Genomic DNA, 55,347 nt, shown 5'->3' on the forward strand with positions numbered 1-55,347 from the left:
CTTCACGATGCCCACCCCCGTACCCTGACACCACAGACGGTGACCGGGTACGAGGGTGGGCATCACCTGTTTAACCACCCAGCCACGAGACGAGGATCATGAGCGACGACCAGTCCAGGAACGGCCGCGGCGACGGACGCCGTGGCGGGCGCCCCGACCGAGGCGGGCCCGAGAAGGGCCGGCCGCGTGAGTCGCGCCCTCCGCGCTTCCGCGACAACGATTCGTCCTCGCGTCCCCGCTACGGCGACCAGGACGATCGCCCGCGCCGTGACAACGACCGACCCGCCCGCGAGCGTGGCGACGGGGAGCGCCGCGACACCGGCGACCGTCGCCCCTTCCAGCGCCGCGACGACGGCGGCGATCGGCGTCCGCGCCAGGATGGCGACGCCCGTCCCTACCAGCGGCGCGAGGACGGCGACCGACGGCAGCGGCCCGACGGTGAGCGCCGTCCGTTCCGCGGCCGAGACGAGAGCGGCGACCGTCCGTACCGTCCGCGTGGCGAGGGTGGCGACCGTTCGGACCGTGGTGGCGACCGTCCCTACCGTCCGCGTGGCGAGGGGAACGACCGCGGTGACCGCCCCTTCCGTCCGCGTGGTGGCGAAAGTGACGGGCGTCCCGCCCGTGGTGGCGACCGGCCGTTCCGTCCGCGTGGCGAGGGTGGAGACCGTCCTGACCGTGGTGGCGACCGTCCCTACCGTCCGCGTGGCGAGGGGAACGACCGCGGTGATCGCCCGTTCCGTCCTCGCGGCGAGAGTGGCGGGCGTCCTGACCGTGGTGACCGGCCTTACCGTCCCCGCGAGGAGGGCGACCGCCCGTTCCGTTCGCGTGGCGACAGCGGCGAACGCCCGAATCGTGGGGACCGCGGCGACCGCCCGTTCCGTCCGCGCGAGGGCGGGGACCGTCCGTACCGTGCCCGTGAGGAGGGCGACCGTCCGTTCCGTCCCCGTGGCGAGGGCGGCGACCGTCCGTTCCGTCCGCGCGAGGGCGGCGACCGTCCGTACCGTCCCCGCGAGGAGGGCGACCGCCCCTACCGTCCCCGCGACGGAGAGGACCGGGGTCAGCGTTACGGCGGCGCCCGTGAAGGTGGCGACCGCCGCACCGATCGCATCCCGCCGAGCGAGGGCCGTCGGTTCGGCGAAGGCCGTCCGGCCCGGGGTGGCCGGCCGATGCAGGGGCGCGACGCGCGCCCGGAGCGCGGTGGCCGTGACCGCTTCGACGACGAGCAGTCGCTGCAGCCGCGCAGCATCCGCCCGCGCCACGACGACCCGGAGATCCCCGAGGACGTCCAGGCCCGTCAGCTCGACGGGCAGGCCCGCGCCGAACTGAAGACGCTGAGCAAGGACAACGCCGACTGGGTCGCCCGGCACCTCGTGATGGCGGCGACGCTCATCGAGGAGGACCCCGAGCTGGCGCATCGCCACGCCCTCTCCGCCGCACGCCGCGCCGGCCGTATCGGCGTCGTGCGCGAGTCGCTCGCGATCACCGCCTACGCCGTCGGCGACTACGCCCTCGCCCTGCGCGAGCTGCGCACCTACCGCCGCATCAGCGGGAGCAACGATCAGCTGCCGCTGATGGTCGACTGCGAGCGCGGCCTCGGCCGCCCCGACCGTGCTCTCGAACTCGGCCGCAGCGTGCCGCGCTCCGAGCTGCCCGTGCCCGTGCAGGTCCAGCTCGCGATCGCGATGTCCGGCGCGCGCCTCGACCTCGGACAGCCCGAGGTCGCTCTCGGCGAGCTCGAGATCCCGCAGCTCGATCCCGACGTCGCCTACAGCTGGAGCGCCGACCTGTTCGACGCCTACGCGACCGTGCTCGAGGAGCTCGGCCGCGAGGAGGAGGCGGCCGAGTGGTACCGCCGCGCCGAGATCGCCGCCGAGGCGTTCGGCGGTGGTGACGACGACACGATCGAGGTCGTCGAGGAGGAGCTCGAGGTGCCCGAGGGTGAAGCGGCCCACGACGCCGATGGGTTCGACGACGACGCCGACGCGTTCGACGACGACGCCGAGGGGTCCGACGACGACGCGCTCGACGCTGACGGGCTGCTCGACGTCCCCGAGGATGCCGAGGACGACGACGTGCTGGACGCCGACGAGCTGCTCGTCGTCGCCGAGGGCGACGATGAGGACGCAGACGACCTGTCCTACGCGGTCGATGCGCAGCCCGACGTTATCCCCGCCGACCAGGCCCTCACCCTCACCGAGGGCGATGCGGACGACGCCTCCGCCGCGGAGCACCGCGACGAGGACGAGGCCCGATGATCGTCGCGGGCAGTCCGCTCGACGGCGTCGAGCTCGTCCTCGCGGACCTCGACGGTGTCGTCTACCGCGGCAAGAGCGCGATCCCGCACGCCGTCGAGGCGCTCAACCAGGCGCACCGTGACGTCCCCGTGGGGTACATCACGAACAACGCGTCGCGTACCCCCGAGACGGTGGCCGGTCAGCTCGCCGGGTACGGCCTCGCGGTCACCCCGACCGACGTCGTGACCTCACCCCAGGCCGCGATGGTGCTTCTCGAGCAGCTCGTCGAGCCCGGCGCGACGGTGCTCGTCGTCGGCGGCGAGGGCCTCACCACCGCGGTCGAGGGCGCCGGCTTCGTCGTCACCCGGTCCGCCGAGGACGATCCCGCGGCCGTCGTGCAGGGCTTCTCGCCCGAGCTCGGCTGGAAGGACCTCGCCGAGGCCGCGTTCGCGCTGCACCGCGGCATCCCTTGGGTAGCGACGAATCAGGACTGGACGCTGCCGCTCGAGCGCGGCACCGCGCCCGGCAACGGCACGCTGGTGTCGGCCGTGCACACGGCGGTCGGCCGCCTGCCGCAGTTCGCAGGCAAGCCAGAGGTGCCGATCTTCACGGCGGCGCTCGAGCGGTTCTCCGCGTCATCCGCCCTCATGATCGGCGACCGGCTCGACACCGACATCCTCGGTGCGAACCGGGCGGGTCTCGCCTCGCTGCTAGTGCTCACCGGGATCGACCAGGCCAAGCAGGTGCTCGCGGCGGAGGAGGAGTACCGCCCGCACTTCATCGTCGACGACCTGCGCGGGCTGCACGAGCCCTACCCCGAGATCGGCGTGAGCCTCGAGCAGTCCACCGGCGCCCGCCTCGTGCACGTCGGCGACGCGGTCGTGCGGCTGCACAAGGGCGTCGTGAGCGTCGACAGGCCCGGGTCCCCGATCGACCGGCTGCGTGCCGGCTGCATCGCGGTGTGGGGCTCCGGGGTCAAGATCTACTCGCTCGACGTCGCGCCCGAGCTCTACTCCTGACGCCGTCGCCTACACTCCCTGCCATGCCCGACCACGCCGACGACGCCCTCGTGTCCCGCGTGCGCCTGATCGAGGATCAGCCGCTCGAGACCCGCGCCGCCTCGTTCGCCGCCCTGCACGACGAGCTCCAGCAGGCGCTCGAGCAAGCGGATGCCGTGGGCCGTGGCGGCCAGCGCCCGTGAGCGACCGGCTGGATGCCGCGCTCGCGGCGCGCGGGCTCGCGCGCTCCCGCACGCACGCCGCCCGGCTCATCGCCGACGGCCTCGTGACGGTCGACGGGGAACCGGCGGTCAAGGCGTCGGCGAAGGTCGGCGAGGCGCAGGAGCTCGCCGTCGCGGGCGCCGACCACTACGTGAGCCGCGCGGCGCACAAACTGATCGCCGCGCTGGACGGCTTCGCCGTCGACCCGGCCAGCCGGGAGGCGCTCGACCTCGGCGCCTCGACGGGCGGGTTCACCCAGGTCTTGCTCGAGCGCGGCGCCGCGCACGTCGTCGCCGTGGACGTCGGCCACGGCCAGCTCGCTCCCGAGATCGCGGGCGACCACAGGGTGAGCGTCGTCGAGGGGTACAACGTGCGCTACGCGACACGCGAGTCGCTCGAGGGCGCCGCCCGCCGCGACATCCGTGCCGACCTCGTCGTCGGCGACCTGTCGTTCATCTCACTCCGCACCGTGCTGCCCGCGATCGTGACGCTGCCGGAGCCGGAGGCCGACTTCGTGCTGCTCGTGAAGCCGCAGTTCGAGGTGGGGCGCGAGGGGATCCGCGAGGGCATCGTGCGCAACGAGGGCCTCCGCCGCGAGGCGGTCGAGCAGGTGCTGTGGGCGGCATGGGACCTGGGGCTCGGCACCGCAGGGGTCCTGTCGTCCCCACTGCCCGGCGCGGAAGGCAACCGGGAGTACCTCGTGCGCCTCAGCCGGGTGTCAGGCGGCAATCCGACAGAATGGTTGGACCGCGTAGGCGCGATCACCGGAGGCTGAGCCGTTGCAGGAGAACCAGAGCGCGTCGCCGCGCCACATCCTCGTCGTGGCGCACCTCGGCCGCGACGACTCGCGTGACGCCGCTCTGCTCGCCCTCGAGGAGCTGACAAAGGCCGGCGTCACCCCCGTGATGCGCGACGAGGACTACCGGGAGTTGCACGAGGTGCGGCCCGGTGCGCCGGAGGCCGCACGACTCGGAGCCGACGTCGCCATCGCCGACCTCGAACTCGTCGTCGTCCTCGGCGGCGACGGCACGATCCTCCGCGCCGCCGAACTCATCCGCGGCACCCCCGTGCCGCTCCTCGGCGTCAACCTCGGGCACGTCGGCTTCCTCGCCGAGAGCGAGCGCGACGACCTGCACCTGACGATCGAGCGCGCCCTCGCCCGCACGTACACCGTCGAGGAGCGGATGACGCTCGCCGTCGAGGTGCACGTCGGGCAGGAGGTCGTCTACTCGACCTGGGCCCTCAACGAGGCGACCATCGAGAAGGCGAGCCGCGAGCGCATGCTCGAGGTCGTCGTCGAGGTCGACGGCCGGCCCCTCTCGTCGTTCGGCTGCGACGGCATCGTCATGGCCACGCCCACCGGCTCGACCGCGTACGCGTTCTCGGCCGGGGGACCGGTCGTGTGGCCCGAGGTCGAGGCGCTCACGCTCGTGCCGCTCAGCGCGCACGCCCTCTTCGCCCGCCCGCTCGTCGTGAGCCGCCGGTCGATGTTCGCGGTCGAGGTGCTCGACCGCACGCAGGGCACGGGCGTGCTCTGGTGCGACGGCCGCCGCACCCGCGAGCTCCCGCGCGGCGCCCGCGTCACGGTCACGAGCTCCGACGAGCCCGTGCGCCTCGCCCGGCTCAGCCGCGGTCCCTTCACCGACCGGCTGGTCGCCAAGTTCGCCCTTCCCGTGCACGGTTGGCGGGGACCGGAGTGATCGAACAGATCTCGATCCGCGGCGTCGGGGTCATCGGCGACGCCCGGATGCCTCTCGGCCCGGGCTTCACCGCGGTGACCGGTGAGACCGGTGCGGGCAAGACCATGGTCGTCTCCGCGCTCGGGCTGCTGCTCGGCGCCAGGGCCGACAGCGGCGTCGTGCGCTCCGGCAGCGGCGGCGCCGTCGTCGAAGGGGAGTGGATCGTCCCGGCGGACGGGCCGGTCGCCGAGCGCGTGCGCGAAGCCGGCGGAGACGTCGACGAGAACGGCGACGGCAGCGCGCTCCTGCTGCTCTCGCGCTCACTGTCGGAGGAGGGGCGCAGCCGCGCCACGGTGGGCGGGCGCTCGGCTCCGGTCGGCGTCCTCGCCGAGCTCGGCGAGCAGCTCGTCGTCGTGCACGGCCAATCCGACCAGCTCCGGCTGCGCAGTGCGACCGCCCAGCGCGAGACCCTCGACCGCTACGCCGGCAGCGACGTCGCCGACCTCCTCGCGGAGTACGGCGTGCTGTACCGGCGCTGGCAGGACGACGTGGAGGAGCTCGAGACGCTCGTCTCCGAGCGCGACGCCCGCGAGCGCGAGGCCGCCGAGCTCACCGGGGCGATGGACGAGATCGAGAAGGCCGCGCCGAAGCCGGGCGAGGACGAGGAGCTGACCGAGCTCGCCGAGCGACTCGCGAACGTGGAGGACCTCCGCCTCGCCGCCGGCCAGGCGGAGGAGCTCATCTCCTCGCAGTCCGGCGGCGACGGCGCCGACGTCGTGGCCCTGCTCGAGAGCGCCCGCCGGCTGCTGGCCCGCGCGGCCGAGAAGGACGCCACGCTCGCCCCGATCGTCGAGAACGTCACCAGCGCGTCGATCCTCGTCTCCGAGATCTCGTCCGAGCTCGCGGGCTACCTCGCCGGGCTCGACACCGACACCGGGCACGAGCTCGAGGCGGTGCAGGAGCGCCGCGCCGAGCTGAACGCGCTGATGCGCCGGCACGGGCCGACGCTCGACGACGTGCTCGACCGGCTGCAGACCGGCAGCGCCCGCCTGCTCGAGCTCTCCGGCGACAGCGACCGCATCGACGCCCTCGAGCAGTCCGTCGACGGTCTCCGCGCCCGGCTCGAGGACCTCGCCACGCGCCTGACCGCGGCGCGCCGCGACGCGGCCGAGCGCCTCTCCGAGAGCGTGACCGCCGAGCTCGCCGCCCTCGCGATGGGCGGCGCCCGGCTCGTGGTCGAGGTGACCGAGCGCGACGAGCTCACGGCCGCCGGCCGCGACCAGGTGTCGCTCCTGCTGCAGCCGCACTCCGGCGCCGAGCCCCGGCCGCTCGGCAAGGGCGCCTCCGGCGGCGAACTCTCGCGCGTGATGCTCGCGCTCGAGGTCGTCATCGCGGCGACCGACCCCGTGCCGACGTTCGTCTTCGACGAGGTCGACGCCGGCGTCGGCGGCGCCTCCGCGACCGAGATCGGACGCCGCCTCGCCCGCCTCGCCGAGACGGCGCAGGTCATCGTCGTCACGCACCTCGCCCAGGTCGCCGCGTTCGCGACCAACCACCTCCGCGTGGTCAAGGACGCCGGGGGAGAGGTCACCGCCTCCGACGTGCAGCAGCTCACCGGTGAGGAGCGGGTCGCCGAGATGGCGCGGCTGCTCAGCGGCATGCCCGACTCGGCGAGCGGCCTCGCCCACGCACGCGAACTGCTCGACACGGCGCGCGCGGCGACATCCGGCCGCTCCTTCTGACATAGGATGGAAGCCCGTGGCGGATAGAGATTCCTCAGGCGGTTCGGAACGGGTGACGAAGCACATCTTCGTCACGGGAGGGGTCGTCTCCTCCCTCGGCAAGGGGCTCACGGCCGCTAGCCTCGGCAATCTCCTCACAGCGCGCGGTCTGCGCGTCGTGATGCAGAAGCTCGACCCTTATCTCAACGTCGACCCGGGAACGATGAACCCGTTCCAGCACGGCGAGGTCTTCGTGACCGACGACGGCGCCGAGACCGACCTCGACATCGGTCACTACGAGCGCTTCCTCAACATCGACCTGAGCGAGGCGGCCAACGTCACGACGGGCCAGATCTACTCCTCGGTCATCGCTAAGGAGCGCCGCGGCGAGTACCTCGGCGACACCGTGCAGGTCATCCCGCACATCACCGACGAGATCAAGCGCCGCATGCGCCTGCAGGCGACGAGCGAGCCGCAGCCCGACGTGATCATCACCGAGATCGGCGGCACGGTCGGCGACATCGAGAGCCAGCCCTTCATCGAGGCCGCGCGTCAGGTGCGTCACGAGCTCGGCCGGCGCAACGTGTTCTTCGTGCACGTCTCGCTCGTGCCGTTCATGAACGCCTCCGGCGAGCAGAAGACCAAGCCGACGCAGCACTCGGTCGCGGCCCTGCGCTCGATCGGCATCCAGCCCGACGCGCTCGTGCTGCGCAGCGACCGGCCGGTCTCCGACTCCAACCGCCGCAAGATCGCCCTCATGTGCGACGTCGACGAGGACGCCGTGGTGAACGCCGTCGACGTGCCGAGCATCTACGACATCCCGTCGATGCTGCACCGCCAGGGCCTCGACGCCTACCTCATCTCCGCGCTCGGCCTGCAGGCCGACGAGGTCGACTGGTCGGGCTGGCAGGGCATCCTCGACGCGGTGCACGACCCCAAGCACGAGGTCACGATCGCGCTCGTCGGCAAGTACATCGACCTTCCCGACGCGTACCTCTCGGTCACCGAGGCGCTCAAGGCCGGCGGGTTCGCCCACGGCACCCGGGTGAAGCTGCGCTGGGTCGCCTCCGACGAGTGCGAGACGCCCGAGGGTGCCGCGCGCCTGCTCGGCGACGTCGACGGCATCTGCATCCCCGGCGGCTTCGGCGTGCGCGGCATCGAGGGCAAGCTCGGCGCGCTGCGCTTCGCCCGCGAGAACGGAATCCCCGCGCTCGGGCTGTGCCTCGGCCTGCAGTGCATGGTCATCGAGTACGCCCGCAACAAGGCCGACCTGCCCGGTGCCTCGTCGAGCGAGTTCGACCCCGACACCGAGTTCCCGGTCATCGCGACGATGGCGGAGCAGGTCGACATCATCGCCGCGGGCGACCTCGGCGGCACGATGCGGCTCGGCATGTACCCGGCCGCGCTCGAGCAGGGCTCGATCGTCGCCGAGGTGTACGGCTCGACCGACATCTCCGAGCGCCACCGCCACCGCTACGAGGTGAACAACCACTACCGCAAGCAGATCGCCGAGGCGGGGCTGAAGTTCTCGGGCACCTCGCCCGACGGCACCCTCGTCGAGTTCGTCGAGCTGCCCCGCGACGTGCACCCGTACTACGTCGGCACGCAGGCCCACCCCGAGCTGCGCTCGCGCCCGAACCACGCGCACCCGCTGTTCAAGGGTCTCGTCGGCGCGGCGCTCGACCGCCAGCGCTCCAGCCGTCTCTTCGAGGTGGCGGAGCCCGCGGATGCCTGAGTCGACCGCACCCGGGCACGCGACCCCCGGCCACTCGACACCCGACGAGCGGGAGCTCGCGACGCTCGCCGACCTGCGCGACGAGCCGTTCGAGCCGACGGTGCTGAGCCGCGAGAAGGTCTTCGAGGGCCGCGTCTGGGACGTCGTCAGCGAGGACTTCGAGTACAACGGCCAGACGATCACGCGTGACTTCGTCGACCACACCGGCGCGGTCATCGTGCTGGCGATCGACGACGACGACCGCGTGCTGCTCATCCAGCAGTACCGTCACCCGATCCGCGAGCGCGACTGGGAGCTGCCCGCGGGCCTCCTCGACGTGCAGGGCGAGGACCCGATGGATGCCGCCCGCCGCGAGCTCGCGGAGGAGGCCGACCTCGAGGCCGAGACCCTCGAGCCGCTCATCGAGTACCACTCGACCTCCGGCGGCAGCAACGAGCTCATCCGGATCTACCTCGCCCGTGGGCTCACGCCGACGGAGCAGTTCGAGCGCGTCGACGAGGAGGCCGACATCGTCAAGCGCTGGGCCGCCCTCGACGACGTCGTGGCCGCCGCCCTCGCGGGCCGGCTGCGCAACAGCGGACTGCTGATGGGCGCCCTCGCCGCACACGCGAGCCGCGACCGCTGGAGCACGAAGACGGCATGAGCGAGGTCGCGGATGCGCCGGCGCGCGTATCCGCGCTCGCGCGGTCGGTCGACCGCTATCTCCGCCACGTCGCGATCGAGCGCGGGCTGAGCGCCAACACCGTGGCCGCGTACCGCCGCGACCTCGGCGTGTACCTCGAGATGCTCGCCGCGGACGGGATCGACTCCGCCCGCGACATCCGCCGGGAGCACGTCACGGGCTTCGTCACGGCGCTGCGCAGCCGCGAGACCCCGCTGAGCGCCACCTCGGTGGCGCGGATGCTCTCGTCGGTGCGCGCGTTCCACCGCTTCCTGCTCGCCGAGGGCGAGGTCGAGGCGGATGCCGCGGCCGAGGTGCGCCCGCCCAAGCTGCCGAGCCGGCTGCCCAAGGCGATCAGCATCGAGCAGATGACCGCGCTGCTCGAGGCGGCCGGGGGAGAGGACCCGCAGCAGCTGCGCGACCGCGCCCTGCTCGAACTGCTCTACGCCACCGGTGCGCGCGTCACCGAAGCCGTCTCGCTCGACGTCGACGACGTGCTCGGCGACGACGGCCGCGCGAGCGACCTCGTGCGCCTCACCGGCAAGGGAAACAAGCAGCGCATCGTGCCGATCGGGTCGTACGCTCGCGACGCGCTCGAGACCTACCTCGTGCGCGCGCGTCCCATGCTCGCCCTGCAGGGGCCCTCGACACCGGCGCTGCTGCTCGGGATGCGCGGCGGCCGGCTGTCGCGGCAGAACGCGTGGCTGCGCATCCAGGAGATCGCGGCGGCCGCGAAGCTCGACGGGCACGTCTCACCGCACACGTTTCGGCACTCGTTCGCGACGCACCTGCTCGCCGGCGGCGCGGACGTGCGCGTCGTGCAGGAGCTGCTCGGTCACTCGTCCGTCGCGACGACGCAGATCTACACGCTCGTCACGGCCGACGCGCTGCGCGACGTCTATACCACCTCGCATCCGCGCGCGAGAGGCTGACGCGCCACGCCACGCCGCGGATGACCCGGGCTGGGCGGAAGGCCGGACGTAGACTCGCTGGCGTGACGACGGACTGGGGTGAGATGACTGCGACACTCGACGAGGCGATGGACCTCGGTCCGACGGGCCGCCCGCGCCGCGAGTTCCCGGAGCCGCAGGCTCTGGCCTCGCACGGACCCGCTCACATCATCGCGATGTGCAACCAGAAGGGCGGCGTCGGCAAGACGACGACCTCGGTCAACCTCGGCGCCGCGTTCGCCGAGTACGGGCGCAAGGTGCTCGCGGTCGACTTCGACCCGCAGGGCGCCCTCTCGACGGGCCTCGGCGTGCCGGCGTTCGACGTGCCGACCATCTACGACCTGATGCTCGGCAACATCAAGGACCCGCACGAGGCGATCCAGAAGACCCGGATCGAGAACCTCGACGTCATCCCCGCGAACATCGACCTCTCCGCCGCGGAGGTGCACCTCATCGGCGAGGTCGCCCGCGAGCAGATCCTCGCGCGCATCCTGCGCAAGGTCGCACCCGACTACGACGTGATCATCGTCGACTGCCAGCCGAGTCTCGGGCTGCTGACCGTCAACGCGCTCACCGCCGCGCACGGCGTCGTCATCCCGCTCGCCTGCGAGTACTTCGCCCTCCGCGGCGTCGCCCTCCTCGTCGAGACCGTCGACAAGGTGCGTGACCGGCTCAACCCGGCCATCGAGCTCGACGGCATCGTCGCGACGATGTACGACGCGCGCACGCTGCACAGCCGCGAGGTCATGGAGCGGGTCGTCGACGCGTTCGGCGACGACGTGCTCGACACCGTCATCACCCGCACGGTGAAGTTCCCCGATGCGAGCGTCGCGGGGCTGCCGATCACGCAGTACGCGCCCGAGCACAACGCCGCCCACGCGTACCGTCAGCTCGCGCGCGAGCTCGTCGCCCGTGGCGCCGTCGCCTAGGGCCGTCGAGCAGGAGGTCCCGCCGGCCGCGCCCGGCTTCACCGTCAGTCTCGACGTCTTCGACGGCCCGTTCGATCTGCTCCTCTCGCTGATCAACAAGCACGAGCTCGACATCACGGATGTCTCGCTCAGCGCCGTCACCGACGAGTTCCTCTCCTACCTCCGCGGGCTCGACTCGAAGGAGGAGCTCGACCGTGCGAGCGAGTTCCTCGTCGTCGCGGCGACCCTGCTCGACCTCAAGATCGCCGGGCTCCTGCCGCAGGGCGAGCTCGTCGACGCGGAGGACGTCGCGCTGCTCGAGGCGCGGGACCTGCTGTTCGCCCGCCTGCTGCAGTACCGCGCCTTCAAACAGGCGAGCGCGTGGTTCGCCGAGCACCTCGACAGCGAGGCCGCGCGGCATCCGCGGTCCGTGCGGCTGGAGGAGAAGTACCGGCAGCAGGCGCCCGAGCTCGTCTGGAGTCTCTCCGCCGACGACTTCGCCGCCCTCGCGCTGCTCGCGTTCACGCCGCGCGAGGTGCCGACCGTCGGGCTCGACCACCTGCACGCCCCGCTCGTGTCGATCCGTGAGCAGGCGGCGCACGTCGTCGCGCTGCTGCGCGGTGGCGAGCCGCTGACCTTCCGCCAGCTCGCCGCCGGCGCCGAGCTCAAGGGCGTCGTCGTCGCCCGGTTCCTCGCGGTGCTCGAGCTCTACCGGCACGCCGCCGTCTCGTTCGAGCAGGTCGAGCCGCTCGGCGAGCTGACGGTACGCTGGTCGGCCGAGACCTGGTCGGACGAGAACCTCGCCGCGCTGGGAGCGGACTATGACAACTGACGTGACGACCACCGAGACGGATGCCACCGCGCCCGTCTCCCTCGTCGACCTCGATCGCGGCGTCGAGGCCCTCCTCTTCGTCGCCGACGCGCCCCTCAGCACCGTCGCCGTCGCCTCGACCCTCGACCGTCCGGTCGCCGAGGTGCGCGCGGCGATCGCGCGCCTCGTCGCCGACTACGACGGCGAGGCCGGCGGCCCGCGCCGCGGCTTCGAGCTGCGCGAGGTCGGCGGCGGGTGGCGCTTCTACGTGCGCGCGGACTACGACGCCGTCGTGCAGCAGCACGTGCAGGTGCAGACCCCCGCGAGGCTCTCGCAGGCCGCTCTCGAGACGCTCGCGGTCATCGCCTACAAGCAACCCATCACCCGCGGCGCGATCGCCGCGATCCGCGCCGTGAACGTCGACAGCGTCGTGCGCACGCTGCTCGGTCGCGGCCTCATCACCGAGGCGTTCACCGACCCCGACACGGGCGCCATCCACTACGCGACGACCGACGAGCTGCTCGTGCACCTCGGCATCTCCTCGCTCGACCAGCTGCCGCAGATCTCCCCGCTGCTGCCCGACGGCACGGAGGGCTTCGATGACCTTGCCTGACGCCGAGGGAGTGCGGCTGCAGAAGCTCATGGCCGCCGCCGGGGTCGCGAGCCGCCGCGTCTCCGAGGACCTCATCGCGGCCGGTCGCGTCAGCGTCAACGGCAGGATCGTGACCGAGCTCGGGGTGCGCGTCGACCCCGTCGCCGACCAGGTCACCGTCGACGGCGTGCCGGTGCAGCTCGACACGAGCCGCCGCTACGTCATGCTCAACAAGCCCACCGGCGTCGTCAGCTCGATGTCCGACGAGCGCGGCCGCCCGGACCTCCGCCGCTGGACCGACCAGTACGAGGAGCGGCTGTTCAACGTCGGCCGGCTCGACGCCGAGACGAGCGGCCTGCTCGTGCTGACCAACGACGGGGAGCTCGCTCACGTGCTCGCGCACCCGTCCTTCGGCGTCACGAAGACCTATGTTGCGCTCGTCGACGGGCGGGTGACCCAGGCGACGGTCCGGCAGCTGACCCAGGGCATCGAGCTCGAGGACGGCCCGATCGCCGCCGACAAGGCCCGCGTGCTCGGCGAGGTCGGCGGGCGCACGCAGCTCGAGCTCGTGCTGCACTCGGGCCGCAACCGCATCGTCCGCCGCATGATGGCCGCCGTCGGCCACCCCGTGCAGGAGCTCGTGCGGCGCCAGTTCGGACCGCTGCACCTCGGCACCCTCCCGGTCGGGCGCGCACGCGACCTGACTAAGGTAGAGGTCGGCCGTCTGCTGGAGATCGCGCGCTCCGGCGGCGAGACCGCAGGAGGAAAGACGGCCCGATCGACCAGGCCGAGGCGAGCAGGAGGCTGACCGTGCCCGCACCGCGACTCACCGGGCGCGTGCGCATCGTCGGAACGGGGCTCCTCGGCACGAGTGCCGGCCTCGCACTGCGCGCGCGCGGCGTCGACGTCGTGCTCGCCGACGCGAGCCCGGCCGCGCTGACCCTCGCCGCCGACTACGGCGCCGGCCGCCCCGCCACCGAGCAGGACGTGCCCGACCTCGTCGTCGTCGCGGTGCCGCCGGATGTCACGGCGCGCGTCGTCGCCGCCGAGCTGGCGGCGTTCCCTACCGCGGTCGTCACCGACGTCGCGAGCGTCAAGGCGCTGCCGCTCAGCGAGCTCCGCGCGCTCGGCGCCGATCTCGCCCGCTACCTCGGCTCCCATCCGCTCGCCGGTCGCGAGCGCGGGGGAGCCATCGCCGCCCGCAGCGACCTCTTCGTCGGCCGACCCTGGGTCATCACCCCGCACGAGGCGCTCGACCCCGCGGCGCTCGCGCTCGTCGAGGACCTCGCGCTCGACCTCGAGGCCGTGCCCGTCACGATGTCGGCGGAGGAGCACGACGCATCCGTCGCCCTCGTCTCGCACGTGCCGCAGGTGGTCTCGAGTCTGCTCGCCCGCCGGCTGATCGACGCGCCCGCCGCGGCGCTCGGGCTCGCGGGCGGCGGCTTGCGCGACACGACCCGCATCGCCGCGAGCGACCCCGCGCTGTGGGTGCAGATCCTCTCGGCCAACGCCCCCGCGGTTACCGAGGTGCTCCGCGCGTTCCGCGACGACCTCGACGCGGTGCTCGCCCTCGTCGCCGAGCCCGACGCCGCCGGGTCGCGGCGCGGCATCGCCGAGACCCTCGCCGGCGGGAACGCGGGCGTCGCCCGCATCCCCGGCAAGCACGGGCAGGACCGCCGCTTCAGCCAGCTCGTCGTGCTCGTCGACGACCGCCCGGGCGAGCTCGCGCGGCTGCTCACCGACATCGGCGACGTCGGGGTCAACATGGAGGAGATCCGGCTCGAGCACTCCCCGGGCGCCCCGGTCGGGCTCGCCGAGATCTCGGTGCTGCCGGAGACGGAGCCGCGGCTGCTCGCCGAACTCACGTCCCGCGGCTGGAAGATCGCAGAGGCATGGCAGTGACGACGATGACGCACGGGGCGTTCTCCCCGGCACGAACGGGAGACAGGATGAGCGACGTGACCACGGTGGCGATCGACGGACCGGCCGGCAGCGGCAAGTCGAGCGTGAGCCGCGCCGTCGCGCGCGCCCTCGGCTACGCCTACCTCGACACGGGCGCCGCCTACCGCGCGCTCGCGCTCGCGTGCCTGCAGCAGGGCGTCGACACCGCCGACGCGGCGGCCGCCGCGGAGATGGCCCGCACCGCGGACGTGCGGCTCGGCACCGACCCCGACGACTACTTCGTGCGCGTCGGCGAGACCGACGTCACCGAGGAGATTCGCGAGCCGCGCGTCTCCGCCGTCGTGAGTGCGATCGCCCGCGTGCCCGAGGTGCGCGTCGGCCTGAACGACCGTTTCCGCGACATCGTGGAGGGCACGGCGAAGCCCGGCATCGTGGTCGAGGGTCGCGACATCACGACCGTCGTGCTGCCGGATGCCGACCTGCGCATCCTGCTCACGGCGAGCGAGGAGGCGCGCATCGCCCGCCGGCAGGCGCAGCTCGGCGACGCCTCCGCCGCGGTCGGCGATCAGCTCGTCGCCCGCGACCGCAAGGACCTCGCCGTCGTGGACTTCATGTCCGCGGCGGAGGGTGTGACGACCGTCGATTCGACGGAGCTCGATTTCGGGCAGACGGTCGACGCGATCGTCGAACTGGTGAAGAAGGTGACCGACTGATGGCGGACGAAGAAGAGTACGGCGCGGTCGATCCGGACCTCGCGGAGCGTATCCGGGCGATCGACGAGGACGCCGCCGCGGCCCGGGCCACCGCCCTCCGCGCCGGCCTCGAGGAGTACGACCTCGACGAGGAGGACCGGGCGCTGCTCGAGTCCGCCGGCGAGGACACCGACGGCATCACGTACCTGCCGGCGCTGCCGGTGCTCGCGATCGTCGGCCGCCCGAACGTCGGCAAGAGCGCGCTGGTCAACCGCATCCTCGGCCGCCGCGAGGCCGTCGTCGAGGACGTGCCCGGCGTCACGCGCGACCGCGTCTCGTACCGCGCCGAGTGGAACGACCGGCGCTTCACGCTCGTCGACACCGGCGGATGGGAGCCCGACGCCAAGGGCATCGACGCCTCCGTCGCGGCGCAGGCCGAGGTCGCGGTCGACCTCGCCGACGCCGTGCTCTTCGTCGTCGACGTGAACGTCGGCGCGACCTCCACCGACGAGCGCGTCGTGCGCATGCTTCGCCAGAGCGGCAGGCCGGTCATCCTCGTCGCCAACAAGGTCGACGACGTGCGGCAGGAGGCGGACGCGGCGGCGCTATGGAACCTCGGCCTCGACCAGCCCTGGCCGGTCTCGGCCCTGCACGGCCGCGGTGTGGCCGATCTCCTCGACCACGTGCTCACGATCCTCCCCGAGGTCTCCGCCGTCGCGAAGGAGGAGGTCGGCGGTCCCCGCCGCGTGGCCCTCCTCGGGCGGCCGAACGTCGGCAAGTCGAGCCTGCTCAACAAGGCGGCGGGGGAGGAGCGCGTCGTAGTCAACGAGCTCGCCGGCACGACCCGCGACCCGGTGGACGAGCAGATCGAGCTGGCCGGCAAGGTGTGGCGGTTCGTCGACACCGCCGGCATCCGGCGTCGCGTGCACCTGCAGCAGGGCGCCGACTTCTACGCGTCGCTGCGCACCTCCGCGGCGCTCGAGAAGGCCGAGGTCGCCGTCGTGCTGCTCGACGTCACCCAGCCGATCAGCGAGCAGGACGTGCGCATCATCGACCTCGTGCTCGAGTCGGGCCGCGCGCTCGTGCTGGCGTTCAACAAGTGGGACATGCTCGACGACGACCGCCGCCGCTACCTCGAGCGGGAGGTCGAGCAGGACCTCGCGCACGTCGCGTGGGCGCCCCGCGTCAACATCTCCGCGCGCACCGGCCGCCACCTCGAGAAGCTCGTGCCCGCCCTCGAGACGGCGCTCGCCTCGTGGGACACCCGCATTCCGACCGGCAAGTTCAACGCCCTGCTCGCCGAGCTCACCGCGGAGCACCCGCACCCGGTGCGCGGCGGCAAGCAGCCGCGCATCCTGTTCGGCACGCAGGCCTCGACGCGGCCGCCGACCTTCGTGCTGTTCACGACCGGCTTCCTCGACCCCGGCTACCGCCGCTTCATCACGCGCCGGCTGCGGGAGATCTACGGCTTCGAGGGCACGCCGATCAACGTCAACATGCGCGTGCGCGAGAGGCGTCAGCGCAAGTGAGGGTCACGGCCGTGTGCGTCGTCGCCCGGCTGCGACCGGATCCGGGCGCGGTCGGGATCACGGCGATCGACAAGCGCGCCGTCGACGGGTCGGTGAAGATCGGCCCGTACGGGCTGTACGCCGACGTGCAGGCGTCCCGCAAGCACCACGGCGGCCTCGACAAGGCGGTGTACGTCTACTCCGACGAGGACGCCGCGTTCTGGTCCGCCGAGCTCGGCCGCGATCTGCACCCCGGCTGGTTCGGCGAGAACCTGCGCGTCAGCGGCATCGACCCGAACCAGGCGCGGGTGGGCGACCACTGGCGCATCGGCGACGGGCCGGATGCCGTCGAGCTCGCCGTGACGATGCCGCGCACGCCCTGCGCGACGTTCGCCCGCTGGGTGGGCGGACCGCACGCACGGGGCTGGGTGAAGCGGTTCGCCGAGGAGGGCCGGCTCGGCGCGTACTTCCGCGTCGTGAAGCGCGGCACGGTCACCGCGGGCGACCCTATCCAGGTCACGCCGCTCGCGACCGGCTCGCCCACGATGCTCGAGGTCTTCCGCTCGTGAACCCTCCGGTGCCGACGGGGCCGCGCGACCCGGGGGACGCCTGGGTCGAGCTGCCCGACGGGCGCCGGTTCTGGGGACGGTTCGGCGCGGCCGGGCTGCTGCTCGTGGATCCCGACGACCGCGTGCTGCTGCAGCACCGCGCGGTCTGGAGCCACTTCGGGGGCACGTGGGGACTGCCGGGCGGCGCCCGCCACGAGGGCGAGGACGCCGTGACCGCGGCGGTGCGCGAGTCCGCCGAGGAGGCGGGCATCCCCGAGCACGACGTGCGGGTCGTCGCCGCCTCCGTGCTCGACCTCGAGGCCTGGTCGTACACGACGGTGCTCGCCCGCTCGGCGACGCACTTCGACGCCGAGGCGACGGATGCCGAGAGCATCGAACTCGGCTGGGTGCCGCGCGCCGAGGTGACCGGGTACCCCCTGCATCCGGGGCTCGCCGCGTCGTGGGAGCGGCTCGCCCCCGTCTTCGACGCCGTGCCGACCGTGGTCGTCGACGCCGCGAACGTCGTGGGCTCCCGACCCGACGGCTGGTGGCGCGACCGCACCGGTGCGAACAGCCGCCTCGTCGAGCGGCTCGCCGCCCTCGCCGCCGCGGGCCTTCCGGGCGCGGAACTCGGCCTCGACGTCGATCGGGTCTGGCCCGCGTTCGAGGTCGTCGTGGAGGGGCAGGCACGCGGCATCCGTGCGCCGCACCTGCCCGTCCGATTCGGGGCGCTCACGGTGGTCGACGCGCCGCACGACGGCGACTCGACGATCGCGGAGCGGGCCGCGACGCTCGCGCGGCCGCTCGTCGTCACCGCCGACCGCGGGCTCATCGAGCGCGTTCCGGATGCCGCGGTGCGCGGCCCGTCCTGGCTGCTCGGCCTGCTCGACGCCGTCTAGTCCTTCGCCGCCTCGCGCTCGGCGTGCTGTGCGAGGGCCGGGACCATCGCCGCGAGGAAGCGGGCGACCACCTCGAGCTCCCGGTCGTCGAACTCCGCCATGACCTCGTCGGAGGTCGCCTTGAGCGGACCGAAGTACTCGCGGGCGACCCTCTCGGCCGCCTCCCCGTAGTGCACCAGTACCCGGCGGCGGTCGCGCTCGTCGCGGCGGCGCGCCACGTGGCCCACTCGCTCCAGCCGGTCGATGAGTCCGGTGGCGGCGCCAGAGGTCACGCCGAGCTTCTCGCCGAGCCGGCCAGAGGTGAGGGGCGCGCCCTCGGCATCCGCCTGCATCACGTGCAGCAGCGCCTCGAGGTCGGTCGAGCTGAGGCCGTGGCGGCCGGCGAAGACCTGGGCGACGCGTTGCGACACGGTCGACAGCAGCTGCAGCTCGCGGATGATCTCGCGGGCCGTCTGGTCGCGCTCCGGCATCCGGCCTCCCTTCGCGTTCACAGATTACGCTCCTGCTAATAGTCTTAGTCACTAAGAGACTTAGAGCGGAAGGAATGCGATGCGGGCCATCGAGAGGATCACGGGGCGAGTCGGCGCGTGGGTGGTGCTGATGCTCTCGCTCGTCGTGACCGGCGCGCTGTTCGTGCTGCTGCCGAGCGCCGAGGGCGACGAGTTCCCGCAGACCGGCCTGCCCGCGTCGGCGGAGTCCGCACGGGTCGACGCCCTGCTCGACGAGTTCCCGTCCGCCGACGCGAGCGTCGGGGTCCTGGTCTACTCGCGCGAGGACGGCGGCGAGCTGAGCGACGACGAGCTCACCGCCGTGGGCGAGCGCGCCCGGGCTCTCGCCGGCGAGTCGATCGCGCCGCCGGCGGTCGTGCCGCAGCCGAGCGAGGACGGCACGGCGGCGCTCGTCGTCGTGCCGCTCGACGCGGACGCCGAGATCGACGTCACCGCCGAGACTCTGCGAGAGCTCGCCTCCGACGACCTGCCCTCCGGACTCGACGCGCGGCTGACCGGCGCGCTCGGCTTCCAGGACGACATCGCGAACGCCTTCGCCGGGGCCGACGTCCGGCTGCTGCTCGTCACGGTGATCGTCGTCGCGGTGCTCCTCATCGTCACCTACCGCAGTCCGGTGCTGTGGATCGTGCCGCTCGCGGTCGTCGGCACGGCCGACGCGCTGGCGGGGCGGGTGGCAGCCCTCGTCGCCGAGTCGGTCGGGGTCACCCTCGACGCCTCCGTCCGCGGCATCCTCTCCGTGCTCGTCTTCGGTGCGGGTACCAACTACGCGCTGCTGCTGGTCGCGCGGTACCGCGAGGAGCTGCTGCACACCGGCGACCGGCACGCCGCGATGGCGAAGGCCCTGCGGAACGCCGGCGTCGCGATCCTCGCCAGTGGCGGCACCGTCGTGCTGAGCCTCGCGACGCTGCTGTTCGCATCGCTCGCCGGCAACCGGGCGCTCGGCCTCGCCTGCGTCATCGGGATCCTCATCGCGATGGCGTTCGCGCTCGTCACGCTGCCCGCCGCGCTCGTCGTCTGCGGCCGCGGGGTGTTCTGGCCGTTCGTGCCGCGCGTCGGCTCCGCTCCCTCGAAGCCGAGCCTCTGGGCGCGCCTCGGCCGCGGCGTCGTGCGCCGCCCCGTTGCCGTGCTCGTCGCGGGCGTCGTCGGGCTCGGCGCTCTCGCAGCCGGTCTGACGACGTACTCGGTGGGGCTCGCGCAGACCGACCAGTTCCTCGGTGACCCGGAGTCGGTGCAGGCGCAGGAGATCATCGACGAGTCGTTTGGCGCGGGCCTCACCGCGACGACGATCGTGCTCACGCCGGACGCCGCCGTGCAGGACGCCCTCGCGGTCGCGGAGGACACCGAGGGCGTCGAGTCGGTGCGACCGGGGGAGTCCGCCGGCGGCCTGACCCGCCTCGACGTCACCCTCGACGCCGAGCCCGCGAGCGACGACGCCTTCGCGGCGGTGCAGACACTACGGAACGCGTACGGCGCCGAGTCCGGCGAGCTGGGGGAGACTGTCGTCGGCGGCAGCGACGCGACGGACTACGACGTGCAGCAGGCGTCCGAGCGCGACCTCGCACTCATCGCGCCGCTGATCCTCGGCATCGTGCTCGTGATCCTCTTCGCCCTGCTGCGTTCCGTGCTCGCCCCCGTGCTGCTCGTGCTGACCGTTGTCGCGACGTTCCTCGCGAGTCTCGGTGTCTCGAGCCTCGTCTTCACGACGCTGCTCGGCTTCCCCGCACTCGACACCACGGTGACGCTCTTCGCGTTCCTGTTCCTCGTCGCGCTCGGCATCGACTACAACATCTTCCTCACAACGCGTGCCCGCGAGGAGCTCGCGACGCACTCACCGACGGATGCCCTGGTGCGCGCGCTCGCCTCGACGGGCGGCGTCATCACGAGCGCCGGCATCCTCCTCGCCGCGGTCTTCGCGGTGCTCGGCGTGCTGCCGGTCGTCGCGCTGGCCCAGATCGGCACGATCGTCTGCATCGGCGTGCTGCTCGACACGCTCGTCGTGCGCACGCTGATCGTGCCCGCGCTCGCCGCCCTCACCGGTCGAGCCTTCTGGTGGCCGACCCGCTCGCACGAGCAGGTGCCCGGCGTGCCGGAGCAGGAGCGCGACCCCGCCCTGCGCTGACCGCGCCGAGGGCGCGCTGATCGACCTCCCCGAGCGGCTCGAGGTCGGTTCGCGCGCTCTGCGACCGAACGGCGGTGTCACCGGCACCCCTTCGGACCCGCTAAGCTTGTCGAGTTGTCACGGGCGGTGCTCGTGGCCTCGGGCTGTGGCGCAGCTTGGTAGCGCACTTGACTGGGGGTCAAGGGGTCGCAGGTTCAAATCCTGTCAGCCCGACCATATTGAGGTTGTTCGGACCAGAGAAATAGAGGTCCTCTCAAAGGTCGAAAGAGAGTCCCTCGCACAAAAGCGAAGGGCCCTCTTCTTTTGACGGGACTGCTCCTCGGTAACGCGCGATCCGATGGCCAGGACGCAGCGGCATTCTTGCCGAGTTCGGCGCGAATCGCGTCGAGCGACTCCGGCTGGGGATCGATTGGCCGCGACGCCCCGTGCGGCAGGGCCTTGTGGGCGGAGCCGACTACTGATCCGACCAGAAGACACACCGCCCCGAAATGTGACGGACTCCCGGCAACAGTCTCGTCGCTTAGTTCCGGTTGAGTCCGTGGCGCCGGGAGTCCAGCGCTTCCTTGAAGTGGCTCTCCGCGACGTCGATATCGCGCGTAGGCGTTGCCGGGTCGAATACGCGCAGCAGGGAAAAGCGGAAGGTGGACGCGTCGAGGCCTCTCAGCTCGACGTTGCCGCCGTGCCCGTTCGTCGCGTATGCGTTCCAACGCTGCCGCACGCTATCCTCACCGTCCGCTTTGCCGACGTAGTGGCGGCCGTCCCTGGTGTCGGTGATGAGGTAGATACCCACCACGGACGCAAGGGCCGTTCGCCATGAGGCGTAGCGATGCTCGCGCATTACAGCCTGAAGCTGGGCATGGCTAAGAACAAGCCGGTCGAAGCCAGGAAATGGGATTGGCTCGGCGTCCGCAATACCTATGACCGGATAAGTGCCGGCCGCGGTGCCACTCATGCGCCAGGTGCGCGGCGACTTCCACCCGATGACGAGCCGACCGCGAAGGTCCGCCATATGCTCGGACTGCGCGACGTCGAAGGTGCGAAGGATTCCGGTGTTTGCCACCTCGCCGCGGTTCTCCACCACCGACCAGAGTCGCGCCTGGTCGCCCCCCTCCCGAATAAAGACCACCCAGAGCCGCGGCGGATTGAGCGGAAAGCGTCTCGTGTCGGCGGACTGCGTCCGGGTGTACTCGAGGATCTCCGCGTCCGTGGAGTCCGCGTGGATGCCCCGGAGGCCGCTGTCCTCGTGCTCCCGGACGTAGGCGTGACGCATCACGAGCGCGGTAACGGGATCGATGCCTGCGTCGAGGAGGAGCGGGGCGAGGGTCAGGGACATGAATGCCTCATTCCGTAGGCCTGTCAGCCGGGGTGGACGCCGCGGCATTGTCGGTCTCGGGTCGCGCACTTTTGTTCCGATGCCAGGGCAACCTCTCGGCGACCCCTTCGACGAGCTTCTCCGTACCCGCCTTGGCGCCCTCGAAGGTCTTCACGCTGAACTGCCCGACGCTCCTCGCGGTGCGCTCGGTGACCTTCAAGGCATCGTCTCGCGCGTCCCCGGCGGCCTCGCGCCAAGGCTTCGCCTCGATGGCGCTGCGGTCGCCGTCGATACCGAGCTTCCTGTGAAAGACGATCACGTCGTCTGCTATCTCATTGCCGGAGCGCACCACGCGGCCCGCCTTGAGCGGGTGGAGGAGCACCTGCTGGTTCGCGCCCGCCGCGGCCGCGTCCATCCGCGACAGGAGCCGCACGGTGCTCTTCGAGACAAGGTCGCGACGCTTCTCGCGGGCGGCCCGTACTGCCTCGCGGTGGCGGTCTAGATCCTCGAGGCTGGAGTCCAGTACCCGGTCGAGCTCAAGCACCGCCAGGCCGTCTTGAAGTTGAAAGCAGCGTGCGAGCACCGCCAGCCAGTCTTCGACCGTCGCTTCGGCCGTACCGGACAGCTTCGCGAGCTCGCCAACCCGCGACTTCTGCTCCATCTTTTCGGCTAGAACGTCCAGCTGGCGCAGGGCGTAGGCCTGCGTGGTGGCGATGATTTGGGCCGCGCCGTGCATGCTCGACCAGGTCACTTCGGACACGCGGCCGACGTGCTCTCGCTTGAGCATGGCGTCATCAAGGACCATCCCAACGCCGATCATCTCGGCGAGGGCGGAGTCCTTCTGGGCGCGCAGGATGTCGTCGACCTTCTCGTCGATCACTTTGAGGTACTCGGTGATTTCCTCCATGGTCTGCTGCATGGCGAGCTGCGCCATGATTCCCGCCGCGCCGGCGAGCATCGCCGGATTGGTGAGCAGGGAGCCGACCGAATTAGGCTCCACGAACTCCAGAATCTTCGTGACCTTGCCCTTGCTCGTGGTGACGACGGCGCGGCTAACGCCGTCGGACGAGCCCTTCATAGCCTTGCCGAGCTTGAGTGCCTTGGCTGACTCTTCCGTGAGCTTTACCCAGCGGCCCGAGTTCGCGGCGATTTGGGATCCGCCCTGCGCCACGCTCGCGCCTGCGTTCAGGGCGGAGCCAAACCTCTGGTGCAGCTGCAGATCCTTCGACGGAACGCCGGCGGAGGAAAGGAAGCGCTCTACAGCAGCAGCGTCGCCGAATACGGCGAGGCCGTCTCCGTCGCTGATGAGTTCGATCTCGTCGCTCATTGGTCACCCTCCTGGGGTGAAGTGGCCCCATAACTGAAAGTAGTCGAGGCCACAGACAGGGCTGCGAAGGTTGTGTCTCGGATGCCGGGAATCGGAACTGCCAGCACCAATAGGCATGGGCCAATGCTGCGGACGTCTCACCTCGTCCTGCACCGCATCGTCCTCTCGGCGGCAGGGGCTGAACACCGCGCGACGTGGTGTTAACGTCGATCGAAGGATGACCGGCGCTGAGGGAGACACGCATGGCGGAACGTGCTGCGATAGACGCTTCGCCGCCCCGTGAGCAATGGACGGGTCAGGTCGGATTCATCCTGGCCGCCATCGGCTCGGCCGTCGGGCTGGGCAACATCTGGCGTTTCCCCGGCGTGGCCTACGAGAACGGCGGCGGCGCCTTCCTGATCCCCTACCTCGTGGCCCTGCTCACGGCCGGGATCCCGATCCTGTTCCTCGACTACGCCATCGGGCATCGCTTCCGCGGCTCCGCGCCCGCCGCGTTGCGCCGGCTCGGTGGCCGGCGGCTCGAAGCACTCGGCTGGTTCCAGGTCGCTATCGCCTTCGTGATATCGCTCTACTACACCGCCGTCATCGCGTGGGCCCTCAGCTACTTCGTCTTCTCCTTCGACCTGCGCTGGGGCGACGACCCTGGAACCTTCTTCCAGGGCGACTACCTGCAGGTGGGCGCGCCCGGCCTGAGCTTCGAGTTCGTGCCCGGCGTGCTGGTGCCGCTCGCCCTCGTCTGGATCGTCACACTCGCCGTGCTCGCGGCGGGCGTCGCGAAGGGGCTCCAGCGGACGAACGTGATCTTCCTTCCCCTGCTGCTCGTCGCGTTCCTCGTGCTCGTCGTGCGCGCCCTGTTCCTCGAGGGGGCGGATGTCGGGCTCAACGCCCTCTTCACTCCGAACTGGGCGGCCCTCGGCGACCCCAACGTGTGGATAGCCGCATACAGCCAGATCTTCTTCTCGCTCTCGATCGCCTTCGGGATCATGGTCACCTACGCGTCCTACCGGGCACGTCGGTCGAACCTGACGGCTCCCGGGCTCGTCGTCGCGTTCGCCAACTCGTCGTTCGAGATCCTCGCGGGGATCGGCGTGTTCGCGACGCTCGGATTCTTCGCGGTGCAACAGGGCGTCGGCGTCGGCGAGCTCGAGGGCCTGACCGGAGTCGGACTGTCGTTCGTGACCTTCCCGGCGATCGTGTCGCAGATGCCCGGCGGACCGCTCTTCGGCGCGCTGTTCTTCGGCTCGCTCACCCTGGCCGGGTTCACGTCGCTGCTCTCGGTGCTGCAGGTCGTCTCGGCGGGCGTGCAGGAGAAGTTCGGCCTGTCGCGGGTGCAGGCGACGCTCCGCACGGGTATCCCCGCGGCGGTGCTCTCGGTGCTGCTGTTCTCCACGACCACCGGACTGCTGGCCCTCGACGTCGTCGACAACTGGGCGAACAACATCGGGGTGGTGGGCTCCGCCGTGCTGACGACGGTGCTCGTGGTCTGGGTGCTGCGCAAGGGACGCGAACTGCAGTTCCATCTGAACTCGGTGTCGACGTTCAGAGTGGGGCGCACGTGGATCGCGCTCGTCGGCGGGGTCGTGCCCGTGGTGCTGGGATACATGCTCGTCAGCCGCATCGTCGAGCTCGCTGTCAATGGCTACGGCGGGCTGCCCGCGCCGTACCTTGCGTCCTTCGGATGGGGAACCATCGCCCTCGCGGTGGTCGCAGCCCTCGTGCTCACAGCCTTGCCGTGGCGGAACGGACGCTCCGACTTCGTCGCCTGGCCGCCGCTGCCGGTCGCGAACCGACAGCCTTCAGAGAGGGGCGACCGATGACCCCGATCGCGATCGTCTTCCTCCTCCTGTCGATCGTCGTGATCTGGGGAGGGCTCGTCGCGAGCATGCTGTTCCTGGCGAGGCGGCCGAGCCGCGCGGACTACCCCGCGGGCGGCGTCGACGACGCCGACCCGGACGCCCCCGTCATCCGTGACACCTGAGGGCACCAGGGGCTGCCGCGGCGCGGAGGCCGGAGCTACGATGCCCCATGCGCGTGGTGGCTCCAGACGTCCATCAGCTGACCGGGTTTCCCCCGAACCAGATCAACGTCTACCTCGTCGGCGACGTGCTCGTCGATTCCGGCACAGCCTCCGCACGCCGTCGCGTGCTGAGACAACTCGAAGGCGCCACGTTGAGTGCCCACGTGGTGACACACGCTCACCCCGATCATTTCGGTGCCAGTCACGCCATCTGCACGACGCGCGGCATCCCACTGTGGGCCGGAGCCCATGACGTGACGGCGATCGAGACGGGCGCGATGCAGGTTCCGGCGAGTCCGGTGGCGGGCGCACTCTCGCGCATGCCACCCCCGCCAGCGCATCCCGTAGACCGCGCGTTGCGCGAGGGCGACGAGGTCGCAGGCTTCACGGTGCTCGAGGTGCCGGGCCACACCCCTGGACACATCGCCCTGTGGCGGGAGGCGGACCGAGTGCTGCTCTGCGGCGACGTGTTCTTTCACCTCGGAAGGGTCACAAAACCGCCCGACTTCCTCACCCTCGACCCGGAACGTAATCGCCGATCGATGCAGCGTCTACGTGCACTGCGGCCCGACCTCGTGCTCTTCGGGCACGGCGCGCCAGCAAGGCGGCCCGTCACCCATCGGCACCGCTGACGGCTGCGGGGCGACCGGCGCGGACGACGCCGACCCGGACGCCCCCGTCATCCGTGACACCTGACGGTCGTCACTTCATCGGGCCGACGAGTCCGTCGTACTCGAGCGGCAGTTGCGACACGAGGTTCTCCCATCCGCGGTCGCCGACCAGCTCGCGCAGCGTCTGCAGCACCGCCGCCGCGCCCTCCTGGGCCATGCCCTCGTCGACCTCCGCGCGCTCCGCCACGCGGCGGTAGAACTCGTCGACGCCGAACGACTCGGACGCCTCGTCGGCGTTCACGAGACCCGACTGCGCCTCCTTCGGCAGGGACGAGGCGAGGGCGCGTGCCTCCCCGCCGCTGATCCGCTCGCCGAGCGTCGCGAAAGTCGCGTCGGCAAGCGCCTTCGCGCGCTGCCCCGAGCGGTTGCCGCCGGTCCGCGCCGCGACCAGGTCGATGAAGTCGTCGATCTCCATGGGTTCCTCCGTCCGTCCGTGCCGCGCACCGGCGATGCAGCCGAGCGGCACACGTTCAGTGTCGGGCTCGCGCTTGCGAACGCGAGGGGTGGCGCGACGTGGCGGAAAGGCGTAGGAAGCCGTCGCCTCGTTCTCAGGAACCGGTCATAGCGTGCGAATCACGAGCGCTTGATCGTGTCGACGCCGGCCGTGGCCGCGCCGCCGACATCGACGACGACGAGCTGCCGAGGTCTCCCGCTCGCGTTGCAAACGCAGTCAAAGCGGAGGTCGTCATGACCGAGACCCAGCGAGCAGGCGCGGCGGCGGTACGGCCGACCGGGCGACAGGGGCGGGGCACCAGCGAGTTCACCGAGCTCGCACGTCTGATCCGGGAGCGGGGGCTCCTCCGCCGACGATACGGCTACTACTGGACGAAGCTCGTCGGGGTGCCGGTCGTGCTCGCGGGATCTCTCACCGCCTTCGTGTTGATCGGCGACACCTGGTGGCAACTCGTCACCGCGGCGGTGCTCGCGGTCGTCTTCACCCAGATCGCGTTCCTCGCCCACGACGCCGCGCACCGGCAGATCTTCGTCTCCGGCAAGTGGAACGAGTGGGTCAGCCTCGTGCTGGGCGACCTGTTCATCGGCATGAGCTACGGCTGGTGGCAGCACAAGCACACCCGGCACCATGCCAACCCCAACAAGGAGGGCGCAGACCCCGACATCGATCTGCCGGTCATCGCGCTCACGCAGGACCAGGCGCGCGGGCTGCGCTCCCCGGTGCTGCGGTGGCTGCGGGCGCACCAGGGGCTGTTCTTCTTCCCCCTGCTCCTGCTCGAGGGACTGTCGCTGCACGCCTCGGGGGTGAGGCGGGTGTTCACCCGCGAGCGGCTGGACCGGCGGTGGGTCGAGCTGGCATTCCTCACCATTCGGCTGGTCGGCTTCGTGGTGCTCGTGTTCCTCGTGCTCTCGCCCGGGCTCGCCTTCGCCTTCCTCGGGGTGCAGCTCGGCGTGTTCGGCCTGTACATGGGACTGTCCTTCGCCCCCAACCACAAGGGGATGGGCATCGTCGGGCGCGACGTGTCGCTGGACTTCCTCCGCCGGCAGGTCATGCTCAGCCGCAACATCCGCGGCAATCGTTTCGTCGACGTGCTGATGGGCGGGCTCAACTACCAGGTCGAACACCACCTCTTCCCGTCGATGCCCCGCCCGCACCTGAGGCGCGCGGCCGTGATCATCCAGGACTACTGCCGCGCGCACGGCGTGCCGTACACGCAGGTCGGGCTGTTCGCCTCGTACCTGATCGTCGTCCGCTACGTCAACCGGGTCGGGTTGGGGGAGCGCGACCCGTTCGAGTGCCCACTGCTCGCCGAACGGCAGTACGTCGGCATCGAGGCTGCGTCGGAAGGTTCTTCCGAGGGGAAGCGGAGCGGAGCCTGATCGTCACGCTCCAGCCGGTGGGCGTGTCCCGAGATCGTCGAGGATGGCGCCGGGTGAGAGGCTGTCCTCCGTGACATCCGTCGACCAGGTCGCAGTCCGCCCGGCGAGCGACTCGTGAAGGTGCTCGTCGTCGGCGCCGGCGCCTGGGGGCTGCCCACCGCGGCGCAGCTCGCCCTGCGCGGGCACGACGTCGAGCTCGTCGACCGCTGCGGTCCCGGCAACCCGCGCTCCTCGTCATCCGGTCCGACCCGCATCTGGCGCCTGACGCACGCCGACGAGGTGCGGGTGCGGATGGCGCAGGTCTCGATCGACGCGATGCGGCGGCTCGAGGAGCGGTCCGGCCGACGGGTCTTCCAGCGGCAGGGCCTCCTCTGGCGCGACCGGTCGTCGCTCGACGCGGTCGTCGCCGCCCTGCAGGCGGTCGGCGTCGCGCACACGCTGGTGGACGCCGCGGACGTCGCCCGGTTCTTCCCCGGTCTCGAGGCCGACGACCGCGCCGCGGTCTGGCAGGAGGACGCCGGCGTCGTGCTCGCCGCGGAGTCGCTCGCCGCGCAGCTGGGCCTCTTCACCGCCGCCGGCGGACGCACCGCGTTCGGCCGCGCCGTGCAGGCGGTGGAGAGCAGGCCGTCGGGCGCGCGCGTGCGATACGCGGACGGCGCGAGCGAGGACTACGACCGTGTGGTGCTCGCTGCCGGCCCGGAGTCCGAGCCCCTGCTCGCGTCGCTGGGGGTGCGGATGCCGCTGCGTCCCCACCTCGAACAGGTCGTCACGGTCGGCGATCGGGAACGCCCCACGCTGACCGATGCGCTGCCCTGCCTCATCGACGGAGCGGACGGCGAGGACCCCGTGCTCTACGCGATGCCGACGCCCGGCTCCGGCTACAAGGCGGGGCTCGACCTGCCGCTGCGGGAGTACCGGCCCGACGACGACGACCGAAGCCCGGACCCGGGCGTCACGGCGGCCGTCACCGAGCGCATCCGGCGCCACCTGCCCTCGCTGCCGCGGGAGGTCGTGCAGACCCAGGTGTGCTCGTGGACCGACTCGCCCGACGGCCGCTTCGTTCTCGACACGGTCGGCGACGTCGTCGTCGCCTGCGGGGACTCCGGCGAGGGCTTCAAGTTCTCCGCGCTGATGGGCGAGGTGCTCGCCGACCTGGCCGAGCACCGCGAGCCCGAGCCCGACGTCAGCTCGTTCGGCCTCGGCCGGTTCGCCGACCGCGTCGAGTGGCGCACGCACTCCCTCACTCTTGGCTGACCGGACGCGCACCGTCGGGGGATGGTGCGGCGGCGGGAACCGTGTTCGGATTGTGGGCAGCACCGTCGTCGAAGGAGTCGCCGTGGCCGGCCCTAAGCCCGTCGCCCCTGCCGACGTGCGCGCTCGACCGACCGCCACGACGACCCGGCGGTGGGTGGTGCAGCATCGGCGCGGGGCGGGAGGAGCGGCGGTGCTGATCGCCGCGGTGTTCGCCGGCGCACTCGCCCAGGGCCCGTCCGACTCCGCCGCGGAGGAGCCGCCCGCGCTCCTCGTGCCGTTCACCTACAGCGCCCCGAGCGGTGCCAGGTGCACGACCGTGGTCAGGGCCGGCCCGGAGGCCGACCGGAGCGCCGCCGCGGTCGTCGCCATGATCCTGCGGGACCTCGACGTGGCGCGCGTCGAGGCGGAGGCGCTCGCGCGCGTCGCCCGGATGTCGGGGGAGAGGGTGTGGGAGGCGGGCGTCGGCAACGACGTGCGCGCGCTCGACTTCCGCTTCCACATCGGCGTGCGCGAGGTCGTGCGCTCGCGCCTCGACGAGCAGCTCGCGCGTTTCGGGTATCCCGGCTGGGCGAGCCCGCTGCGCGACCTCAGCGCGCGGACGGAGTGCCGGGACGAGGCGCCGGAACCCTGAGCCCGGGGCGCGTCCACCCCGTGGTGCGCGGGCCGGCCAGCGCACCACAATGTGCGCATGACCCCGCCGGACCCGCCGTCGCCCGAGCCCTCGGCGGCGCTGCGGGCGCAGCTGCTCGCGACGGAGCACTGGAGCCTGCTCGCGACGCGGTCGACGACGCAGAGCGAGGTGCTCGTGCGGATCGGGATGCTGCTGACGTTCGTCTCCGCCGTGCTCGTCAGTCTCGCGCTCGTCGGGCAGGCAACCGGGTTCGACGGGAACTTCCGGCTCGTCGCGGTCGTGCTGCTCGCGATCGCGAGCGTGATCGGGGTGCTGACCCAGGTGCGGGTGCAGAACGTCGCGATGGAGGACCTCGCGCTCGTGCTCGCCATGAACCGGCTGCGCGCCGCCTACGCGGAGCTGGTGCCGGGCCTCGAGCGGGACTTCCTGGCATCCACCCACGACGACCTCGCCGGCGTCTCGCGCACGTACTACTTCCTCGGCCCGCCGCGCGATCTCAGCCAGGTGCTCGGCAGCAGCATGGTCTTCGTCACGGTCGTCGTCGCCACGCTCGTGGGGCTGCTGACCGCGTCGATCGTGCTCGTGCTGGGCGGCGCGACGGCGCTCGCCGTGGCCCTCGCGCTGGTCGTCGGCCTGGCGGCGATCGCACTGAGCGTGGGCAGCGGTTACCGCGCGTTCTCGTCGTTCTGGCGCGGCTGGCAGCCCCGCAACCCGACGCCCGGGGAGTGATGCGGGCCGGAGGCGACGGAGGCGGCGGATGACTCCGCCGCCCGCCGCCACGGCCCGCCTACTTCGCCGCGCCGTCGCCGTTCGACGAGACGACGGCGCGCCCGGCCGCGGCACCGGCGGCCGTGCCGGAGACCGCGCCGTTCACGAGCGTGCGGAGGCTGACGCCCGTGGCGCCCTCGAGCAGCGAGTCGACCTCGGCGAAGCCCTTGACGACCTGCTTCGGCAGCGCGCCGGCGCCGTCGGTCGAGAGCACCGTGAGGGTGTCGATGTTGGACATCGGCGCGGCCAGTTCCCGGGCGAGGGCGGGAAGGGTCTCGATGAGCTTGACCTGAATGAGCTGCTCCGACTGCTCGGAGAGTGCGGCCGCCTGCGCCTTGGTCGCCTCCGCCTCGGCGAGACCGCGGGCGCGGATGGCGTCGGCCTCGGCCGCGCCCTCGGCCCGGATCGCCTCGGCCGTGATCTTGCGCGCGTCGGCCGCCGCCTCGGCGCGCTGCCGCTCGGCGGCCGCGGCAGCCTCCGCCTCGACCCGCGTCTGGTACGCGTTCGCATCGGCGACGGCGTTCACCTCGGACGCGAGTTCGGCCGCGCGCAGCTCGGCCCGCTTCTGAGCCGTGAGCTGCTGCTCGGCGACGACCGCCTGCTGGGCCTTCGCCTCGGCGAGCGGACGGGCGGCGGACGCCTCGGCGACCGCGCGATCGGTCTCGAGCTGCAGGGCCGCGCGGCGCAGCGCGAGCGTGTTCTCCGCCTCGGCGACGGCCTGCTCCGCGGCGACCGCGGCCTCGCGCGAGCGGCGCGTCGCCTCGGTCTCGGCGACCTCGGCCGCGAGCCGCACCTTCGCCTGTTCGGCGCGGCCGAGGTCGCGGATGTACTGGTTCTTGTCGGAGATGCCCTTGATCTCGAACGAGTCGACATCGAGCCCCTGGTTGGCGAGCGCCTCCTTGGCGACGTCGAGGACGGCGGTGGTGAGGTCGTCGCGCTTGCGGATGATCGTGGCGACGTCGGTCGCACCGATCGACGCGCGAAGCGAGCCCGAGAGCACCTCCCGGGCGAACTCGTCGATGTTCTTCTCCTGGCCGAGGAAGCGCTGGGCCGCGGCGCGGATCGACTCGTCGCGGTCGCCGACCTTGACGAGGGCGACGGCCTCGATGTCGATCGTCACACCGTTCGTGTCCTGCGAGGTCGTCTGGATCTCGATCGCCCGCGAGGTCAGCGAGAGCTTCGCCGCCTTCTGGAAGAACGGGGTGAGGAAGACCCCGGAGCCGTGCACGACCTTGATGCCGGACTCCTCCTGCACGGAGCCGTCCGCGGCGGTGGTGCGCTTGGGTCGACGGCCGGTGATGATGAGCGCCTCGTCGGGGCCCGCGTTCTTGTAGACGCTGCGGGCGTAGATGAGCACGATCAGCAGGACGGCGACGACCGCCACGACGATCCCGAGGACTCCTCCGAGACCGGAGAGGAGTTCAAACATCGAGGGTCCTTTCGAAGGCACGCGGCTGCCGCGCGACGCTGAGTGGTTGCCCGGAAGCTATCGCAGCCGGGTGGCCGCCCATTTCATCTGACCGGCGCTTTGCCGAAAGAGTACCTGGGAGGTCAACCCCGCGAGCACGGAGGATTGCGCTGCTCTGATCGGAGGATGTCCCGTTTCCTTCCGACGCCGCCCACCGACCGGTGGGGCCGTGCTCTCGCAGCAATGGGGGTGGCGGCGACCGGGGTCGCCGCGGGAGCGCTCGTCGCGGGGCGGAGCGGACTCGCCGGCTACCTGAAGGGCGCGCGAACGCTCGGCTCGAGCTGGTCGACGGTCCCCGGGATCGCGGGAGCCGCGCCGCTCCGGGTGCATGCGCGCTTCTCCGCGCGCCGGGACTCGGACCAGCCCTCCCTCGTGCTCGTCCCGGGATACGCGATCGGCGGGTCCTACCTGATGCCGCTCGCGGGGACCCTCGCCGGAAGCGCGCCTGTCTACGTCGTCGACCTGCCCGGCCATGGGGAGAGCGACCACGACGCCCGTCCGCTCGCCATCCCGGAACTCGCCGAGGCGCTCGCCGCCTGGCTCACCGCGAACGGGCTGCTCCACGTCGTGCTCGTCGCGCACTCGAACGGATGCCAGATCGCGGCCGAGGTCTCGCAGCGGCATCCGGACCTCGTCGCTGGTCTCGTGCTCATCGGCCCGACGTCGGACCCGACGGCCCGCACACCGCGACGTCAGCTGTTCCGCGGGGCGCTCGCCTCGCTGCTCGACCGGCCGAGCTACCTCTTCTGGGGCGCCGTCGACTACCCGCGAGCGGGCCGCCCGGTGCTGCGGAAGGAGTTGCGCGACATGGTCGGCCACCGGATCGAGGACGTGCTGCCCGCGCTGACGATCCCCGTCCGCGTCATCCGAGGCGGGCTGGACCTGCTCGTGCCGCGCGACTGGGCGGCCGCGGTGGCCGCCGCCGCGGGCGCGCCGCCGCCCGTCGACGTGGGCTGGTGGGGGCACGCGGTGCACTACGACAGCGCGCCCCGGGTCGCCGACGCCGTGCTCGAGCTCGCCTCGACCGCCCTCACGACCCCGCCGCGGCAGCCCGCCGTCGCCCGGGTCGACGCCTAGCGCCCGGGACGGCGCGCGCGCGACCGCCGGATGCCGCGGAGCCAGGCCCAGGCGGTGCCCGCGACCACGGCGACGACGAGCGCGCTGCCGCTGAGGGTGCGCGTGCGGGTGAGTCCCGAGACCTCATTTGGCGACCCGGCCCCGCCGCCCGACCCCGCGACCCAGACCGCGAAGCCGACGAGAGCGACGGCGAGCGCGACGACCGTCACCGCGAGCAGGATCCGCGACAGCGCGCGCAGATGCTTCACCGTCTCACCAGGGGGAGCCTGTTCGCGACGTACACCGGGTCCTCCTCCTGGTTGCGGCGAACCTACACCCGCCCGGCTGGGAGGCGGCGGTCAGGAGGCGCGGGAGCGGGCGAGCAGGTAGATGAAGTAGGGGGTGCCGATGAGCGCGACGACGATGCCCGCCGGCACCTGGGCCGGGGCGACGACGGTGCGCCCGATGGCATCCGCGAGCCCGAGCAGCAGTGCGCCCAGGGCGACCGCGACCGGGATGCTCCGCGCCGAACGCGCGCCGACGAGCGCCCGCGCCGCGTGGGGCGCGACGAGGCCGACGAAGGCGACGACGCCCACGGCGACGACGCTGAGCGCAGCGAGCACGGCCGCCGCGGCGAGCACGAGGAGCCGGACCCGCTCGAGCGGGACCCCGACGAGGCGCGGGGTGTCCTCGTCGAGGGCGAGCAGGTCGAGCTCCCGGTTCAGGACACCGGCGAGCAGCGCGACGACGACGAGGGCGACCGCGACGGGGAGCACCTGGTCCCAGCCGCGGCCGTAGGTGCTGCCGGAGAGCCAGGTGTAGATGCGTGGCGTGTTCCACGGATCGGAGCGGATGAGCAGGAACGTCGTCAGCGCGGTCGTGCCGTACCAGGTGCCGATGCCGACGAGCACGAGCCGGTCGGCGTGCAGCCCGCCGCGCCAGGTGAGGGCGTAGACGACGGCGAACGCGGCCAGCCCGCCGGCGACCGCGGCGAGGAGCATGGCACCGCCGCCCACCGCACCCGCGAGGGTCACCACCACGACGGCGGCGAGCCCCGCCCCGCCCGTGATGCCGATCAGCCCCGGCTCGGCGAGCGGGTTGCGGGTCGTCGACTGCACGAGGCATCCGGCGAGGGCGATCGCGCCGCCCGCGAGCACGGCGGCGAGCACGCGCGGGGCCCGCTCGTCGAGGGCGGCGGCGATGAGCGGCGGCGCCTGCCCCTGCAGCCAGAGCAGGATGTCCCCGGTGAGCAGCCAGCGGGAGCCGGCGAGCAGCCCGAGCAGCACGACCGAGGCGACCGCCACGAGCGCGACCGCGAGCACGACCCGGAAGCGCCCGCGGCTGCGCGGCCGGGCGGGCGCGGCAGGAGGCTCCCGGGTCGGCCCGGCGTCGCGGGTGCGCCGGGCGAGCGCGACGAGCACGACCGCGCCGGCGATCGTGGTGACGACGCCCGTCGGGATCGCGATGGCCTGCTCGGCGCCGAGCACCAGGCGCACGACGATGTCGGCGACGAGCACGATGAGCGCGCCGAGCAGTCCCGCGGCCGGCAGCAGCACGACATGCCGGAGCAGCGACGGTGCCACCCGGGCGAGCAGTCGCGCGATCACGGGCGCGCACAGCCCGACGAACCCGATCGGCCCCGCGAGGGTGACCGACGTGGCGGTGAGCACGACGGCGAGCACCACCCCGAGCACGCGCGTGCGCCGCACCGGCACCCCGAGCATCCGGGCCGAATCGTCGCCGATGCCGAGGAGGTCGAGGCGGCGGGAGAGCAGCAGGGCCCCGGCCGTCGCGACGGCGACCACCGGCAGGGCGCGTGCGAACGCGTCGATGCCGAGTTGGCTGAGCGAGCCGCTGCCCCAGGAGAACAGCCCGGTCGTCTCCTGCTGGAACAGCACGAGCAGCGCCGACGTGCCCGACTGCAGCGCCAACGCGACCGCGGACCCCGCGAGCACCAGCCGGGTGGTGGAGGTACCGCCGCCCCCGCCCACGAGCAGCACGAGCCCCGCCGCCGCGAGGCCGCCCGCGACGGCGACGGCCCCGGAGGCCCACAGCGGGACCGCGAGCCCGAAAGCCGCGACCGCGGTGACCGCGAAGAACGAGCCGGCCGTGACCGCGAGGGTGTCGGGCGCGGCGAGCGGGTTGCGGGTGATCGACTGCAGCAGGGCTCCGGCGACGCCGAGGGAGGACCCCACCGCGAGACCGGCGGCGAGCCGGGGGAGACGCGACCCGGTGAGGATGTCCCGGGCCGCGTCGGCAGCGGATGACCCGCTACCGGTCAGCAGGCCCGCGAACTCGGCGAGCCCGACGCCGGACGTGCCCTGCAGCAGGTGGGCGAGCGACGCGGCGACGAGCGCGACCGTGAGCACGGCCAGCGCGAGCACGGCGCCGGGCCGGGAGCCCCGGGGGCGCCCGCCGCCGGGCAGGGCCTCCACCGCCGACGGCTCCGCCTCCGGGACCGGGGAGCCGCTGGCATCCGGTCGTGCGGAGCGGGTCGGGGTGCGGTGGTTCGTCACGGTGGAGGTCCTGTCGGAAGAGCGGCTCAGTCGGTCAGCAGGTCGACGTACGCCTCGAGGGTCTGCTGCGCCGAGCGCGGACCGCCGAACGTCCAGATCCCGCCGGGGAAGGCGTGCGCGCGGCCGTCGGCGACCGCCGGCAGCGAGGCCCAGATGTCGTTGCCGGTCAGCTGGTCGACGAAGTCGGTGCCGTCGTCGGTGCCCGTGTAGAAGAACGTCGCGTCGCCCACTGCGGTCATGCCCTCGATGTCGGTCGTGCCGAGTCCGTAGGCCGGGTCGACCTCTCCGGTCCACGCGTTGGTGAGCCCGAGCTCCTCGCCGAGCTCGCCCATCAGCGAGCCCTGCCCGAACGGACGGAGGGCGACGTTGCCGCCCTGCACGTAGCCGTCGAAGTAGACGAACTCCGTCGTCGGCAGGTCGGCGGCGGCGACCGCGGCCTTCGACTCCTCGAGGGTGGCCTCGAACTCCTGCGTGACGACCTCGGCGCGCTCGGCGCGGCCGGTCGCGTCCGCGATCAGCGAGAAGGTGTCGAGCATGTTCTGCACCGGGTCGGCCGCGTCGGCGCCCTTGGTCGCGAGCACCGTGAAGCCCTGCTCCTCGAGCTGGCCGATGATCTCGTCCTCCGGCGTGTATGCCTCGACGATCACGAGGTCGGGGTCGGCCGCGAGCAGCGCGTCGAAGCTGGGCTCGCCGCGGGTGCCGACGTCCTCGACGCCCTCCGGCAGCTCTGCGCCCGTGTTCCACAGCGAGTACCCCTCGGGGTCGGCGACGGCGACGGGCGTGAGGCACAGCGCGAGCACGTCCTCGGTCTGCTGCCACTCGAGCACCGCGACCCGCTCGGCCGGCTGGTCGAGCTCGACGGTGCGGCCGAAGGAGTCCGTGAGGCTCACCGCGCCGGTCGCGGTGGCCGTGCTGTCGTCGGCGCAGTCGCCGGTGGTGTTGGCGGCGGGCGCCGCGGCGTTCTCGGAGGAGGCGGCGGTGGTGCCGCAGGCGGTGAGCAGGAACGGCAGTACGACGGCGGTGCCCAGGGCGGCCGTCAGGGATCGTCTCTTCATTGCTGTCCTCATGGGGATGCGGCGCTCGTGCGAGCGCGGGAGGGACCGCGCGGCCGGTCGGCGGCGCGGTGGTCGGGGGAGGCGGGTCAGACGGGGACGCGTCGGCGGCGGGCCTCGATGCGGAGCAGATCGGTGAGGGGATCGAGGTCGACCTGGATCGGCACGCCGTAGGCGTCGCTGAGGTGCTCGCTCGTCAGCACGTCCTCGGGGCGGCCCGCGGCGCGGACCCTGCCAGCCTGCAGCAGCACGACCTGGTCGGCGACGGCGGCCGCGTGATTGAGGTCGTGCAGCACGACGCCGACCGCGGTGCCGTGCACGTCGGCGAGCTCGCGGACGAGGTCGAGGGTCTCCATCTGGTAGCGGAGGTCGAGGTGGTTGGTCGGCTCGTCGAGCAGCACGACCCCGGTGTCCTGCGCGAGGCAGGTGGCCAGCCAGACGCGCTGCAGTTCGCCGCCGGAGAGCTGGTCGATCGGCCGGTCGTGCATCGCGGCGACACCGGTGAGCTCCATCGCACGTGCGATCGCGCCGCGGTCGGCGTCGCCGAGGGGCGCGAAGCGCCGGCGGTGCGGATGCCGGCCGAACGCGACCACGTCGGCGACCGCGAGGCCCGAGGGGTGGGGCCGGGACTGGGAGAGCAGCGTGACACGGCGCGCGAACTCCCGGGCCGAGAGCGGCGCGGCGTCGACCACGCCCTCGTCGTCGCCGAGGCTGACGCGACCGGAGTGCACGGCCTGCAGGCGGGCGAGCGCACGGAGCACCGTCGACTTGCCGCTGCCGTTCGGGCCGATCAGCGCGGTGACGGCCCGCGGGGGCAGTGCGAGGGAGACACCGTGCACGACGAGGCCCTCGCGGTAGCCGAGAGTGAGGTCCTCGCCCTGCAGGGCCATGGTCGTCGTCACGGATGCAAAGCTTAGCCTTACCTAACCTCTGCTCCGCAAGAGTCGGACCGGTCTTCGCGGGTGAGGGCTTCTCAGATCAGGCTGCGCAGCAGCTCGTCCGGGCTCACTCCGGCCGCGCGCGCCCGTCCCACGAGACGCTCGTACTGCGAGGCATCCAGCTGCAGGGTGAGCTCGTAGGACTGCGGCTCGTCGAAGTCGAAGAGCGTCGCGAGTTCGTCGGGCGCGGGCTCGGGTTCGGCCTCGACCGCGGGCACGGTGACGCGGACGGGGGAGCCGGATGCCGCGCCGAAGCCCGGGCCGGTCGGCACGGCGCTGCCGCGCTGGAACGCCTCGGCGGCGGCGCGGGCGCGCGCGTCGGCCGCCTCGTTGAGCACGTGGCCGGTGTGCCCCTTGACCCACTCGAAGCGGTAGCGGCGGCCGGTGATCGCCTCGTCGATCTCCTTGAGGAGGTCGACGTTGAGCACGGGGGAGCCGTCGCCCTTGCGCCAGCCCTTCCGCTTCCAGCCCGGCATCCACTTGGTCACCGAGTTGATGACGTACTGGCTGTCGCAGAGGATCAGGAGGTCGTCGTCGACGCCGGCGGTCGCCCGGAACAGCTCGAGCACCGCCTTGAGCTCGCCCATGTTGTTCGTGCCGTGCTTCCACCCGCCGGCCGCCCAGCGGTCGTCGTCGATGTACCAGGCCCACCCGGCGGGGCCGGGGTTCTTGAGAGCGGACCCGTCGGCCGCGGCGGTGATCGTCACCGGTACATCGTAGGGACGGGCGGCGACACCCCGGTCAGTCCCGGGCGGCGGGCCGCTGCCGTACCGGCGCGAGCGCGTGCGCGATCACGACGGCGGCGACGGCGCCCGCCGCCATGATCGAGGCGAGCACGACGATCTGGAACCGTCCCGCGTCGAGGGGCGAGAGCCCGCCGAAGATCGCCCCGACGAACGCGCCGGGCAGGGTCACGAGCCCGGTGGTCTTCGTCTGATCGGTGGAGGGGATGAGCGCGGAGTGGACGGCGTGTCGCGCGAGGTCGAGGGTCGCCTGCCGCGGGGTGGCGCCGAGGGCGAGCCAGCCCTCGACCTCGTCCCAGCGCTCGGCGATGCTCTGCTCGAGCCGGCTGCCGACGAGGCCGGCGATCGTCATCGTGTTGCCGATGACGATCCCGCCCATCGCGAGCGCGTAGCGAGGGCTCGGTTCGACCGCTCCGGTCGCGAACACCACGACGAGCGCGACCGTCACGCCCGCGCCCATGCCGGCCGCGACGACGCCGAGGCGGGGCAGGCCGAACCCGATGCGGCGGGTGCTCGTGATCACCGCGACGGAGAACATCACCACGAGGGCGACCGCGACCCACAGCGGATCCGTGAGGACGCCGGCGAGGACGAGGCTGATGGCCGCCAGTTGCAGGGTGCCGCGGAGGACCGCCCCCGCGGGTGCCCAGCGATGCGGGACGCGGTAGAGCGTCAGCGCCACCGTGGTCAGCGCGACGAGCACGGTGATCCCGAGCAGGGCGGGGAGGGACTCGACGATCGCTTCCACTCGCCCGCCTTCCGGTCACCGGACGGGCTGGAGCACCGTCTCCGTCGTCAACTGTTCCACGTCGTCCACGCCGTCGAGTTCCATCACGTCGTCGAACCCCTCCTCGCGCAGCAGCGCGGCGGTGAGCAGCCCGCGGCGGTGCGCGTGGCGCGCGAGCGCGTCCTCGGGCACGCACCGGTGCTCGGCGCGTCGGTCGTTGCGCGCGGTCAGCACCTCCAGCGGGAGGTCGGGCAGCAGCACGGCGACCGCGGGAAGCCCGGCCGCGTGCGCCGCCCTCACGTGCGCGACGCGCTCGCGCCGTCGCAGGTGCGTCGCGTCGGCGAGGTAGCCGCGCCCCTCGGCGAGCAGCCGCGCGGCGGCCTCCTCGCAGCGCCGGATCGCGGGCAGCGAGTAGTCCTGCAGCGCCCGCGGTTCGCGGCCGGACGCCAGGGCGCGGGCGCGCATGGCCGCCCGCTCGTCGTCGGGGCTCAGTACCGCGAGCGGCGACCGTGCGACGAGCGCGTCGCGCAGGGTGGTCTTGCCCGACGCCGGTGCCCCCACGAGCACGACGACGCGCTCGGGCACCACTGGGCGCTCGGGCGCGGTGTCGCGCTCGGGCACGACGGCACGCTCGGGCACGACGGCACGCTCGGTCACGGCGTCCTGCTCGGTCACGCCGTGCGCCGCAGCGGCACGACCTCCGACGGCTCCGGCTCGCGCTCCGCCGGGTGCTCGACGAGCGCGATCACCCGGTTCGCCATGAACCTCGCGGTGCGCACGGGCGTGCCGCCCCGCGTCACCTCCGTCACCTCGACGAGACCACGGCCGTGCGTGATGTCGAGCCGCCGCCCGGCCCTCGTCGCCTCGATCTCGTACGTCTTCGTGCTGCCGCCGGCGTCCACGACGACCTCGACCCGGTCACCTCTCATGGCGTCCTCCTCATGTCTCCACTGAATAGAACAATGCTGGTCAGGCCGTTGTTCCGGATCGCGGGGACCGGTTAGCATCGGCCCGGGACCACGGAGCGGGGAGGCCGGATGACGGAGCTGACCGCCGACGCCTTCGTCGCCGAGCTGACCCGGCGGAGTTCGCCCGAGGAGCTCGCCCGCATCGAGCGCCTGTATCGGGCGGCGCCCGGCACCGAGCTCATGGGCGTGCGCATGAAGACCGTCTTCGACACCGCCAAGGCGTTCGAGCGGATGCCGCTCGACGAGGTCGACCGGCTCTTCGAGACCCGCCGCTACGAGCCGCGCGTCGGCGCCGTCAGCATCCTCGACTTCAAGGCACGCCGGCCGAGACTCGACGACGACGGCCGCCGGGCGCTCTACGAGCTGTACCTCCGGCGCCACGACCGCATCGACAACTGGGACCTCGTCGACCGGGCGGCGCCGCGGGTGATCGGCGGCTACCTCGTCGACCGGTCGCGGCAGCCGCTGTTCGACCTCGCCGCCTCGCCCGACGTGTGGCGGCGGCGCACGGCGATCACCGCGACGTTCTTCTTCGTGCGGCAGGGCGACCTCGACGACACCTACGCCCTCGCCGAGCTCCTCCTCGACGATCCGGCGGAGCCCATCCACAAGTCGGTCGGCACGGCCCTGCGTGAGGCTGGCAAGGTGGACGTCCCGAGGCTCGTGGCGTTCCTCGGGCAGCACCGGCAGCGGATGCCGCGGGTGACGCTGCGCTTCGCGATCGAGCGGCTCGACCGCGGGCAGCGGGCGGCGCTCCTCGCGCGCTGACGGCGCGTCGCGGCATCGGCCGGACCCGCTCGCCCTACAGTCGGCGCGGCCCCGCCGTCGGGCGGCGCCGGAGGGAGCGCACGTGAGCGGCAGGGGCGACGAGGACGACCTCGAGCGCGGTCCGGTCGTCGACGGCTCGGCGGTGCTGACCCCCGAGGCCGTGGCGAGCATCGCGGCCGCGGCGAACCTGACCCACGTGCTCATGCCCGTGCCGGGCTCGGTCACCGGCGCCATGACCGCCCTGTACTCCGACGGCACGGTCGTGCGGCGCTGGCGCGCCGGCCGCAACGAACACCCCTAGGCGGGAAGCTCCGGCTCGGTGCGGAAGCCGATCGTCTTGTGCGTGCCGTCGCAGTAGGGCTTGATCGTCGACTTGCCGCAGCGGCACAGGGCCACCGTGCGCCGTCGCCGGGGCAGCGGTTCGCCGTCCGGGGTCAGGATCGGTACGTCGCCGCGCACCAGCAGCGGCCCGTCGGGGCACGCGACGATGCTCACCTCGTCGTCGGGCTTCAGCGTCATCCGAATCTCCTCCTCAGCACTCGCCGCGGTGTCGCGGCCCGGGTCAGGCGGGACCCCGCGTACGGCACCCCGCCGAGCAGTCGCCAGCCGAGCGCCAGCCACACGCACACCGCGCGCTCGGCGAGCCAGAGCGGAGCCCACAGCGCGGCGGTCGGCCCGAACACTCGGCGTCCGCCGTTCCGTCGGCGGCCCACCTCGGCCGCGAGCACCGCGGCGACCGGCAGCAGCGCCGCCCGCCGCCGCAGCAGCACCGCGACGGGCAGCAGCGCGAGCTCGGCGGCGAGCCGCCCGGGCTGGGCGAAGTCGTCGTAGGCCTGCCGCACCCGCTGACCGAGGAAGTGCGCGGCATCCGGAGACCGCCGCTCGACGAACAGCGCCGGCAGGTGCCGCACGGCGCCGCCGGCGGCACGGACGGTGCGGATCAGTTCCAGGTTCTCGAACAGCACGTCGCCGTCGTATCCGCCCGCGCCGAGCAGCGTGTCGCGCCGCAGGCCGAACGTGCCGGGGTAGTCGGTGCCGAAGGCGCGGTTGACGAGGGTGCGCGCCGTGTCCCAGCGAGCGTGCCACACGGGCGGCACGAGATGGTTCTGGGGCGCGACGACGTCGGCGTCGCCGAGCGCCGCGACGACCGCCCGCAGCGACGAGTCCGTGTAGCGCACGTCGTCGTCGGCCAGCACGACGAGCGGATGCCGCGCGGCGCGCACCCCCGTCATGACTCCGGCCACCTTGCCGTTGCGCCCGGGCCACGGCTCGGGCTCGAGCAGCCGCACCCGCTCGTCGAACAGCCGCCGGTGCTCGGCACGGACGTCGGCGGGCGACCCGTCGACGACCGTCACGTCGATCGTCTCGACGAGGGCGCCGAGGTGCGCGGCGAGCGCGTGGTCCGGAGCGGCGGCCTTGAGCGGCACGACGTACTCCGCCTCGATCCTCATGCCGGGCGGTACAGCGAGCTGCGCGACTCGGTGAAGGCCTGCAGCAGGTCTGCCCCCGCGAGCCCGTCGGCGTAGAGGCAGGCGGATGCCCCGAACAGCACGTCTCCGAGCAGGTTGGGCTCGGCCTCGACGAAGCCGCCGGCGAGATCGCGCGCCGCGATCTGCTCGTGCACCGCGTCGGCCTCGACGTGCTCGTCGAAGTACCACGTCGCCTCCTCGTCGAACCCGAGGCGGCGGAAGCCGTTGCCGTAGAAGCGGTTGGGCACCGCGGAGGTCATCTCGAACGCGGCCAGGTGCCCGACGAGGGCGCCGCGGAGGCGCCGGTTGAGCCCGAACAGCGACATCGTGTTGAGCGACGCGTACAGCGACGCGCCGACCTGGTCCAGGTAGGCGCCGTAGCTCGGGTCGAGTCCCGCCGCACGCATCGTGCGGGCGAAGATCGCCGAGTGCATCCGATGAGGGCGCCCCGCGCCGTACTCGTCGGACTGGATCTCGACGAGAGCGGCCTTCGCCCGGCCGGTGAGGCGGGGGATGCCCCAGCTGTGCGGGTCCGCCTCCTTCAACGTGTACAGCGAGCGCTGGATCAGGAACTCGCGGAGCTGCTCCTGGGTCGCCTTGCGGGCGACGTACTGCGACAGGCTCGGCCCGTCGTCGGCCTCCGTCAACCGGAACAGCGCGTGCGCCACGTCCTCCGCCCGGGGCGCGGGGCGGTCGACCCGCGGCGCCCGGCGGCGGAGCTCCGCCTCGAACGCGCCCTCGAAGATCGCGCGTGCGGTGAGCAGGTCCGCGTCCCACTCCAGGGTGTCCGGCACGCCGCGGAACCCGCCGTAGTGCAGCTCGTAGAGGCAGAACGCGGCGAGTTGCACGTCGTCGTCGCGCAGCAGGTCGTCGGCCTGGCCGATCGCCTTCGCCATGAGACCCGCGGGGTCGCCCTCGGGACTGCGCTCGCGGAGCACCGCGACGACCGCCGCGCTCGCCGGGCCCCGCGGCGTGGGGAGCGGGGCGGGACGCTGGGTGACGACGCCGGTGTCGTCGATGGTGCTGCTGGTCACGTACCCCTAGTAGCCATCCGGGCGGCTCCCCAAACGCTCCCGTCGGCATACGCTTCACGGAGCCCCATCCGCTGTCGGGGGACGCGCTCGACCGGCTGGTGCTGCTGCGCCGCGCCGGGATCGACGCAGCGCCGGGTGCGTGAGACCGGGAGCACGACGAGTGGGAGAGACAGGATGCTGCGACGCCCCACGATCCTCGGACGGGTGGTCCTCTCCGCGGTCGCGCTCGTCGCGCTGGTGGCGCTCGCCGTGGCGACGCTGACCGCGCTCGCGCCCGCGCCGAAGTACCTCGGCAACGTGATCCACGGCGCCCACTTCCCGGAGGACTTCGACCGGCTGTGGGACCAGGTCACCCCGGAGAACCACGCGAAGTGGCGTTTCGTCGAGGGCGCGCGTGACGCCCCCGATTGGACGGCGCTCGACGGCATCTACGACCACGCCGAGGCGAACGGGGCGCCCGTCCGCTATCACGCCCTCGTCTGGGGGCGCGAGGTGCCCGACTGGGTGACCGGGCTCTCGCCGGGGGAGCAGCGCGAGGAGCTCGCCGAGTGGATCGCCGAGGCCGGCGAGCGCTACGGCGACCGCACCGCGATGGTCGACGTCGTCAACGAGCCCTTCCACGAGGTGCCGGCCTACGCCCCGGCGATCGGCGGCACCGGCTCGACCGGGTGGGACTGGGTCGTCTGGTCGTTCGAGCAGGCCCGCGCCGCCTTCCCCGACGCCGAGCTCGCGATCAACGAGTACGACATCCTGTTCGACCTCGGTCTCGCCGAGCGGTACGCGGAGCTCGCGACGGTGCTGAAGAACCGCGGCCTGATCGACGCGATCGGGGTGCAGGCGCACCACTCCGACCAGGCCGACCCGGCGACGATCGGCGCCGCCCTCGACGTGCTCGAGGCGACGGGGCTGCCCGTCCACATCACGGAGCTCGACATCAGCGGCTCGGATGCCGGGCAGCTCGAGAGCTACCGGGCGGTGTTCCCGGCGCTGTGGGAGCACCCGGGCGTCGCCGGCGTCACGCTCTGGGGCTACGAGGAGGGGCGGATGTGGGCCCCGGACGCGTTCCTCGTGCGCTCCGACGGGTCGGCCAGACCGGCGCTGACCTGGCTGCTCGACTACACGGGGCGCAGCGGACAGCGCGGCGACACGCGCGACGCGCCCTGACCTCGTACCCCTCGCCCGCCGCGGTCGGGGTACAGTCCTCGCGCTCGGAAAACGAGCGATCGTCACGGGGAGCGGGGCAAGGCAATGAAGAAGACTCGATGGAGGGCGGCGGCCGCGGTCGCGTCGGCCCTCGTGCTGACGCTGGTCGCACCGGCGGCGGCGCAGGCCGCGCTCGCGACCGGCGGCAAGTTCCTCGGCAACGTGATTCACGCACCCCACGTGCCGTCCTCCTACGCGGCCCTTTGGAACCAGGTCACGCCGGAGAACCACGCCAAGTGGGCGCTCGTGGAGCCGACGAGGGACAGTCCGCAGTGGGGTCCGCTCGACGGGATCTACGACTACGCGGCGTCCCAGGGCATGCCCGTGAGGTACCACACCCTCGTCTGGGGCAGCGACGTGCCGGCCTGGCTCGCGGCGCTGCCGCCCGAGGAGCAGCGCGCCGAGGTGGAGGAGTGGATCGCCGAGGCCGGCGCCCGCTACGACACCCGCACCGCGGTCGTCGACGTCGTCAACGAGCCGTTGCACGCCCCGCCCGCCTACGCCGCGAGCCTCGGCGGCGCGGGTTCGACGGGATACGACTGGGTGATCTGGGCGTTCGAGCGGGCGCGGGCTGCGTTCCCGCACGCGCAGCTCGCCCTGAACGAGTACGACGTGCTGAGCGACGTCACCCTCGCCCGGCGCTATGCCGACCTGGTCGGGCTGCTGAAGGCACGCGGTCTCATCGACGTCGTCGGCGTGCAGGCGCACTTCCTCGACCAGGTGAAGACGAGCTCGATCAAGGCGGGGCTCGCGGAGGTCGCGAAGACCGGGCTCCCGGTGCACGTCACCGAGCTCGACATCGAGGGCACGGACCGCGGGCAGCTCAAGCAGTACCAGGAGAAGTTCCCGGTGCTCTGGACCCATCCCGCGGTGCGCGGGGTGACCCTGTGGGGGTACGAGGAGGGCCGGATCTGGGCGCGCCGCGGCCACCTCGTGCGCGCCGACGGGTCGGAACGGCCTGCCTTGAGCTGGCTGCGGAGCTATCTGACCTCGGCAGGAGCCTGAGCAGGCTCGGGACGCGGGGGCCCGAGGAGGCAAGGGGCCCGCTGAACCGAGGAAACGATCCGCGAACGGCCCCGCCTCCTCTGCTCGAGGAGACGGGGCCGTTCCGGTGAATGCGGGTTACGCCGCGACGAGCGCGTCCGCGCGGGCGACGAGCGCCCTGTCGACCGCGTCGACGACGACGCGGCCGCCCTCGGTGAGCTCGCCTCGCACCATGAGCTCGGCGATCCGGTCGTCGACCTCGCGCTGGATGACGCGGCGGAGCGGGCGGGCACCGTACTCCGGCTCGTACCCGGCGTCGGCGATCCAGTCCATCGCGGCACCCGTCACCTGGAGCTCGACGCCCTGCGACTGCAGCCGGCCGGCCGTCGCCTGCAGCAGCAGGGTGACGATCGAGCGCAGCTGGGCACGGTCGAGCTTGCGGAACATCACGATCTCGTCGATGCGGTTGAGGAACTCGGGTCGCATCGCCTCACGGAGCTTGCCCATGACGCGGTCGCGGAGGTCCTTCTCCGACCCGAACCCGTTGGCGGTGTCGCTCGCCGGTGCGACGAAGCCCAGGGCTCCGCTGCGGCTGGCGAGGAACTCCGAGCCGAGATTCGAGGTCATGATGACGATCGTGTTGCGGAAGTCGACGGTGCGGCCCTGGCCGTCGGTCAGGCGGCCGTCGTCGAGCACCTGCAGGAGCAGGTTGAACACGTCGGGGTGCGCCTTCTCGACCTCGTCGAGCAGCACGATCGAGTACGGGTTGCGCCGCACCCGCTCGGTGAGCTGGCCCGCCTCGTCGTAGCCGACGTATCCGGGAGGGGCACCCACCAGACGGCTGACGGTGTGCCGCTCGCCGTACTCGCTCATGTCGAACCGCAGCACCGCGCTCTCGTCGCCGAAGAGCGAGGCCGCGAGGGCCTTCGCGAGCTCGGTCTTGCCGACACCCGTCGGCCCGAGGAACAGGAAGCTGCCGACCGGACGGCGAGGGTCGGAGAGGCCGGTGCGGTTGCGCCGGATGGCCTTGGCCACCGCGGTCACGGCGTCGTCCTGGCCCACGACGCGGCGATGCAGCTCGGACTCGAGGTCGGCGAGCCGGCTGCGGTCGTCGGCGGTGAGCCGGGCGGCCGGGATGCCGGTGGCACGCGCCACCATCTCCGCGATGCCCTCGCGGTCGATGACCGCGCTCGCCGCGTCGTGCCGCACCTGTCCGGAGACGGCCGCCTCGAGACGCTGCCCGACCTGCTTGAGCTCGTCGCGCAGGCGCGAGGCCTCCTCGTAGTGCTCCTCGGCGACGGCGCGGTTCTTCGCCGCCTCGAGCTCGCCGAGGCGGGCCCGCAGGGCGTCGACGTCGACCCGGTCGCCGAGCGAGAGGCGCTTGCGCGCACCGGCCTGGTCGAGCAGGTCGATCGCCTTGTCCGGGAGGAAGCGGTCGCTGATGTAGCGGTGCGACAGCTCGACGGCCGCGCGGACGGCGTCGTCGGTGTAGGTGACGCCGTGGTGCTCCGCGTACCGCGGCGCGAGGCCGGCGAGGATCTGCACGGCGTCCTCGACGGTGGGCTCGGCGACCAGCACGGGCTGGAAGCGGCGCTCGAGCGCGGCATCCTTCTCGATGCGGCGGTATTCGGAGAGCGTCGTCGCGCCGACGAGGTGGAGCTCGCCGCGGGCGAGGCGCGGCTTCAGGATGTTGCCCGCGTCCATGCCGCCCTCGCCGCCGGAGCCGGCGCCCACGACCGTGTGCAGCTCGTCGATGAAGACGATGAGCTCGTCGCGGTGCTCCGCGATCTCGGTCATGAGCTTGGTGAGCCGCTCCTCGAAGTCGCCGCGGTAGCGGGTGCCGGAGAGCATCCCGGGCAGGTCGATCGCGACGACCCGCTTGCCGCGCAGCAGCTCGGGCACGTCGCCGTCGGCGATCGCCTGGGCGAGGCCCTCGACGATCGCGGTCTTGCCGACGCCGGGCTCGCCGATCAGCACGGGATTGTTCTTCGTGCGGCGGAGCAGGATCTCGACGGTCTGCGCGACCTCGTCGGCCCGTCCGATGACGGGGTCGAGTGCGCCCTCGCGCGCCTTGGCGGTGAGGTCGAGGCCGAACTGATCGAGGGTCGGGGTGGCGGAGCCGGACTCGGCGATGCCGGCCGTCTGCTGCTGGGTCTCTCCCTGCGCGGCGGCCTGCAGCGACTGAGGCGTCGCGCCGAACGCGGCGAGCAGCTGCCCGGGCATCGCCTCCTGGTTCACGGCGAACGCGAACAGCAGGTGCTCGGGGTCGATGTAGGTCGACCCGGTCGCCCTGGCCACCTGGGCGGCGTCGAGCAGCGCGCGCTGCGCCCACGGGGTGAACGCGGGGCGTCCGGCCTGCTGGGCCGGGGCGTCCTCGGGCAGGCGCTCCTCGATGGCGTGCTGCAGCGCGGCGACGTCGGCGCCGACACGGCGCAGCAGCTCCTGGGCGGGGTCGCGGCCGACCAGCGCGTGCAGCAGGTGCAGCGCGTCGACCTGCGGGTGGCCGTGGGACGCGGCGAAGGACGCCGCGGTGTTCACGACCTCCGTCGAGCGGCGGCTGAGCAGCCGGGTGATGTCGACGGGACGGCCGTACATGGGCGCGCGCTGACCATTGAGCAGACGCGCGAGGAACTCGTCGAACGACTCTCCGCCGTTCGCGGGTCCGACGTTCTCGGGCAACGTACCTCCTGGAAACTTGAGTGCCTTCGACTCAAGTCAACGCTGGGGGGCCGCAGGTATTCCCGGGAACGCAGAAGCCGGGCCGGCGCGCATCGTGTGCGTTCCGGCCCGGCCTCGGAGGGGCTCAGAGCGAGCGGATGTTGGCAGCCTGAAGGCCGCGCGGTCCGCGCTCGGTCTCGAACTCCACGCGCTGGTTCTCCTCGAGGCTGCGGTAGCCGCTTGAGGCGATGGCGCTGTAGTGCGCGAACACGTCGGCGGAGCCGTCGTCCGGCGCGATGAAGCCGAAGCCCTTTTCGGAGTTGAACCATTTGACGGTGCCTGTGGCCATGACGGCCTCCCTTCGTCGGGTGTCCGGGCCGCTTGTGCGGCTCCGGCGACCGCGCCTCAATGGGCGCGGACGTGTGGGGACGTGTGCGGCGTCGGTCAACGCATCGCGCACGTGGACGGGAGCCGGCTCGGACCGCGGGTGCAGGTCGAGCGCGGCTCGCGCCGAGATCTGGGTGTGGTGGGTCGACAGGGGCCGGGTGTACTCGTCGGAGAGCACGAACGACGGACCCTGACGGGTGATGGTCCCGGCGTACTCACCGTCGCGCGTCGCGACCCAGAGGTCGTCGTCGGCTTCCAACCACGTCGTCGTGGAGGTGAGGTCGGGATAGGGGAGAAGCGGGGTCGAGCTGGTGATGATTCGGTCTTTCGAGAAAGCAATGGCAGCCGTCGAGGGTGCCGTGAGTGTGACGCTATACCCGCCGGAAGCGGTTGACGAGGGGGCAGTCGAAGGGATCGCGCGCGGCGAGACCGACCCGGTTGAGATAGCGGACCACGATCGCGTAGGAACGCACGAGCGAGGTCTCGGTGTAGGGGACGCCGACCGCCGTGCAGTGCTCGAGCACGAGCTTGCGTGCGCGGCGCAGGTGCGGGCGGGGCATGTTCGGGAACAGGTGGTGCTCGACCTGGTGGTTCAGTCCGCCCATGAGGGCCGACATCCACCAGCCGCCGCGGATGTTGCGGGAGGTGAGCACCTGCTTGCTGAAGAAGTCGAGCTTGGCGTCCTTCGGGATGATCGGCATGCCCTTGTGGTTCGGTGCGAAGGACGCGCCCATGTAGACGCCGAAGACGGCGAGCTGCACCCCGAGGAACGCGACGGCCATGCCGAACGGCAGCAGCCAGAAGACGGCGGTGAGGTACAGCGCCATGCGCAGGGCGATGAAGCCGAGCTCGAGGAACCGGCCGTCGACCTTCTCCTTGCCGAGCAGCAGGCGGAGCCCCTGGAAGTGCAGGTTGATCCCCTCGAGCGTGAGCAGCGGGAAGAAGAGGAAGCCCTGTCGGCGGGTGATGAACGCGAGCAGCCCGCGCTGGCGCTTCGCGTCCTCCTCCACGAAGGAGATGGTGTCCCAGGCGATGTCCGGGTCCTTGCCGCGACGGTTCGGGTTCGCGTGGTGGCGGCTGTGCTTCGTCATCCACCAGGCGTAGCTGATGCCGACGACGAAGGTCGCGAGGAAGCGTCCGAGCCGGTCGTTGGAGGGACCGGAGGAGAGGATCTGACGGTGCGAGGCCTCGTGGGCGAGGAACGCGAACTGCGTGAAGACGATGCCGAGGCCGGCGGCGACGAGCAACTGGAACCAGCTGTCGCCGAGGAGGACGAAGGCGGCGCCGAGCGCGACGAGCGCGACGGTCAGGCCGACGGCGAGCGCCGCGTAGAACCCACGGGTCCGGTCGAGCAGGCCCGCTTCCTTCACGGCGCGGGAGATCTGCGTGTAGGTACGTGCGATATCCCCGACGTTCCGGCCGGTCCGGGGCGACGTCGCCCGCACGGATCCGAGGCCGGAGAGGGGGAGAAGAGTTGACGAGATGTAAAAATCCGATCGGAGGGGTGACGCCAAAGGCAAACCGCCGATCGCTTCCTCCACAGTAGACGACCCACTTGGAAACGTCTACGGCAACCCCCGAATTCGATGCTTCCCTCCGGTGAACGGGTGGTGTACACGCCCGGGCGGGTGTCGCCGCAGCACACGGCGGCGGCGCCGTCATACGCTGGCGTATGGCCCCTTCGAGCGCGACCATCGTCACCGTCGTCGGCGACGGCTGCGACGCGGTGCTCCGCGAACTCGCCGAGCTGCCGAACGTCCACACCGACCATCTCGCCGGCCCGCCCCTCGCCGTCACCCCCTACGTCGTGCGCGACGCCGACCCGCTCGAGCACGTGGCGAGCGCCTGGGTCGAGTTCTTCGACGACCGGGCGAGCCTCGGCACCCTCGAGCTCGAGGTCGAGACCGCGCTCGGCGCGCTCGCGAGCGGCGACGCCGTGATGCCCGACTACTACCTCGTGCTCTCGCCGGAGCAGCTCGAGGGCACCTGGGTGCACTGGTGGATGGGAGTGCTCGCGCAGGCGGCGCCGACCCGGGTGCTGCCCGCCTCGCCCGAGCGCGGCCAGGTGCGGCGGATGCTGCGCCGCCTGCCGACCGGGCGCCCGTGGCCCGACCCGGAGCGCTGGCTGCCCGGCCTGCCCTTCGTCGTGCCCGACCGCGTGGGGCTCGGCGGCCGGGGCTGACGGACGCGCGGTCGGCGGGGTCACAATGAACGGGTGACTCCGTCGTCCGTTCGCCCCGCGGATGCCCCGCAGCGGGGGAGGCGGCCGTGACCGCCCTGGGCTGGCTCTCGGTCGCCTTCGGCGGCGCGCTCGTGCTCACGGGACTGTACGAGGTGTACCGCACCCTGCTGCATCCGACCGGTCGCGGCCGCATCACGAAGGGCGTCGCGAGCGCCGCGTGGTGGGTCATGCGCCGCACGGGCCGCAACGGTGTGCCCATGGCCGGGCCGTTCGTCATCCTCGCGGTGCTGATCACGTGGGCGGCGTTCCAGGTGGTCGGCTGGGCCTTCGTCTACCTCCCCGCGATGCCCGACGGGTTCCTGTACACGCAGGGGCTCGACCCCGCGCGGTATCTTCCGCCCCTCGAGGCCGTCTACATCTCGATGGTCACGCTGTCCACGCTCGGCATCGGCGACCTGACCCCGGTCTACCCCTGGCTCCGCGTCGTGATGCCGTTCGAGGCGATCGTCGGCTTCGCGCTGCTCACGGCCGCCGTCGCGTGGTTCATGGAGCTGTACCCCGGCATCGGCCGCCGCCGAGCGCTCGCCCAGCGGATCGCGCTGCTGGAGCACATGGGGGCGCACCGCGAGCTCGCGGCGATGGACGAGCAGGCGGCGGCGTCGCTGCTCGACCGGCTGACGACCGACCTCGTGCAGACGCAGGTCGACCTGAGCCAGAACGAGGAGGTGTTCTACTTCTCATCCGGTCACCGCGACTCCTCGCTCGCGGCGAACCTGCCCTACTGCCTGGTGCTCGCGCGGCAGGCGGTGCAGTCCCGGCGGGTGGCCGTGCAGCTCGCCGGCCGGATGCTCGAGGACGCCGTGCACTCGTACGCCCACTTCCTCCGCTCCGAACTGCTCGTCGAGGGCGCGACGACCGAGCACGTGCTCGCGGAGTACGCGCGGCAGCACGGCATCGTGCTCTGACGGCTCACTCGCCGAAGGGCCAGCCCTCCGGCTCCCTCGTGTCAGGGTGCACCCCGTGCAGCGGCGTCAGCGCCTCGGTGCGGTCGAACCAGCAGAAAGCGTCGTACCGGCGCCCGAGCACGGTCGGCACGTAGTTGCCGAGCGCCTCGCGCTCCGGCGAGTACACGACGCCGACCGCCCGGTGACCGCGCTCCTCGAGGCTCCACGCCGGGGGCTCGTCGCCGAAGACGAAGAGGGCCGCGTCGAGGTCGGGCGCGAGCGCGCGGTGCAGCAGCGACTCGACGCTTCCCGTGCGGGCGTCGGGCAGAGGCATCCGCTCGATCCGCCCGCCCCAGCGGGGCGAGGCGATGACCGACCCCCGGTAGCCGCCGAAGCCGACGGCGACGACGCCCTCGTCGCCGTGCCGCTCGCGCACGAGCTGCCCGACGTTGACCATGCCGGCCCTCGCCATGTCGGTGTACCGGGCGTCGCCGATGTGCGTGTTGTGCTCCCACACGATCGCCTTGGCGTCGGGACCGTGGTGCTCCATGAGCTCGTCGAGGGTCTCGACCATGTGCCGGTCGCGGATGTTCCAGGAGTCGGGCCCGCCGCGGATCATCGCGCGGTAGTACGCCTCCGCGCCCCGCACCGCTCTGGCGTTCTGCTCGGCGTTGAACAGCGCGTCGCGGTCGCGCCCGCCCCCGCGGTCGGCGGCCTGCCGCACCTCGGAGAGGAGGCCGACGACCTCGGCCTCGCAGCCGGTGGGCACGAGCGTCGTCGACCACGCGTACGACTCCGCGTCCTCCCGGTAGGGCTCGAAGCAGCGCACGGCCTGCAGCGCGGTCTCGACGTGCGCGGGCTCGTTCTGCCGCAGGTAGTCGACCGTCTCCCGCAGGGAGTCCCAGAGACTGTAGACGTCGAGGCCGTAGAAGCCCACCCGGTGCTCGTCCGGCAGGCCGGCGTTGTGCTCGCGCAGCCGCCGGGTGAAACGGACGACCTGCTCGTTGGCCCACATCCAGGTGGGCCAGCGCTCGAAGTCGTGCAGCGCGTCGCGAGGGTCGTCGGGCGCGTCCGGCGCGAGCGTGACCGACGCGTTCACCTCGTAGCAGTCGGGCCAGTCGCCCTCGACGCCGACGAAGGAGAAGCCCTTCTCCCGGACGAGCCGCAGGGTGAGCTCGGCGCGCCAGTCGTAGTACTCCGCCGTGCCGTGCGACGCCTCGCCGAGCAGCACGTAGCGGGCGTCGCCGATCCGGTCGAGCAGCGGATCCAGATCGGACGGATGCCTGAGCGGCAGCGCCTGCCGCCGGATGTCGTTCATGGTGCCGGTTCCCCTTCCGTTCCGTCCCCGGCCGGCCCCGGAACGCCGAGGAGCGAGCGCACCTCGTCGTCGGTGGTCTGCCGGAAGTCGAGGTACGCCTGACCGACCGAGAAGAACCCGGGCCGCCAGAGATCGATCACGTCGTCGGCGCCGGTCGCGCCCGCGGCGTCGCCGAGCGACACCGGCACGGCGACGACCACTCGTCCCGCTCCCGCCGCTCGGGCGGCGGCCACCGCCGCGCGTGCGGTGGCGCCGGTGGCGATGCCGTCGTCGACGAGCACGACCGTGCGGCCGGCCACGTCGAGCGGCGGGCGCTCGCCGCGGTAGGCCCGCAGGCGCCGCTGCAGCTCGCGCTCCTCGGCGGCGGTGACCGCCGCGAGCGCGCTCTCCGCGCCCCGCTCGAACGCGTCGTGGAGCACCCGGTCGTTCCGTGTGCTCTCGATCCGGCCGGCCACGCTCGCGATCGCCCCCATGGCGAGCTCGGGGGAGTGCGGCACCCCGAGCTTCCGCACGACGAGCACGTCGAGCGGGGCGCCGAGCGCGGCCGCCACCTCGGCCGCGACGGGCACGCCGCCCCTCGGCAGCGCCAGCACCAGCCCGTCGCCGTGCGGCATCCGCTCGCGCACGACGGCCGCGAGTTCCCGGCCGGCCGACCGCCGGTCGTCGAAGGGCCGCCGCTCGCCGCCGAGACGCATGCCCTCAGGATGCGCGCCCCGGCTGAGAGAGCCTCAGGAAAGAGTGCTCAACGGTCCTGCGGCATGATCAGCCACAGCGCGACGTAGATGATCACCTGCGGCCCCGGCAGGAAGAGCGACAGCACGAACGCGAGCCGCACGAGGAACGGCGGGAGCCCGAAGCGCCGGGCGAGGCCGGCGCAGACCCCGGCGATGACCTTGCCCCTGCGGGGGCGGCTGAGGGTTGTCATGCGCCCAGTGTCGGCGCACCGGCTGAGAACGGGCAGACCGGGAGTCGCCCGCCTAGGCTCGGGACGATGCTCGAGGAGTACACGGTCAGCGACGACCCCGGGTCGATCGCGGCCCTTCCCGTCCATGAGGGCACCAACGCGGCGCGCTTCGCGCTCGCCGGGGCGCTCGGCACTCCCGCCGTGCCGCCGGCTCCGCCGGTCGGGCTGCGGCGGGTGCCGGTCCCGGGTCCGCCGGGCGAGGCGGAGCAGTACCGCTACCTCCGCGCCGTCGCCGAGGACTTCGACGCCGACCGGGTGCGCCGCAGGGCATGGGCCGACCTCTCGACCGGGCGCGGGGAGGCGCGACTCGCGCTCCTCGTCGCGGGCACCTGCAGCCCGCTCGAGCGGGAGTCGGCCGCGGCCGCCGTCGCGATGCTCGACGACCACGCCGTGCCCGCGCCCGGCGGCCACGGCGGCTGGGACGGCCCGCGCTGGGCGCAGCGCGCCTCCTTCGTCGTCCGCAACGCCCTCCTCGGCGACGACCCCGGGGAGCTGCTGCGCGTGCTCGCCGCCACGAGGGTCGCGGATGCCGCGCGCTCGGCGGATCCGATCGTGCGCGGCTTCGCACAGGCGCTCGCGCTCCGACCGGCGCCCTCCGCAGGGAAGGTGTCCGGCGCGCTCGCACCGCTCCCGCCCGCGCCCGTCGAGTCGACGATCGTGCACGGCACGTGGGGCTGGGCGGGAGAGTGGTGGTACCCGGGCGGCGACTTCCACCGCTACCTCTCCACCCTGCGCCCCGGCCTCTACGCCGGCGGGCGCGAGTTCTCGTGGAGCGGTGCTCTCGACGCCGGCGTGCGAGCGCTCGCGGCGACGCGGCTCCGACGCTGGGCGGCGCCCGCGGGCATCGACTCGCTCTTCGCGCACAGCTTCGGCGCGGATGTCGCGGCGCAGGCCGTGCTGGCCGGAACCCCGGTCGCGGAGCCCGTGCTGCTCAGCGCCCCGGCGACGCCCGCCGTGCTGGCGCTCGCCGCGTCGGGGCGCCGGCTCGTCGACATCCGGCTCGACTTCGACATCGTGCTCGCCCTCGCGCGGCAGCCGCAGCGCGTCGGCGGGCCGGGGGTGGTCAGCGTGATCGTGGAGCGGGCGCTCTGGGAGCACGGCGCGACGTATCTGCCCGAGTTCTGGCGCGAGGAGCGGATCGCCGCCCGCGCGGGCCTCGTGCGGGTGCCGGCCGGGTAGCGGACGCTCCCCGGCCGGCGTCGCTCACTTCGCCTTGAGCGCGGCGAGCCTCGCCTCGACCTCGGCCTCCTCGCCGAGGTCGTCGAGGCTCTCGAACTGCGCGTCGAGGCTCGACGAGGCGAGCTCCTGCGCGCCGCGCACGCGAGCCTCCTCGCGGCGGATCTTCTCCTCGAAGCGGCTCACCTCGCTCGTGGGGTCCATGATGTCGATGCTCTTGAGCGCGTCCTGCACGCGGCTCTGGGCCTCGGCGACCTTGGCCCGGGAGACGAGCTCGTCGCGCTTCGCACG

Annotated in this window: 58 protein-coding genes and 1 tRNA gene (1 of these 59 only partly in view); 35 read left to right on the top strand and 24 right to left on the bottom strand. The window is 72.6% G+C overall.

The genetic code is table 11. From position 1 onward, the window contains the following. Window positions 1-62: 62 nt before the first annotated feature. On the bottom strand, window positions 63-1,259 hold the full coding sequence (locus JUB10_RS13745) for a hypothetical protein (RefSeq protein ID WP_207457661.1): 1,197 nt from the start codon (window positions 1,257-1,259) through the stop codon (window positions 63-65). Between JUB10_RS13745 and JUB10_RS14960 the strand changes: the two genes are divergently transcribed. The 18 genes from JUB10_RS14960 (at window position 1,167) to JUB10_RS13835 (ending at window position 18,060) form a co-directional block, all read left to right on the top strand. Continuing rightward, window positions 1,167-2,255: a tetratricopeptide repeat protein gene (locus tag JUB10_RS14960; RefSeq protein ID WP_278250383.1), complete on the top strand. Its 1,089-nt coding sequence runs from the start codon at window positions 1,167-1,169 to the stop codon at window positions 2,253-2,255. The genes JUB10_RS13745 and JUB10_RS14960 overlap by 93 nt on opposite strands. Then, entirely contained in the window at window positions 2,252-3,253 is a 1,002-nt protein-coding gene (locus tag JUB10_RS13755) for an HAD-IIA family hydrolase (protein ID WP_207457663.1), read from the top strand. The genes JUB10_RS14960 and JUB10_RS13755 overlap by 4 nt, the downstream gene beginning before the upstream one ends. 23 nt (window positions 3,254-3,276) lie before the next feature. Further along, window positions 3,277-3,435 (top strand): hypothetical protein, encoded by a 159-nt coding sequence (locus JUB10_RS13760; RefSeq protein ID WP_207457665.1) that lies wholly within the window; start codon window positions 3,277-3,279, stop codon window positions 3,433-3,435. Beyond that, window positions 3,432-4,229 carry a TlyA family RNA methyltransferase gene (locus JUB10_RS13765; protein WP_207457667.1) on the top strand — a complete coding sequence of 266 codons (798 nt, stop codon included), beginning with the start codon at window positions 3,432-3,434 and terminating at the stop codon, window positions 4,227-4,229. Before JUB10_RS13760 ends, JUB10_RS13765 begins: the two co-directional genes overlap by 4 nt. Before the next feature lie 4 nt (window positions 4,230-4,233). After that, on the top strand, window positions 4,234-5,154 hold the full coding sequence (locus JUB10_RS13770) for an NAD kinase (RefSeq protein ID WP_207457669.1): 921 nt from the start codon (window positions 4,234-4,236) through the stop codon (window positions 5,152-5,154). Continuing rightward, complete coding sequence (gene recN, locus JUB10_RS13775; protein WP_207457671.1) at window positions 5,151-6,875, top strand: DNA repair protein RecN; 1,725 nt, start codon at window positions 5,151-5,153, stop codon at window positions 6,873-6,875. The genes JUB10_RS13770 and recN overlap by 4 nt, the downstream gene beginning before the upstream one ends. Before the next feature lie 52 nt (window positions 6,876-6,927). Beyond that, window positions 6,928-8,589, top strand: a complete 1,662-nt coding sequence (locus JUB10_RS13780; RefSeq protein WP_207457673.1) for a CTP synthase — start codon at window positions 6,928-6,930, stop codon at window positions 8,587-8,589. Continuing rightward, entirely contained in the window at window positions 8,582-9,232 is a 651-nt protein-coding gene (locus JUB10_RS13785; RefSeq protein ID WP_207457675.1) for an NUDIX domain-containing protein, read from the top strand. Before JUB10_RS13780 ends, JUB10_RS13785 begins: the two co-directional genes overlap by 8 nt. Continuing rightward, window positions 9,229-10,182, top strand: a complete 954-nt coding sequence (gene xerD, locus JUB10_RS13790; RefSeq protein WP_207457677.1) for a site-specific tyrosine recombinase XerD — start codon at window positions 9,229-9,231, stop codon at window positions 10,180-10,182. The genes JUB10_RS13785 and xerD overlap by 4 nt, the downstream gene beginning before the upstream one ends. An 83-nt stretch (window positions 10,183-10,265) precedes the next feature. Continuing rightward, window positions 10,266-11,129 (top strand): ParA family protein, encoded by an 864-nt coding sequence (locus JUB10_RS13795; protein ID WP_207457871.1) that lies wholly within the window; start codon window positions 10,266-10,268, stop codon window positions 11,127-11,129. Beyond that, window positions 11,113-11,940, top strand: a complete 828-nt coding sequence (locus JUB10_RS13800) for a segregation and condensation protein A (RefSeq protein ID WP_307859239.1) — start codon at window positions 11,113-11,115, stop codon at window positions 11,938-11,940. The genes JUB10_RS13795 and JUB10_RS13800 overlap by 17 nt, the downstream gene beginning before the upstream one ends. Next, window positions 11,930-12,532, top strand: coding sequence for an SMC-Scp complex subunit ScpB (scpB, locus tag JUB10_RS13805; protein ID WP_207457681.1), 603 nt, complete (start codon window positions 11,930-11,932; stop codon window positions 12,530-12,532). The genes JUB10_RS13800 and scpB overlap by 11 nt, the downstream gene beginning before the upstream one ends. Next, window positions 12,519-13,319 (top strand): pseudouridine synthase, encoded by an 801-nt coding sequence (locus JUB10_RS13810; protein WP_207457683.1) that lies wholly within the window; start codon window positions 12,519-12,521, stop codon window positions 13,317-13,319. The genes scpB and JUB10_RS13810 overlap by 14 nt, the downstream gene beginning before the upstream one ends. Beyond that, on the top strand, window positions 13,316-14,413 hold the full coding sequence (locus JUB10_RS13815) for a prephenate dehydrogenase (RefSeq protein WP_207457872.1): 1,098 nt from the start codon (window positions 13,316-13,318) through the stop codon (window positions 14,411-14,413). The genes JUB10_RS13810 and JUB10_RS13815 overlap by 4 nt, the downstream gene beginning before the upstream one ends. A gap of 47 nt (window positions 14,414-14,460) precedes the next feature. Further along, entirely contained in the window at window positions 14,461-15,126 is a 666-nt protein-coding gene (cmk, locus tag JUB10_RS13820) for a (d)CMP kinase (RefSeq protein ID WP_207457685.1), read from the top strand. Next, complete coding sequence (gene der / locus JUB10_RS13825; RefSeq protein ID WP_207457687.1) at window positions 15,126-16,634, top strand: ribosome biogenesis GTPase Der; 1,509 nt, start codon at window positions 15,126-15,128, stop codon at window positions 16,632-16,634. The genes cmk and der overlap by 1 nt, the downstream gene beginning before the upstream one ends. Further along, window positions 16,631-17,182 (top strand): MOSC domain-containing protein, encoded by a 552-nt coding sequence (locus JUB10_RS13830; RefSeq protein WP_207457688.1) that lies wholly within the window; start codon window positions 16,631-16,633, stop codon window positions 17,180-17,182. The genes der and JUB10_RS13830 overlap by 4 nt, the downstream gene beginning before the upstream one ends. An 8-nt stretch (window positions 17,183-17,190) precedes the next feature. Further along, window positions 17,191-18,060: an NUDIX hydrolase gene (locus JUB10_RS13835; protein WP_307859240.1), complete on the top strand. Its 870-nt coding sequence runs from the start codon at window positions 17,191-17,193 to the stop codon at window positions 18,058-18,060. Here JUB10_RS13835 and JUB10_RS13840 read toward each other — a convergent pair. Next, the gene (locus tag JUB10_RS13840) at window positions 18,057-18,551 is read right to left on the bottom strand and encodes a MarR family winged helix-turn-helix transcriptional regulator (protein WP_207457690.1); all 495 of its coding nucleotides are present in this window, start codon (window positions 18,549-18,551) and stop codon (window positions 18,057-18,059) included. The genes JUB10_RS13835 and JUB10_RS13840 overlap by 4 nt on opposite strands. A 58-nt stretch (window positions 18,552-18,609) precedes the next feature. On the opposite strand from JUB10_RS13840, the gene JUB10_RS13845 reads away from it, so the two are divergent. Both JUB10_RS13845 and JUB10_RS13850 read left to right on the top strand, forming a co-directional pair. Continuing rightward, the gene (locus JUB10_RS13845; protein WP_207457691.1) at window positions 18,610-20,688 is read left to right on the top strand and encodes an MMPL family transporter; all 2,079 of its coding nucleotides are present in this window, start codon (window positions 18,610-18,612) and stop codon (window positions 20,686-20,688) included. A 139-nt stretch (window positions 20,689-20,827) separates the two neighbouring features. After that, window positions 20,828-20,904: transfer RNA gene (locus JUB10_RS13850), tRNA-Pro, on the top strand. 304 nt (window positions 20,905-21,208) lie between these two features. On the opposite strand, the gene JUB10_RS13855 is transcribed toward JUB10_RS13850, so the two are convergent. Beyond that, a complete protein-coding gene (locus tag JUB10_RS13855) occupies window positions 21,209-22,021 on the bottom strand; it encodes a GIY-YIG nuclease family protein (RefSeq protein WP_207457692.1) in 813 nt (270 codons plus the stop codon). A gap of 7 nt (window positions 22,022-22,028) precedes the next feature. Beyond that, a complete protein-coding gene (locus tag JUB10_RS13860) occupies window positions 22,029-23,327 on the bottom strand; it encodes a Clp protease/crotonase-like domain-containing protein (RefSeq protein ID WP_207457693.1) in 1,299 nt (432 codons plus the stop codon). 242 nt (window positions 23,328-23,569) lie between these two features. Between JUB10_RS13860 and JUB10_RS13865 the strand changes: the two genes are divergently transcribed. From JUB10_RS13865 to JUB10_RS13875, 3 genes are read left to right on the top strand one after another with little or no spacing between them, the layout of a single operon-like run. After that, the gene (locus JUB10_RS13865; RefSeq protein ID WP_207457694.1) at window positions 23,570-25,144 is read left to right on the top strand and encodes a sodium-dependent transporter; all 1,575 of its coding nucleotides are present in this window, start codon (window positions 23,570-23,572) and stop codon (window positions 25,142-25,144) included. Further along, window positions 25,141-25,305: a methionine/alanine import family NSS transporter small subunit gene (locus tag JUB10_RS13870; protein WP_207457696.1), complete on the top strand. Its 165-nt coding sequence runs from the start codon at window positions 25,141-25,143 to the stop codon at window positions 25,303-25,305. The genes JUB10_RS13865 and JUB10_RS13870 overlap by 4 nt, the downstream gene beginning before the upstream one ends. A 47-nt stretch (window positions 25,306-25,352) precedes the next feature. Next, a complete protein-coding gene (locus JUB10_RS13875; protein ID WP_207457698.1) occupies window positions 25,353-25,976 on the top strand; it encodes an MBL fold metallo-hydrolase in 624 nt (207 codons plus the stop codon). Window positions 25,977-26,046: 70 nt separating this feature from the next. On the opposite strand, the gene JUB10_RS13880 is transcribed toward JUB10_RS13875, so the two are convergent. Further along, window positions 26,047-26,430, bottom strand: coding sequence for a DUF2267 domain-containing protein (locus JUB10_RS13880; RefSeq protein ID WP_207457700.1), 384 nt, complete (start codon window positions 26,428-26,430; stop codon window positions 26,047-26,049). 272 nt (window positions 26,431-26,702) lie between these two features. On the opposite strand from JUB10_RS13880, the gene JUB10_RS13885 reads away from it, so the two are divergent. The 4 genes from JUB10_RS13885 (at window position 26,703) to JUB10_RS13900 (ending at window position 30,462) form a co-directional block, all read left to right on the top strand. Further along, window positions 26,703-27,848: a fatty acid desaturase family protein gene (locus tag JUB10_RS13885; protein WP_207457702.1), complete on the top strand. Its 1,146-nt coding sequence runs from the start codon at window positions 26,703-26,705 to the stop codon at window positions 27,846-27,848. Between the two features lie 114 nt (window positions 27,849-27,962). Beyond that, on the top strand, window positions 27,963-29,102 hold the full coding sequence (locus JUB10_RS13890; RefSeq protein WP_207457704.1) for an NAD(P)/FAD-dependent oxidoreductase: 1,140 nt from the start codon (window positions 27,963-27,965) through the stop codon (window positions 29,100-29,102). An 82-nt stretch (window positions 29,103-29,184) separates the two neighbouring features. Beyond that, entirely contained in the window at window positions 29,185-29,733 is a 549-nt protein-coding gene (locus tag JUB10_RS13895) for a hypothetical protein (protein WP_207457705.1), read from the top strand. Window positions 29,734-29,790: 57 nt separating this feature from the next. After that, entirely contained in the window at window positions 29,791-30,462 is a 672-nt protein-coding gene (locus tag JUB10_RS13900) for a hypothetical protein (RefSeq protein ID WP_207457707.1), read from the top strand. A gap of 58 nt (window positions 30,463-30,520) precedes the next feature. On the opposite strand, the gene JUB10_RS13905 is transcribed toward JUB10_RS13900, so the two are convergent. After that, window positions 30,521-31,930, bottom strand: coding sequence for an SPFH domain-containing protein (locus JUB10_RS13905; RefSeq protein ID WP_207457709.1), 1,410 nt, complete (start codon window positions 31,928-31,930; stop codon window positions 30,521-30,523). Window positions 31,931-32,095: 165 nt separating this feature from the next. Between JUB10_RS13905 and JUB10_RS13910 the strand changes: the two genes are divergently transcribed. Then, window positions 32,096-33,046, top strand: coding sequence for an alpha/beta fold hydrolase (locus tag JUB10_RS13910; protein WP_207457711.1), 951 nt, complete (start codon window positions 32,096-32,098; stop codon window positions 33,044-33,046). On the opposite strand, the gene JUB10_RS13915 is transcribed toward JUB10_RS13910, so the two are convergent. The 8 genes from JUB10_RS13915 to JUB10_RS13950 form a co-directional block, all read right to left on the bottom strand. After that, entirely contained in the window at window positions 33,043-33,294 is a 252-nt protein-coding gene (locus tag JUB10_RS13915) for a hypothetical protein (protein ID WP_207457713.1), read from the bottom strand. The genes JUB10_RS13910 and JUB10_RS13915 overlap by 4 nt on opposite strands. A 90-nt stretch (window positions 33,295-33,384) precedes the next feature. Further along, entirely contained in the window at window positions 33,385-35,541 is a 2,157-nt protein-coding gene (locus tag JUB10_RS13920; protein WP_307859241.1) for an iron ABC transporter permease, read from the bottom strand. 26 nt (window positions 35,542-35,567) lie between these two features. Next, window positions 35,568-36,596 (bottom strand): ABC transporter substrate-binding protein, encoded by a 1,029-nt coding sequence (locus JUB10_RS13925; RefSeq protein WP_207457715.1) that lies wholly within the window; start codon window positions 36,594-36,596, stop codon window positions 35,568-35,570. Window positions 36,597-36,682: 86 nt separating this feature from the next. After that, a complete protein-coding gene (locus JUB10_RS13930; protein ID WP_374191707.1) occupies window positions 36,683-37,495 on the bottom strand; it encodes an ABC transporter ATP-binding protein in 813 nt (270 codons plus the stop codon). 71 nt (window positions 37,496-37,566) lie between these two features. Continuing rightward, entirely contained in the window at window positions 37,567-38,238 is a 672-nt protein-coding gene (locus tag JUB10_RS13935) for an RNase H family protein (protein WP_207457717.1), read from the bottom strand. A gap of 34 nt (window positions 38,239-38,272) precedes the next feature. Further along, a complete protein-coding gene (locus JUB10_RS13940; RefSeq protein WP_207457718.1) occupies window positions 38,273-39,022 on the bottom strand; it encodes an ABC transporter permease in 750 nt (249 codons plus the stop codon). Window positions 39,023-39,037: 15 nt separating this feature from the next. Continuing rightward, a complete protein-coding gene (locus tag JUB10_RS13945; RefSeq protein ID WP_207457720.1) occupies window positions 39,038-39,676 on the bottom strand; it encodes an AAA family ATPase in 639 nt (212 codons plus the stop codon). Beyond that, entirely contained in the window at window positions 39,673-39,930 is a 258-nt protein-coding gene (locus JUB10_RS13950; RefSeq protein ID WP_207457722.1) for a hypothetical protein, read from the bottom strand. Before JUB10_RS13950 ends, JUB10_RS13945 begins: the two co-directional genes overlap by 4 nt. A 108-nt stretch (window positions 39,931-40,038) precedes the next feature. Between JUB10_RS13950 and JUB10_RS13955 the strand changes: the two genes are divergently transcribed. Beyond that, window positions 40,039-40,737, top strand: a complete 699-nt coding sequence (locus JUB10_RS13955; RefSeq protein WP_207457724.1) for a DNA alkylation repair protein — start codon at window positions 40,039-40,041, stop codon at window positions 40,735-40,737. 82 nt (window positions 40,738-40,819) lie between these two features. Further along, window positions 40,820-41,038, top strand: a complete 219-nt coding sequence (locus JUB10_RS13960; protein ID WP_207457726.1) for a hypothetical protein — start codon at window positions 40,820-40,822, stop codon at window positions 41,036-41,038. On the opposite strand, the gene JUB10_RS13965 is transcribed toward JUB10_RS13960, so the two are convergent. Genes JUB10_RS13965 through JUB10_RS13975 form a run of 3 tightly spaced genes read right to left on the bottom strand, consistent with a single transcriptional unit; the run spans window position 41,035 to window position 43,240 of the window. Then, window positions 41,035-41,256, bottom strand: a complete 222-nt coding sequence (locus JUB10_RS13965) for a CDGSH iron-sulfur domain-containing protein (RefSeq protein ID WP_207457728.1) — start codon at window positions 41,254-41,256, stop codon at window positions 41,035-41,037. The two genes, JUB10_RS13960 and JUB10_RS13965, sit on opposite strands and share 4 nt — an antisense overlap. After that, window positions 41,253-42,188, bottom strand: coding sequence for a glycosyltransferase (locus JUB10_RS13970; protein WP_207457730.1), 936 nt, complete (start codon window positions 42,186-42,188; stop codon window positions 41,253-41,255). The genes JUB10_RS13965 and JUB10_RS13970 overlap by 4 nt, the downstream gene beginning before the upstream one ends. Then, complete coding sequence (locus JUB10_RS13975) at window positions 42,185-43,240, bottom strand: iron-containing redox enzyme family protein (RefSeq protein WP_307859242.1); 1,056 nt, start codon at window positions 43,238-43,240, stop codon at window positions 42,185-42,187. The genes JUB10_RS13970 and JUB10_RS13975 overlap by 4 nt, the downstream gene beginning before the upstream one ends. Before the next feature lie 204 nt (window positions 43,241-43,444). On the opposite strand from JUB10_RS13975, the gene JUB10_RS13980 reads away from it, so the two are divergent. Further along, the gene (locus tag JUB10_RS13980; protein ID WP_207457732.1) at window positions 43,445-44,404 is read left to right on the top strand and encodes an endo-1,4-beta-xylanase; all 960 of its coding nucleotides are present in this window, start codon (window positions 43,445-43,447) and stop codon (window positions 44,402-44,404) included. Between the two features lie 84 nt (window positions 44,405-44,488). Continuing rightward, complete coding sequence (locus JUB10_RS13985) at window positions 44,489-45,448, top strand: endo-1,4-beta-xylanase (RefSeq protein ID WP_207457735.1); 960 nt, start codon at window positions 44,489-44,491, stop codon at window positions 45,446-45,448. 117 nt (window positions 45,449-45,565) lie between these two features. Here the strand turns inward: JUB10_RS13985 and JUB10_RS13990 are convergent, their stop codons facing one another. From JUB10_RS13990 to JUB10_RS14000, 3 genes are all read right to left on the bottom strand, one after another. Further along, window positions 45,566-48,106 carry an ATP-dependent Clp protease ATP-binding subunit gene (locus JUB10_RS13990; protein ID WP_207457737.1) on the bottom strand — a complete coding sequence of 847 codons (2,541 nt, stop codon included), beginning with the start codon at window positions 48,104-48,106 and terminating at the stop codon, window positions 45,566-45,568. Window positions 48,107-48,230: 124 nt separating this feature from the next. Then, window positions 48,231-48,434, bottom strand: a complete 204-nt coding sequence (locus JUB10_RS13995; protein WP_207457739.1) for a cold-shock protein — start codon at window positions 48,432-48,434, stop codon at window positions 48,231-48,233. Between the two features lie 409 nt (window positions 48,435-48,843). Further along, complete coding sequence (locus tag JUB10_RS14000) at window positions 48,844-49,956, bottom strand: fatty acid desaturase family protein (RefSeq protein WP_207457879.1); 1,113 nt, start codon at window positions 49,954-49,956, stop codon at window positions 48,844-48,846. A 188-nt stretch (window positions 49,957-50,144) separates the two neighbouring features. On the opposite strand from JUB10_RS14000, the gene JUB10_RS14005 reads away from it, so the two are divergent. Both JUB10_RS14005 and JUB10_RS14010 read left to right on the top strand, forming a co-directional pair. Further along, entirely contained in the window at window positions 50,145-50,654 is a 510-nt protein-coding gene (locus tag JUB10_RS14005) for a hypothetical protein (RefSeq protein ID WP_207457741.1), read from the top strand. Window positions 50,655-50,740: 86 nt separating this feature from the next. Further along, window positions 50,741-51,619 carry a potassium channel family protein gene (locus JUB10_RS14010; RefSeq protein WP_207457742.1) on the top strand — a complete coding sequence of 293 codons (879 nt, stop codon included), beginning with the start codon at window positions 50,741-50,743 and terminating at the stop codon, window positions 51,617-51,619. A gap of 4 nt (window positions 51,620-51,623) precedes the next feature. On the opposite strand, the gene JUB10_RS14015 is transcribed toward JUB10_RS14010, so the two are convergent. The 3 genes from JUB10_RS14015 to JUB10_RS14025 are packed head-to-tail and all read right to left on the bottom strand — an operon-like array spanning window position 51,624 to window position 53,841. Further along, window positions 51,624-52,916, bottom strand: coding sequence for an erythromycin esterase family protein (locus tag JUB10_RS14015; protein ID WP_207457744.1), 1,293 nt, complete (start codon window positions 52,914-52,916; stop codon window positions 51,624-51,626). Continuing rightward, window positions 52,913-53,611: a phosphoribosyltransferase family protein gene (locus tag JUB10_RS14020; protein ID WP_207457746.1), complete on the bottom strand. Its 699-nt coding sequence runs from the start codon at window positions 53,609-53,611 to the stop codon at window positions 52,913-52,915. Before JUB10_RS14020 ends, JUB10_RS14015 begins: the two co-directional genes overlap by 4 nt. Before the next feature lie 47 nt (window positions 53,612-53,658). After that, window positions 53,659-53,841: a PspC domain-containing protein gene (locus tag JUB10_RS14025; protein WP_207457748.1), complete on the bottom strand. Its 183-nt coding sequence runs from the start codon at window positions 53,839-53,841 to the stop codon at window positions 53,659-53,661. Between the two features lie 66 nt (window positions 53,842-53,907). Here JUB10_RS14025 and JUB10_RS14030 point away from each other — a divergent pair, with 66 nt between their 5' ends. Then, window positions 53,908-55,059: a hypothetical protein gene (locus JUB10_RS14030; RefSeq protein WP_207457750.1), complete on the top strand. Its 1,152-nt coding sequence runs from the start codon at window positions 53,908-53,910 to the stop codon at window positions 55,057-55,059. Between the two features lie 24 nt (window positions 55,060-55,083). Here JUB10_RS14030 and JUB10_RS14035 read toward each other — a convergent pair whose 3' ends face one another. After that, window positions 55,084-55,347: the end of a PspA/IM30 family protein gene (locus JUB10_RS14035; protein ID WP_207457752.1), read on the bottom strand. The gene runs 447 nt beyond the window's last position; only the last 264 of its 711 coding nucleotides appear in the window; its start codon lies off the right edge, out of view; the stop codon is at window positions 55,084-55,086.

The sequence above is a fragment of the Desertivibrio insolitus genome, assembly GCF_017355965.1.
GTDB lineage: Bacteria > Actinomycetota > Actinomycetes > Actinomycetales > Microbacteriaceae > JAFIQW01.

Coding starts and splice junctions, on each gene's coding strand:
- JUB10_RS13970 (WP_207457730.1), bottom strand. CDS start 42,188: ATGAGGATCGAGGCGGAGTACGTCGTGCCGCTCAAGGCCGCCGCTCCG.
- JUB10_RS13950 (WP_207457722.1), bottom strand. CDS start 39,930: ATGAGAGGTGACCGGGTCGAGGTCGTCGTGGACGCCGGCGGCAGCACG.
- JUB10_RS14015 (WP_207457744.1), bottom strand. CDS start 52,916: ATGAACGACATCCGGCGGCAGGCGCTGCCGCTCAGGCATCCGTCCGAT.
- JUB10_RS13860 (WP_207457693.1), bottom strand. CDS start 23,327: ATGAGCGACGAGATCGAACTCATCAGCGACGGAGACGGCCTCGCCGTA.
- JUB10_RS13795 (WP_207457871.1), top strand. CDS start 10,266: ATGACTGCGACACTCGACGAGGCGATGGACCTCGGTCCGACGGGCCGC.
- JUB10_RS13810 (WP_207457683.1), top strand. CDS start 12,519: ATGACCTTGCCTGACGCCGAGGGAGTGCGGCTGCAGAAGCTCATGGCC.
- JUB10_RS13910 (WP_207457711.1), top strand. CDS start 32,096: ATGTCCCGTTTCCTTCCGACGCCGCCCACCGACCGGTGGGGCCGTGCT.
- JUB10_RS14025 (WP_207457748.1), bottom strand. CDS start 53,841: ATGACAACCCTCAGCCGCCCCCGCAGGGGCAAGGTCATCGCCGGGGTC.
- cmk (WP_207457685.1), top strand. CDS start 14,461: ATGAGCGACGTGACCACGGTGGCGATCGACGGACCGGCCGGCAGCGGC.
- JUB10_RS13965 (WP_207457728.1), bottom strand. CDS start 41,256: ATGACGCTGAAGCCCGACGACGAGGTGAGCATCGTCGCGTGCCCCGAC.
- JUB10_RS13905 (WP_207457709.1), bottom strand. CDS start 31,930: ATGTTTGAACTCCTCTCCGGTCTCGGAGGAGTCCTCGGGATCGTCGTG.
- JUB10_RS13875 (WP_207457698.1), top strand. CDS start 25,353: ATGCGCGTGGTGGCTCCAGACGTCCATCAGCTGACCGGGTTTCCCCCG.
- JUB10_RS14960 (WP_278250383.1), top strand. CDS start 1,167: ATGCAGGGGCGCGACGCGCGCCCGGAGCGCGGTGGCCGTGACCGCTTC.
- JUB10_RS13880 (WP_207457700.1), bottom strand. CDS start 26,430: ATGGAGATCGACGACTTCATCGACCTGGTCGCGGCGCGGACCGGCGGC.
- JUB10_RS13900 (WP_207457707.1), top strand. CDS start 29,791: ATGACCCCGCCGGACCCGCCGTCGCCCGAGCCCTCGGCGGCGCTGCGG.
- JUB10_RS13845 (WP_207457691.1), top strand. CDS start 18,610: ATGCGGGCCATCGAGAGGATCACGGGGCGAGTCGGCGCGTGGGTGGTG.
- JUB10_RS13865 (WP_207457694.1), top strand. CDS start 23,570: ATGGCGGAACGTGCTGCGATAGACGCTTCGCCGCCCCGTGAGCAATGG.
- JUB10_RS13855 (WP_207457692.1), bottom strand. CDS start 22,021: ATGTCCCTGACCCTCGCCCCGCTCCTCCTCGACGCAGGCATCGATCCC.
- JUB10_RS14020 (WP_207457746.1), bottom strand. CDS start 53,611: ATGCGTCTCGGCGGCGAGCGGCGGCCCTTCGACGACCGGCGGTCGGCC.
- JUB10_RS13995 (WP_207457739.1), bottom strand. CDS start 48,434: ATGGCCACAGGCACCGTCAAATGGTTCAACTCCGAAAAGGGCTTCGGC.
- JUB10_RS13755 (WP_207457663.1), top strand. CDS start 2,252: ATGATCGTCGCGGGCAGTCCGCTCGACGGCGTCGAGCTCGTCCTCGCG.
- JUB10_RS14030 (WP_207457750.1), top strand. CDS start 53,908: ATGCTCGAGGAGTACACGGTCAGCGACGACCCCGGGTCGATCGCGGCC.
- der (WP_207457687.1), top strand. CDS start 15,126: ATGGCGGACGAAGAAGAGTACGGCGCGGTCGATCCGGACCTCGCGGAG.
- JUB10_RS13885 (WP_207457702.1), top strand. CDS start 26,703: ATGACCGAGACCCAGCGAGCAGGCGCGGCGGCGGTACGGCCGACCGGG.
- JUB10_RS13985 (WP_207457735.1), top strand. CDS start 44,489: ATGAAGAAGACTCGATGGAGGGCGGCGGCCGCGGTCGCGTCGGCCCTC.
- JUB10_RS14005 (WP_207457741.1), top strand. CDS start 50,145: ATGGCCCCTTCGAGCGCGACCATCGTCACCGTCGTCGGCGACGGCTGC.
- xerD (WP_207457677.1), top strand. CDS start 9,229: ATGAGCGAGGTCGCGGATGCGCCGGCGCGCGTATCCGCGCTCGCGCGG.
- JUB10_RS13760 (WP_207457665.1), top strand. CDS start 3,277: ATGCCCGACCACGCCGACGACGCCCTCGTGTCCCGCGTGCGCCTGATC.
- scpB (WP_207457681.1), top strand. CDS start 11,930: ATGACAACTGACGTGACGACCACCGAGACGGATGCCACCGCGCCCGTC.
- JUB10_RS13870 (WP_207457696.1), top strand. CDS start 25,141: ATGACCCCGATCGCGATCGTCTTCCTCCTCCTGTCGATCGTCGTGATC.
- JUB10_RS13925 (WP_207457715.1), bottom strand. CDS start 36,596: ATGAAGAGACGATCCCTGACGGCCGCCCTGGGCACCGCCGTCGTACTG.
- JUB10_RS13785 (WP_207457675.1), top strand. CDS start 8,582: ATGCCTGAGTCGACCGCACCCGGGCACGCGACCCCCGGCCACTCGACA.
- JUB10_RS13955 (WP_207457724.1), top strand. CDS start 40,039: ATGACGGAGCTGACCGCCGACGCCTTCGTCGCCGAGCTGACCCGGCGG.